We start from the raw sequence: 55775 nt of genomic DNA on the forward strand, positions 1-55775 counted from the left end.
GGCCACATCACAAACACGCGCCCCGGGAGCCAGGCTCTCGGCCACAACCCGTGCCTTCAGATCATCCGGCCAACGCCGCCGCCCGGTTGGCCCATCCAGAACCTCGATGCGCGAAACTCCCTTGCGACTGGGAACCTCCATCCGGTGCTCATTTTGGTGTTCCACTGCCAAACTCCTGCAAACTCAGTTGCAGGGCGGCATGCCCGAAAGACCTTCGCCCCGGAACCACGGGGCCGTCGCACCGCTTACAGTTCACAGTGGCGCAGAACAAGACAAACATGCTACTGATTACCAGATCGATGCGGCGGACAATTTGTGTTCCCGGCCGATCCTGCCGAGTGATGACTCGCTTCGCGAGTTTTCGGCCGATGGGGGCCATTGATGCCGACCAAATCCAAAAGCTATGTCGAAGCGCCGAGCACACTCGCGGTTGTGGTCCTCTCGAACGAGCCGCTGCTGTTCCTTTCGGCGGATCTCCAGATCATCGCAGCCAGCCTCTCGTTCTGCAAAACCTTTGACATCGATCCTGCGACGATCGTTGGCAAAAGCATCAGCACGCTTGGACATGGCGAATGGGCGATGCCGCGGTTGGCCTCGTTGCTGAAGGCAACGGCCGCCGGCAGCGCAAAGATCGACGCCTATGAGATCGACCTGAAGCGACCCGATCAGAAGACGCGACACCTGGTGGTCAACGCCCAGCTTCTTGATGACGGCGTGAAGGATCACATCCGGATGTTGCTGGCCGTCACGGACGTGACCGACGCCCGGGAGGCCGCCCGGCTCCGGGATGATCTGCTGAACGAGAAAGAGGTCTTGATCCAGGAAGTGCAACACCGCGTTGCCAACAGCCTGCAGATCATCGCCAGCGTGCTGATGCAAAGCGCCCGGCGGGTGCAATCCGACGAGGCCCGCGGCCATATCCAGAACGCCCATCACCGCGTGATGTCGATTGCGGCCGTCCAGAAGCAACTTTCCACGTCGAAGGGCGGCAAGGTGCTCTTGAAAGCCTACCTGACCCTGCTTTGCGAAAGTCTTGGGGCATCGATGATTGCGGACGACGACCGGCAATCCATCGTCGTTGACGTCGACGACAGTTCGGTGGAAGCCGACGTTTCCGTGAGCCTGGGGCTGATCGTGACGGAACTGGTGATCAACGCCCTGAAACACGCCTTCCCGACGCAGCCGACGGGCAAGATCACGGTCGCTTATTGGACGGAAGGCCAGGAATGGACGCTCAAGATCACGGATGACGGCATTGGGATGCCAACCGGCCATGCCGCACCGAAAGCCGGCCTGGGCACCGGCATCGTCGAGGCGCTGACCAGAAACATTCAGGGCAAACTCGAAGTGAGCGACGCTGAACCGGGCACCGCCGTCACCATCAGACATCGAGGGCAAGTTGCTGTCCCATCTGCCGCATAGGTCTCATTTGCATCCCGATCACTTCACATCTGGGGTTCACAAAAATCCCGTTTCAGATATTCAGAGAACCTGATGAAAAACGGTATAGCGATCGTGCTGGTGGTTGACGACAACGCACTCATACGGATGGGTGCTGTCGATCTTGTGCATTCGGCAGGCTACATCGCGCTGGAGGCCCAAGGGGCCGATGAGGCCATCAAGATCCTGGAATCGCGCGACGACATTGATCTGGTGTTCACCGATGTTCAGATGCCGGGGACGATGGACGGCATCAAACTGGCGCACTACATCCGCAACCGATGGCCGCCCGTGAAGTTGATCGTCGCATCCGGGCAGGCCATCCTGGAAGAGAGCAGCCTTCCGACAGGCAGCCACTACTTCGCCAAACCCTACTCCGATCACGCAATAGTCGACGCGATGGCGCGCTTGCTAGCGGTGGATAGTGCCGCTTGAGACGCTCGCATGTTTTGGATGCGGATCTTCGGTGAGCGCTTGACGGCTACGTCGTTGCAGAGCGAGTTCCAAAAATCCCCTGAAGCCTTACCTAACAAATTGATTTATAATATATTATTTTAGCCTTTTGGATTTCACGCCTCGCTCTCGCGTGCCGTCGGTGGAGCGTCCTGATTGAACTTGGGTCAGCTCTAATGTACAACTCAAGCGCGAACAATCCACAGGGTTTGCACCTTTCGTGAACAGGCACTATCTCAATCTCATGGAAACCTTCATCGTCGAATCTATGCAACCCAAAGTGAACGCCGCAGGCGGAGTGGGAACCGGGCGCTGGCTGGCACGAGCCTTTGACCTTGGTGACCTTGCCATCTATCTGATCGGCCTTAACATCCAGGTCCTCGAAGTGGGCCCGCATTTGGACGAGCGCGCAAAAGAACTCGGAATCTGGGACGGCGGCGTGGTGCAGATATGATTGACCCATGTAAATGCCCCCGCGACACCAACCGGCTCACCGGGTTTATCGTGAGCGCGGCCGCCACAGGCGAGCGAACTGAATGACGGAAAGACCAGAGCCGTAGTTTGATCTGTTTGACCGGCACGATGGCTTGAGAGAAAGCGCCACATTCAGGATCCCACATCACAAATGCGCATTAGCGTTAGATGCATATCCCGAAGAAAGTCCCGAACTCTGTTCTGGGTTCGGTCTACCCCTTGATCTCGTTCAGCCCGCTTAATCGATGATCCTCTGGCAACTAGTCCGGCATCTCAATCCATCGCTTAATCAGCCAGTCTGAGCGCAGTTGCCGGACGCTCCCTCCGCTAAGCTTTGGGGAATGCGCGAATCGTGATAGTTTCAGCTCCTGATGAAACTCGGGAGGTCCAAATGTCCCGTCTCATGGTCCGTTGCCCTACAACAAGCGGTGTGTCGTTTACCGGCCTCATCATGGACGAAGCGAGCTTTTCGAACTGCGGCTTCGTCATGGACCGAGAGCCGCATGTCTGTCCGTTCTGCTCCGAAGTGCATAGCTACGAGAGCGCCTATTTTTTCCTAGAAGATCCGACGGACGAAAAGGACGTGGCAGCTGCGTAGGTCACCATCGCTAGATCCGGCGCAGGAACACCCCGAGTGGCGATCGACTCGCAGGTGACGCTGAAGGTGCTTCTGCGGTGGGCCCTCGATGAAGCTGGCTCGAACCGTGCCGAGCTGGCCCGCCGCCTCGGAGTGGATCGGCCGACGGTGGACCGCCTGTTTGATCCGCACCACGGCACCCGCCTGGACCAATACGAGGCTGCATTCCGGGCGCTGGGAAAGGCAGTTTCGATAGAGGTTGTCGAGGCTGCTTGAACTCCGATCAGCTTTCAAGTGTGTTCGCAAAGGGCGGAAAGCCGCCTCACGATAGTGCAGCATAGCGCATGCAGCATGGTTGAAAACGCGGACGTTCACACATAGAGCGTGACCTGCCACGCGACTTTCATCCATTCACGTGAGCTCCGTTCCGGACGGTCCTGAAGCTTGAGCTAGGTTTGCTGCACCGCGTTAAAGCATGCCGACGGATTCCGTCAGGAATGACGCATTCATCGGCAGAAGGGCGAATCAGGTGATGGAGTTTCTGGCGTCGGGGCCTAAGCGATCGGGTTTTCCGGGTCTTGCTCCATTTCCCAATCTGCAAGTAGATCGCGCAAGGTCGCCTCCGCGTCCTGCAGCCGTTGCCCCCGGCGTTGTGAGAGCATGAAGGTCAACGGACGGATGTGCCAGGCATGGCGCTGAATGGCGACAAGGGTGCCGGCGGCCAGATCGCCCGCGACCAGATCGCGCGGCATGTGGCCCCAGCCGAGGCCCGCCGTCAGAAAATCATGCTTGGCGCTCAGGTCGTTGACATGCCACTTGCGCTCTCCGACCACGGCCACTTCGGTCTTGTCGGCGTTTGGGCGGTTGTCGGTGACGACAAGCTGCACATGCCGGCTGAATTCGTCGGTTGGAACCGGTGACGGGGTTGCGGCCAGGGGATGGGTCGGGGCGCAGACCGTGACCATCGACGTCTCTCCCAGCCAGTGCCGTTCGATGGCGTCAGGGTTCAACTCTGGCACGTCGGCGATGGAAATGGCCATGGAGCAGACGCCGTCGAGGACCAGCGCCTCGCCGCCCTGCATCGTCGTCATCCGCAGGCTGACCGCCACCATGGGCGAGAGGGTCTGCAAAGACTGAAGGCAGGCAATCAGATGCGGGCGCGGAAAATAGACGTCCGCCGCAATCGACAGCTGCGGTGCGCCGAACCGCGCGATGGCACTGGCGCGGGTCTTCATCTCTTCGGTGCGGGCGATGACCGATCGCGCGTCGGGCAGAAGGTTGCGCCCAGCAGCGCTAAGCTCGGCGCGGCGCGCATCCCGCTCGAAAAGTGCGACATCAAGCGCCTGCTCCAGCGCAGCGATGGCATGACTGACGGCGGACTGCGCCCGCATGAGTTTCTTGGCGGCACCCGAAAAGCTGCCTTCTTCGCAAACGGCCACGAAGGTGCGCAACTGGTTGATGGTGACGCTGTCCAGCAAATTCCCATCCAATCATTAGATGTATAGAAGCGAAATTACGTCAATTTACTGATGCAATCAAGCATCCTAAATATCGGTCATCAGTTGGCGATGGCGACCTTCCCAAGATTGCAGCCGCCCTGAGCCGGACAGAACAAACCTTCGATCAAGCCTCTCGTCAGGCCGTGCCCTCGTGTCGGTGCCGGTCATCAGGAAAGAATTGACCATGCCTCACAGACCGAAAACCGGGTCGGGAAGCTGGATTGCGCGGATTGCCAACCGGCTCCGCCCGACCGCAGGCGGCCCCGTTTCCCAGACTCCCCTCCCCCTTTCAAAAAGGACTACCCTCATGCCCACCCTTCTCGTCATCGAAGTCAGCCCGCGTTTTGATTATTCAACCTCGCGCAAGCTGACCGAACGCTTCGTTGCGGCCTGGAAGGCTGCCAATCCGCAAGGCAAGGTCATCACCCGTGATCTGGCCAAGGCGCCGGTTCCGCTGGTGGATTTCGCCTGGATCGGCGGGGCCTTCATGCCGGCCGACACGCACACAGCCGAAATGACGGCGGCCATCAGGGTGTCGGATGACCTGGTCGCGGAACTGAAGTCCGCCGACCACCTGCTGATCGCGACGCCGATGTTCAACTTCTCGATCCCGGCAGCGCTCAAGGCCTGGATCGACCAGATCGTGCGGGTCGGGGTGACGGTGGGCACCGACAACAAGGGCCTTCTGTCCGGCAAGCGCGCCGACATCATCCTGGCCACCGGCGGTGATTTCACGCCAGGCTCGCCGGTCGCGGGCTACAACCTTGCCAGCGGGTATCTGACCCAGGTGCTGGGGTGGATCGGGATTTCGGACGTCAACATCACGCTGGCCGGCCGCAGCGTCGCGGGCGGCGTCGGCGAAACCGCGGTCGAGGCCTTGGGTGCCACGGTCGAAGCTGCCGCCACTCGCGCGCCAGCCAGTGCCGCAGCGATGTGATCCCGGGAACGGCACCATGACTTCTCAACCACTAAGCACCCAACGCGGTGTTGCCCGGATAGACGATCCTGAAACCACACCGGGCTTCGTTTCAGGCCATCGGGTAAGGCGCCTGATCGGCAGCGACGATCCTGCCTTCAGCGACCCCTTCCTGCTGATGGGCGAAGACTGGATGCCGCATGGTGCCTATTCCGTTCATCCACATCGGGGCATGGAAACCTTGACCTACGTCATCGAGGGGGTGGTCGATCATCAGGACTCGGCCGGTCACCTCGGCTGGTTAGGGCCTGGTGATGCACAGTGGATGACTGCAGGGCGTGGCGTTCTGCACGAAGAAAGCGCGCCTCCCGGCACGATTGCACACACGCTGCAACTCTGGATCAACCTGCCCGCCGCCGCCAAGATGACCGAACCACGGTATCAGCATCTGCGTGCGGTGGACCGGCCTCTGTGGGAGCGGGGTGGCACCCGTATCGCCATCTTCTCGGGGCAAAGTCATGGGATTTCGGCCCCTACGCTGAACCATGTCCCGGTGACTATGCTTAAGGTCGATCTGGGTCCGCGCGACGCTACGTCGATCGACCTTGCCGGAGAAGACAACGCCTTCCTTTTCCTCCTGGAAGGCAGCGTCCTGGTCGGACCGGGTGAAAGCCGCGTCAGTGCCGGGCAAATCGCCTGGCTTACACGCCCGAACCGGTCGGAGCCGACAGAATTGACACTGCGCACGGACGATACGCCCGTGAGGCTTCTCCTCTTTGCAGGAAGACCCCTGCAAGAGCCCGTCGTCTTCGGCGGCCCCTTCGTGATGAACACCACCGAAGAAATACGTCAGGCCCGCCGGGACTTTGCGCGCGGGACCTTCGCCTCCAACAGCCAACCCACAGCGGTGGCGCAACCAAAAGGAAAATGACCATGACCTACAGCATCATCGGCACCGGCAACGTCGGTCTGACCCTCGCCGGGATATTCTCGCGCGCCGGCATCGACGTCGCTATTGCCAACACCCGCGGCCCGGCCACGATCGAGCCCCTGATCGCATCGCTTGGCCAGAGTGTGACGGCAGCCACGCTGGACGCGGCTCTCGAGGCCGACGTGATCTTCTTTGCCGTCCCTTTCCTCAACTTCAAGGATGTTGCCGCCACGCGGTCGGACTGGACCGGCAAGATCGTGATCGACGTCACCAACGCTGCCTTTCTGCCGCTCGACGTGCAGGAGCGCGAACTTCAGGGCCGCTTGTCGTCCGAGGTCAATGCAGATCGGGTCCCCGGCGCAAATCTCGTCAAAGCGTTCAACCAGTTGCCGATGAAGGGACTTGTAGCCCCGGTCGCCATTCCGGATGGCCGCCGCGTCGTGTTCGTGTCGAGCGACGACGAGGCCTCCAGCGCTTTGGTCGCCAAACTGGTCTCCGACCTTGGCTACGCACCGATCGAATTGGGCAAGATTGCGGAAGGCGGGCGCCTGATCCAAGCCAGAAATGCCCTGATTTTCCAGAACTTGATCAAGGTCGGCTGAAAGCGTGTGAAGTTGGTTGAGATGGAAGAAATCCGTCGGACCGCCAGTCCATCTGGCGATCCGACAATGAACCATAGCATGTGATATTTGGACGAAGCCAAAGCAGGCAACGGCCGAGGTCTTGGCACCGGTCTTTTTTCGATGTTTCGGGCCAGTAGTCGGCAAAGCACCTTCGGTCCTGTTTGATGCTCCGGTAGGTGTGATCGCGCCCGCTTCGAGCCTGACGGCTTGCACGGTTGAGCGACACGTCAGCATCGGCGGCATTGTCCAACTGAAAATGCTGCGGCTGGCGAGAATGGCTGGTACGGAAAAGCCACAATGCGCCTTGCCACGGCCGCCGACGGTCGGCAATGGGCCGCTCTCGTGGATGTTCAGGACCTGACCAGGGCTCTCCTAGACCGTCTCTACCCTCTTAAAGAGGATACGAAACCTGGTCGGGCTTCCTTTGCAGAGGATGATCCTCGCCCTGTGCGCAGTCAGCAGGTTGCGCACGATGGCAAGCCCCATTCCTGTGCCGCCAAGGTCGCGGCGCGTGGTAAAGAAGGGCTCGAAAATCCGTGTCTCGTTGCCAGTCGAGATACCGGCTCCGTCGTCGCAGATGTCGAGAATGGGGCCCGAAGCGGTCATCTCGGCTTCAAGCGCGACCTGTCTGGCGCCGTGTTCGACAGCGTTGCGCAGCATCTGACCCAGCACGATGATCATGCCCTCTGGAGCGATCGGCAGGAGCAGGCTCTCGTTTTGCGCAGACAGGCCAAGGCCCGGGAAATCGGCGCGCAATCCGGGCAGCAGGTCGCGAAGCGGCACGTGGCCCAGGTGGCGGACCTCGCGGGCCTGTGCGGCGCGGCGCAGGGCGGAGAGTTGCGCCTCAATCTGCGCGCAGGCCCCGTCGATCCCAGCTAAGAGAAGAGCGTCCTCGGGCGACTGCACTCCGCCGTCCTCCAGCAACTCCGCTGCGGCCCTTATCGCCGCAACGGGCGTCTTCAGTTCATGCGTGACATGGTCGGTAAAGGTACGGATCGTCGCCTCACGGTCGCGGAGCGTCTCTGCCATGGCGACCACGCGAACCGCCGTCGCCGCCGTATCACGCGTACCGAAATGCAGCGGCAAAGCGGCCGACCTACCGCTTTCCTGGGCGCGCGCATAGTTCTCCAGCGCCCGGATCGGCCGCAACAGCAGCCGCAACAACAGCCATCCCAGGCCCGCCGTGGCGGCGGTGATCGTCAGCGCCAAGGCCACGGCCGAAACGCGAAAGCCAAAGACCGGGCCGAGATAGCGCAATGCCACAAGGCCCGCAAATGACATGCTAAGGGTTGCCGCCAGTGCCCCGCCCAAGACGAAAGCCAACGAGGGCCGCCAGCGACGCGTCAAAGGCAGGCCCCCAGTCTCATCCCTTGGCCATGGACCGTCTCAATCACCCCGTCGCAGCCGGCTTCGGTCAGTTTGCGGCGCAGGTTGCGCAGATGACTGTCGAAGGTGCGGTTGGATACGGGACTCTTGGCCCCCCAAAGTGCTGCCAACAAGGCAGGGCGCGCCGCCAGTCTGTCAGGCTCGGCCATCAGCCGCGCCAATATGTCGAATTCGGTCGCGGTCAGCGCGACCTCGGCGCCGTCCACCCGACAAGATCTGGCCCGTAAATCCAACTCAACCCGCCCCCGCGACAGGGTTTCCGCCAGCGGGCCCCTCCCGGCGCGCTTGAGGATGGCCCGAACGCGGGCGATCAATTCGCGCGGTGAAAAGGGTTTCGTCACATAGTCATCCGCGCCCAATTCCAGCCCGACAATCCGGTCGATCTCGTCATCGCGGGCGGTCAGAAACAGGATCGGCACCTCGGAGCCCGACCGAATCCGGCGGCAGACCTCGAAACCGTCCATCTCGGGCAGGCCGACATCCAGCACGATCAGATCGGGTGTCTCACGGCTGGCATGGATCAGCGCAGCGCGGCCATCGGCGGCGGTCAATGTGGCAAAGCCCGCCCGCTCCATCGCGATCCGCACCAGTTCACGCAGGCGCGGATCGTCATCGACGATCAGGATCTTCATTGTCCCCGCTCCACTGGAACCCGTCCCTCCCCTTCGACCTTGGCTGCACTGTAGTGGGCGACGCGCCAGGAGCGAAAGCCCCAATCCCGCCAGTCTTCGACAATCGGGGCTTCAAGGATGGTGCAGTGTTGCGGGTCTTTGACCGATAGCACCCATGAGGCGGTGGAGCTCGGCTCCAGGGCGCCATGCGCCAGGGGCCCGAGGTCGCAGATGTAACCGATGTCGGCATTGGCTTGGTCCAGGTTCTGCACCGCGATGATCTGCGCGAAATTGATGAAGGCGCTGACGTAAAGGGTGCCGAGGCCCAGAGCCACAAAGCGAAGGACAAGCCACGAGTTCTTCCGCCTCAGAAAGACCTGACACGCAACCAGTCCCAGGCCGACCGTCACGAGTCCCATCCAGATCAGCGCGTAAAGCCGCAGATAGGTCAGTCCGAAGGCATCGATGTAGTGGTCCAGCCGCATCATCGCCGCGGCGCACAAGATCACATTCTGCACCAGCCAGACCAGCAAGAGCGGTCGGATAGCCCGCCGCTCGCCCAGAAAGGGCCGGGCGGCTAGGGCAAAGGCGCCGGCAAGGAGCGCCGTTGCCAAGAGCGGATAGGCCCCGCGATGGGCATATTCCGCCAGGCTCATCCCCTCGGGCAGTCTTGCGCCAAAGGCCAGGATCGTCAGGTCGGTCGTTGTTTGCACCGCGATCAACAGGTTGAACACTCCAAGGGCCCGCAGCACGGAACTGGCATTGAGCCCGAACCACCTGCCGGACAGGGCAGGAATATGGGGCAGGGCGATCGGATCGGGCTGCTTCCGGGCAAGCAGAGCGCTGAGGAATACGGCCGCGGCGGTCCAGAACAACCCGCGGTTCAGCAAGGCCCAAAGGTCGAGGTCGATCCGCAGGATCTCCGCCAGAACCGGGTTCGCTTGCATCAGAAGCCCGGCAATCACAAGAACGCCACCCAAGGGAAAGGCCCAGTCCCGCACCATCCGGCGCAAGCAACCGTTGGTCCGGGGGGCGGCGACGATCCTGGCCAAGGTCGCTCTGCGAAGGGGCAGCCCTCGGAACCAGCGGACGGGCAAGGCCCTCAGCAAGGCCGGAGCCAAGGGGACGATGTCCGGCAAAGCGGCTTTGGGGTTGCGGAGCCAGATCAGGGCTCCGGCCAAACCGACCGCAAGAAAGGCAGCCGACAGTGCCTGCAGATGCTCAACCACCGGTGTGACCGCCAGGACCAACAGGAGCATGGGCTTCCAACCGAGCGGGTGAGGGCGATCTTGAAAGGCCGCGACAGCGAAGATCGCCACTGCAAAAATCGCCAGCGACAAGCCGGGGGCGTGATGCCAAAACAGCAGATCGGCCAAAGCGACAAGCACCACCAGCCCAGCCCGACGCGGAAGACCTCCCATCGCGGACGGTGCAGGCGGCTCGGGCTTAGAAGTCAAGGGATCATCGAGCCACCATCCGTCGCGCGCAAGTGAGCTCGGCAGGCCCGAGATTAGAGGGGGTTGGGTCATTTCATGGCTCCGCATTGTGTCTTCCGACACACTCGGACAGTCGGCGTGCAGAAGCCGCGGGGAGACTGCGCAGATCTTGTGCAGGTGCGAAGCCGATCCGCTTATGGGGTTCTGCACCGAATGCGGGGAACCCGAAAACAGGATCGTTTCATCGAGGGGAGGCGGGGCCCTTCAGCCCAAAGCATGGCAATTGCTTGGACTGTAGACCCGGCTCGACGGATTTGACCACACCTCGTTTGAACGGCGGCTTTCCGGAAGCCAGCTGCGGGTGTGCGGATATCCCGAAGGGCAGCTTTGGGCCGAAATCGACATCCGATGCGCACGCCGTCGACATGCCGGAAGCCAACGATCTTACCGTGGGCATCATGTCCCTGGTTGCCCAAGCCGAACGCGAGGCGACATCCCGTCGCACCAAGGGGGCCCTGGCCGTCGCCAAGGCGCGCGGGGTGAGGCTCGGCAACCCCAACGGGGCGGAGGCGCTCCGACACGCCGGGAAGGGCGCTGTGGCCCTCAGGAGGGCCGTCACCGCCAACGCGGATCTGTTTGCGGAGGGGCTGGAGTCGGTGTTGGCGGATATCCGGGCACAGGGGCACACCACATTGCGCGCGATGGCTGCGGAACTAAACCGGCGGGGGATGAGGACGCGGCGCGGGGGGAAGTGGCAGGTGTCGAATGTCAGAAACCTGATCAAGCGGTCGGCAGCTTCGTCAGTCGTCGTCTCAAGTGTGCGGGCCAGAGGCCTCCAGTCGCAGGAATTTTTGCGTGTGCGCGCAGTCTGGCCGGATGAGCGGCCACCGCGATCGGCTTCACAGATCATGTCGCGTGACCGATGGCCGGCGAGATTTGACAGGCCCGAGCCCAGGCGGTCCTAGCTGAGGCCGTCACGGGCGATTTTGAAAAGGCTGATGCGAAAAAATCTTGGAATGGAGAGCGCCAAGGGGCTACCTCTGCGTCAGGACGGCTGTGGAGCAACGATTTACGACGCGTGCTGAACGCCCGGCCGTTGCGAGGACGAAACCCATGCCTGACGCCCGATCCGCAGTGTCTAAGCGCAAGAACTTCACCGGCGCAACATCGATTGCGCACGATTTCGGACGCTAAAGCCAGGCGAGGCTTGGACCATTTCCTTACCAAGCGGACTGGATCCCGAACATGGGTAAGGGGGGCGCGCGAGGCTCAAGCCTCGGGGCGAGACGCAACCCGTCTTCCGCTTTGCCGTCCACCGTTTGATTCCGTCGTCCATCGTCACAGGCACCGCTACCTTCTCCTTTGTAAAACGAGCAGAATTTCTCCGGGTGGTTCCAATTTCGTGCCCAACCGTGACTTTGGGATTGTTCTCGATGTCACATTCCGGAATGGCTGTTTCTGGAAAAGCGGCGTCGCTATTCTCAAAGAGAGCTGGCGGTCTGCTTCGAGCTGGAAGCACACTAATTCAAATCTGGCATCCTGGCCTGCTGCCGGTTTCGTGGACACGAAGATAAGATCGTGATCAAGGAACTGGAGAGCAGATATGACGAGACGGAAGTTCAGCCGTGAGTTCATGATCGAGGCCGTAAGGCTGGTGACGGATCGGGGAGTTGCGGTGGCGCAAGCGGCCCGAGACCTCGACGTGGCGGAGAGCGTCCTGCGCCGCTGGTTTCGGGATGGAGGGCCTGACTGCCATTGGTCCGAAGGAAGGCCCGACGCCGCAACCCCTGCCACGTCGTTTCCCGGGAACGGGCAGATGCGGGCCGATCTAGCCGAGCCGGCCAGTACACCGACTGGGGCGGTCAATCGCTGTACCAGCTTTATTCCTTTGAGAAACAGGGGCGTTTGTCTATCGTAATGCTGACGGCCGGGACAAGGCCGCGTGGGATGAGGTTCGGGGATGGACGACGTTCTGGTGCTGCTGGGGCTTGTCGCGCTCGCGATACCCGTGGGTCTGATCGTACTGGTCGTCGCCCATGTGGCCCTGCGAAACCGCGTTCTGCGGATGGAACATCTCATCGCCGAAATGAGGGCTACGGCCGCGCTGCAACCTGTGTCATCTGTCAGTCCGGCGCAGGACGCACTCCTCCGGCCCATGCCCGTTCAGCCTGCAACCGTTCAACCTGTGCCAATGCCTGCAGAGGTTGCGCCACCAGGGATTTTGCCAGACCCAGCGCCTGAATCCGCCGAGCAGGAAAAGCCCGCGTCACTTGACCAGAACCGCCCGATCGTGATGCGGGCGGACCGGGTCTCGGCCCTTGGCGTCTGGCTGCGACGCAACTGGGTCTATGCAATTTCAGCAGCCTCTCTGGCGCTGGCCGGGGTATTTTTGGTGCAATACGGTGTGCAGAACGGGTTGTTGCCGCCCGCAGCCCGCGTCATGGCCGCGATTCTGTTCGGGGCCGCACTGATCGCCGCCGGAGAATGGATGCGTCGGCACGGGGGCGACGGCGAGGGGAGTGCGACCGCCAATCTGCCGTCGGTCTTTGCCGGGGCCGGGCTGGTTGTGATCTTTGCCGCCACGGTTGCGGCGCGACAGTTGTACGATCTGATCGGCCCGACTGCGGCGCTGGTTCTGCACATAGCGACGGCGCTGATTGGCGTCGGGCTCGGCTGGTTCTATGGCCCGCTTCTGGTGGCTGTGGGCCTGTTCGGCGCTGCAGCGGCGCCTTTTCTCGTCGGGTCGGACAGTTCGGCAACGCCTTTGCTTTACGCCTATTACGGGTTGGTTGCGGCCACCGGGCTTGCGGTGGATGCGGTGCGCCGCTGGGCCTGGGTTTCGGTCATGGCGCTGGTTCTGGGCTATGCGGGCGGATACGCGATGCTGAACTTCGGCGCGGGAGAGCTGGGCTGGCAGATCCATCTGGTGGTGCTGGCGCTGGCCGCTATCGCGCTTCCGCTGCTGAGCCTGATCCCCGAACACCCCGGCCCGTCGGTGCTCGGCGCCCTGCTGGACAAGGGCGCCTCTGGCTGGCCTGTGTTTCCGACCCGTCTGGCCGCAGGTTCAGTTCTGGTGTCGAGCCTGGCCTTGCTGATGCTGCCGGGGGAGACGGCGGCGCTTGGCTTTGGCGCCTTTGTCGCGCTGACGGTGCTGGCGCTTTTGCTCTTGATCTGGGCCGACCGGGCCGAGGGTCTGACCGATCTGGCGCTGCTGCCCGCTGCGGCGATCGCGGTGCGTCTGGTCTATGACGTGACGCAATACTGGCCGATGTCGCAAGGCTTTCTGGCTCAGGCAATCATCCTGCGTCTGCCCGAGAGTGGCCCTCCGATGACGGTGACCTGGATTGGCTTGATGGCAAGTGCGGTTTCGGCGGCTTTTGCGGTGCGCGCCTTGCGGGGCGGGAGGGCGGCCTTGCTGCACGCACTCGCGGCGGTTCTGGTGGCGCCGGTTGTCGTGGCGGTGCTGGAATTGTTTTGGCAACCCGCCGGGGTCTTGGGCACTTGGGGGTGGTCGGTCCACGCGATGCTGGTGGCGGCCGGGATGGTGGGTCTGGCCGAGCGTTTTGCCCGCAAAGATGGTGTCGACCACTGCCGGGCCGCCTATGCCACGTTGTCGGCTCTGTCGCTGATCGCCTTGTCGCTGTTCGTCCTGACCAGTGCCACAGCTCTGACCCTTGCCTTGGCCGTGCTGGTCGTGGCGGCAGCGGCGCTTGACCAACGCTTTACGCTGCGTGAGATGGGGCTCTTCATCCAGATTGCGGTTCTGGTTCTGGGATACCGGTTGGTGGTTGACCCCGGCATCGACTGGGCCCTGACCGCGCCTCTGCTGTCGGTCCTGCTGGCGTTTGCTGGAGCGGTCGCGGCCGAAATTGTGGCTGTTATCCTGCTCGCCGCTCTGCCGCGACCCATGACCAAGGGCGTGCTGGAAAGTGCGGCATTGGCGCTGGTGGCGGTCCTGTTCAACGTGCTGATTGGGCGCTGGCTGGTCGGGCCGGATGGCGATTTCACGACGCAGAGCAGCTATTCGGCAACCTTGCATGCCTTGCCATGGCTCTCGATGACGCTGGTTCAGCTTTACCGAGCGCGGCTGGGCGGGCCGATGCGCAAGCTGCGCCTGATCATCGCCGGCGTTGCCGGACTTGCCGCAACCGCCGGGCTGTTGGCTGCGGTTGGTCCCCTGAACCCGCTTTTCGCGTCGCCTTATGATCAGCCTCAGATCGTGGTGATCGGGCCGATCCTGCTGGACACCCTCGCGCTGGCTTATGCCATGCCGGGCCTGATCCTGCTTTTTGCCGCGCGCAGGCTGGGGCTGCCCTCCAAGGTTATCTTCGCCGTGATGGGCGTGGGGTCGGCCTTGCTCGCGCTGTATGCCGGGCTGGAGATCAGGCGCTTCTGGCAAGGCGATTTTCTGGGTGGACCGGGTGTGCGCCAGAACGAACTTTACAGCTATACCGTGGCGCTGACTCTGCTCGGGGCGGGCCTTCTGTATCAGGCAATTGCGCGCCGGTCGGTGCTGCTGCGCCGTGTCGGCATGGCGGTCATTGCCGTCACCGTCGCCAAGGTGTTCCTGATTGACGCCGCCGGGCTGAGCGGCCTGACGCGGGTGTTCAGCTTTCTTGGCCTCGGTATGTCACTGGCCGGGCTCGCCTGGCTCAACCGCTGGGCCGAACTGGTGTCACGCAAGTAGGGACGGCGGCTTGATCAAAGGAAAGCGGCTCAAAGCAAAGCATCTGATGAGCAAGCCTTCCGCTTGGCTTCGAACATGACCAAAGCGTCCTCCTTGACCCCTCCAAGACGTTGCCTGAAGGCAGTGTCAGAGGAAGATCTGTTGAGGCGGGCGGAGCGGTCGCCTAGCCTCGAGTGATGATCAAACGTAGCCCGATCCGGTACTTCAAGACGGCACCCGAAATCATCCGCCTGGCGGTTATGATGTATGTTCGATACCCGCTTTCGCTGCGGAATGTCGAGGATCTGCTGCCCGAGCGTGGTATCGAGATCAGCCACGAAGCGGTGCGGTTCTGGTGGAACAGGTTCGGCCCGCTGTTCGCTGCGGAAATCCGGATATGGCGGATTTCGAGCACGCGGCCGAGCCGCTGGCGGTGGCATCTGGACGAGGTTTTCGTGAAGCTCAACGGCCGGCAGCCCTACCCTTGGCGGGCCGCTGACCAGGAAGGAAGTCGAAACCGCACAAGTTGGATACCGGTCGCTTTTCCACCGAATACCAATTCGAATTTTTGACATTATAGTAGTTTCAATAGCTTACGTGGCAGAGAAGGTTCGATCGCAGTCGCGTTCCCTCCGCCATCATCCTTTAAAGTCATTGGGTAATTCGGTGGATTGCGAAATCTGCCCCTGAAACCACACCCGGAAATTCAAAGTGGACTTGGCGCGACTCTCAGCCATCGCCTTGAGCTTGATATCATTCGACATTTCCATGCTCACCTCTTCGTATCCCCGGGTGATCTCCTAGCGCCATCCGCAACTGGCACGCCCTGAGTGAGGAACATCTTCTCCAGTTCGGTGAGATCAGTTGGGGTGAGCTCTTCTGCCCGGCGCAGTTTCTGGAGGGCGATGAGGTGTTTGTGCTTTTCGAGTAAGCGGCGGGCCTTCATCGTGAAGCGCAGCTTATCCATGCCGGGGGCGACGGCGCCGATGACGATCTCGGTGCCAGCGCACTTCTCGTCGGTGAAATCGGTGTGGACGATCTTGCGTGCGATGGGCTCGATCAACTTGACCAGTTCGAGCAAAGCACGGCGGAGGCGCTCGATGTCCTGCAGCGTGACATCCTGCCATAATTCGTCGGTTTGCACTCCGAGGATCAGGAGCAACGGGTGCTTGAGCATCGGGATGTTGGCGCGCGGTTCCAGATCAGACGCGACCTTCCTGATCCGGTTGGAATATCGGGCGAACGTCGCGTCGGACTGCCATCAATTTCGAGCCTGTGCCATGGCTCACGCTTCTGGAACTTCTCGACCGTACGGCGCTTCTGGCACACAAGGAAGTTGTCGACGGATATCCGGGCCAGTTCGTCGTTCAGCCGGACTCTGAGGTCCTTCAGAACGTCACTGTGGACCTCTTTGCCGTCCATCTCGTTCCCAGGCGAGTGAACGCTGGCTTCATTTCTGGTCTCTCCCTGTCGGCTTTCTTGCATGTCTGCACAGGTGCCCTGTCCAATGAACGATGCTTGGGCAGTCACCATCAGCTTGGAGAAATCTGCCGGGTGATCGGGCCACTCCGCTCAATCAATTCCAAGCAGCTTCCCGTTCGATCCGAAACGACAGTTGAATTCGCGCGTCGTCGCCGTGCTTTGCACATAGACTTCGAAGCCGCGTCCGGCGGGCTGGGTAAGCTGCAAGAGAGCTCAAGGGCAACATCCGAGAGCGGCGTGATCGTGCTTGGGTAATCCTTCACAAATTAACGGGCCTCGGCAGGAGAACCTCCTCGGCAAGATGCATGAGAACGTTCGGATGAAAATGACGAGTGACAGCGAAGCCCAGACCCCGGCCGGCGTTCGGCATCCGGTCGTTTCCGCGGCCTCGGCGGGGTCTGGTCAAGTGCTTTCGACCAGCCCCCTTCGCTGGGTGACCTTTCGGCCGCGTCGGCTCAGTTCAGCGGAGAGCGCGCGGAGGGGATAAGGATCGTCGAGTCGACCTCGAGGATGTCGGCGACATCGAAGCCTTTGGCGTCCGCTGCGGCCTCTGGACTATCGATGTAGCGCTGCGCGACCTCCCGGGGATCGGCGCCCTCGTCGTAGGACACGAGGACGAATATCCGCAGCTTCGGGTCGTCCTTTTGGGTCCACAAGCCGTGCGCCTCGACGCCGAACTGGCCGAAATTCTCGAGGTGGCGCGGATAGACGGTCGCGGCATAGAAATCGAGCGCTTCCTTGCTGCGCAACGCGTAGACACGCATTTCATAGGTTCGCATCGGGCCTCCTTTCAGGGGGATGGGGCTGGCTTTCCCGGTCGCACCCGGGTGCCAGAGGCATCAGGATGGCTGGCGCGGCGGCGAGACGGCACCGATCTGGATGAAGACGTCGAGCGTGTTGAGCTCGTCCCAATGCTCGACGAACTTTCCGTCCTCGACCCGCCAGATGTCGATCGAGCGCATGAGGAAGGGATTGTTCGTGCCCGAATAGCCCATGAAGGTGCCGGTATGGGTGCCCTCGTAGCGGTAGCGTCCGATCACGTGGGTGCCGCCCTCCGCGACGAACACGGCCTCTGCCGTCACCTTCAGGTCCGGCACGGCCGCGATGATGGCCCCGAGGACCTGTTTCGACCCTTCAAGGCCCGGCGCGGCAAAGGCGTTGTGGTTCACGTAAGCGGGCGACTTGATCTCGTCGAAGCGCGAGACATCGTGGCCGGACATGATTTCGGCGAAGAGATGGCCGAGCTTTTCCAGATCGGCATGGGCAAAGGTGGTCATGAAGCGCCCCTTTCAAGGGTGAGGGATGAGACCGGCATCTAATTGGCGCCGAGGATGAGGCAGAGGCCGACGGCGACGATGACCAGCCCGGTGAGGCCGTGCATGCCATAGGCGAGGCCCCGGCTTCCGTTCGACCGAAGCACGGTGATCATGTCACCAAAGGCGATGAGGCTGGCCGCAAGCATGAATTCGCCCAGGATTTGCGGTGTTCCGTTCAGCATGAGCAGAATGACAACGATCCCCGACACGATGTCGCGGGTTCCCTTCACCGAAAGCCAGGCGTCGAAGCCGGAAGACGGCGGCGGAGAGGCGGCGATGCCGAATTCGGACGATGCCCCGCCCGGCGACAGCCAGAAGCGGGAGCCGAGAAAGATGATCGCGGCGGCGATCACGCCGGACAGCGCGTAACCGATCTGAATCAGCAGGTGGGAGTGGATCATGGTGGCTTGCTCCTATCATCTACAATTTTTCTAGCGTTGCTATATTTAGCCGTCAAGCGGGATTCTAGCGTTGACAGGAAATAATACGTCGGTAGAAGTGTGGGCATGTCGATCACAGACCGCAAAGAACGCCAGCGCACGGAGCGCTATGAACTCATCCTGAACACCGCGCTTGAACTGGCCGCGGCGGAAGGCTGGGATGCCGTGACGACCCGTCGCCTCGCCGCACTGATCGAATACAGCCAGCCCGTCCTCTACAGCCATTTCAAGGGCAAGGCCGAGATCATGGCCGCCGTCGCCATGCGTGGGTTCGACGAGCTTGCGCGCGACCTGAAGAAGGCGGCGGGTGGCGAGAATGCCCTGTCCGCCGCCTGTGCCGCCTATCTTCACTTCGCCGAGGCGCAACCGGTCGTCTACGAGGCGATGTTCGTCTTGCCGACGGACCTTCTGTTTGCCAGCGCGCAGACCCTTCAGGCGCTTCGCGCGGCCTTCGCCGCGCTGGTGGCAGCGCTTGGCCCGGATCAGGCGACCCCCGTGCTTTCGGCGGAAGTGCTGTGGAGCGCCCTGCACGGGCTGGTCACCCTCACACAGTCCAAACGCATCCCCTCCGACCAGGCGCAGGAGCGGCTGGAGATCCTGATCCGGAAATTCGGCAGCACTTGCTGATCGCTGTGACGCCCGGTGCTTCCTCCGCCCGATGGTGGAGTCTGGTCCAAAGAGGGGACCGGATGAGGAAGTGAACGAAGGTCACGAAAGAGCAGATTCCCAGCATCTTGCAGGAGCAGGAGGCCGGGGGGCGGCACCAGTCAGGGCCAAGGCCTCTGATCGCCCTGCATTACCGCTGGAACGCTCCGGCCCCCCGCGTGATGGCGTCGGCGATCTTCTCGGCCACCATGATGATCGGGGCGTTCACGTTTGCCGACGGGATCTTGGGCAGGATCGACCCATCGACGATGCGCAAATGTTCGAGCCCGTGCACCTTTCCTGCCGCATCGGTCACGGCACCTGCATCCCTGCCCATCCGGCAGGTGCCGACCGGGTGGTGTTCGGTGTTGGCAATGTCGCGGATGAAGGCCTCGATCTCCGCATCGGTGGATTTGCGGTGCACGGGGTCCAGCACGCCGGTCGAATATTTGCCCCATGCCGGTTGCGCCGCCATCTCCAGCGTTTTGCGCACCCCATCGATCATCTCGACCATGTCGCGGCGATCTTCGAAATAGTTGAAGCTCAGCGCGGGTTTGTCGGCCGGATTGCCCGATTTCAGCCGGATCGACCCGCGGCTGAAGGGACGCATCTGGCTGGTGAAATATTGGAACCCGTCGCCCAGCACGACCTTGCCGGACTGAAAGTCGGCCAGGAAGGGCAGGAATTCGTGCTGCAGGTTGAAGTAATCGGTGCCGCTGCCGCCGTCAAAGAAGGCGCCGACCTCGAAGAAGCTGGTGGCGCCAAGGCCTGTCTTGAAGAGCAGCCATTCCAGCCCCAACCTGGCCCGCCCGGCAAAACTGTTGAGCTTGCGGTTGATCGCATCGGCCCCGTTGGACCCGAACCGCAAGGAGGCCACGACATGGTCTTGCAGGCCCTGGCCCACGCCGGGCAGATCGGACACCAGCGGAATGCCGTGGGTCTTGAGGTGCGCGGCCTCTCCCACGCCTGAAAGCATCAGGATATGGGGCGAGCCGATGGTGCCGGCGGACAGGATCACCTCGCGCCCGGCCATGACGGTTTCCGCCTGACCGCGGCGGCGATAGGCCACACCCTGCGCGGTGGTGCCGGCAAAGACGATCTTCTCGACCAGACAGCCGGTCCGCACCGTCAGGTTGGGCCGCGCCATGGCCGGGTGCAGATAGGCCACCGCGGCCGAACAGCGCTTGCCATCGCGGATGGTCGCTTGCGTGACATGGACGCCTTCCTGATCGCCGCTGTTGTAATCGCCCGCGGCAGGCAGGCCATATTGGTCACCCGCAAGCTGGAAGGCGTCATAAAAGGCATGCCGGGCGGCGCTGCGTGTCACAGCGAGAGGGCCATCGCCGCCCCGCTTCGGGTCGCGCCCGCCTTCGAAACTCTCCATCTTGCGGAAGTAGGGCAGGCAGTCCTGAAAGCTCCAGCCATCGACGCCAAGGCTGGCCCATTGGTCGTAATCCTTGGGATTCCCACGCACATAGACCATCCCGTTGATCGAGGAGGAGCCGCCAAGGCCGCGCCCGCGCGCCTGCCCCAGCACGCGGCCATGCAGCGCCGGTTCCGGCTCGCTTTCGAACTTCCAGTTGTAGGTGTCGCTTTCCAGAAGAAAGGTCAGGGCGGCGGGCATCTGGATGAAGAGGCTGCGGTCCGAGGGGCCGGCCTCCAGCAGGCAGACCGAAACGGCGGGGTCTTCGGTCAGGCGATTGGCCAGCACGCAGCCGGCCGATCCGGCGCCGATGATCACATAGTCGAATTCAGGGGTCTTGGCGGTCATGGACGCAGTCCTGTCTTGAGAGGGGGCAAGGCGGGTCACTCGACCAGCGTGACCTTGGAACCGTTGAGGAAGACCGCCGGGGTGAAGCCGCGCGCAAGGGCGAGGGGGACCATCAGGAACTGCAGCGGGATGATCTCGACCGCGGGCAAGAGGGCAGGGGCCAGGTCCGGCAATTCCAGGATCTCGATCCCGTCGCGGCGCAGACTGGCGGGTGGGCTCGCGGCAAGAACCAGGCAGCGCCCGCCGAGACGGGCGATGTCGAGGGCGGTGACCTCGTTCAAGTCGCGTTCGGCCCCGTGGCCGAGGAACAGGATCGCCCGGAAGCCCTCGCGCACCAGCTCCAGCGGGCCATGACGGAACTGGCCGCCGGTCAGGGCGGTGGAGTCCAACTTCGTCGCCTCCACCGTCATCAGGGCCGCCATGCCCGCGCTGGAGAAGCTTGCGCCACGGGCGATGTAGGTGAAGGGGCTTTTCGGGCCAAGGAAGGCCATCGCGGCCTCGGCGCCTCGTTCAAATCGCTCCAGATGCGCGGCGGCGGTGTCGGCCAGCGCTGCGATCATCTCCGTGGTAAGGTCCGTGCTGCCCAGAATGGCCTGCTCCACCGCCAGCAGGGCAATGAATCCCGCGACATAGGTCTTGGTCGAGACGGCGTCCTCTTTGCCGGCCTCGGTCGCCACGGCGCAATCCGCCCAAGCGGACAGCGTGTTTCTGGCGCCGTTGGTGATGGTGATAACACCGTAAGGCCGCACCGAACCCTCGGTCAGGCGCCGCAATTCAACGCTTTCGCCCGATTGCGAGATGGCAATCACCAGCGTGTCGCCACGGATCAGGCCCGGGGCCTGCTGGATCAGCTCCGACGAATCCCAGAGCGAGACGGGGACGGGCAGCCGTGCCGCAAGACGCTGCCAGCTGCCATAGGCGCTGAAATAAGAGCCGCCCATGCCGGTCAGGATGACGTGGCGGATGTGGCCCTCGGCCATCGCCGCCCGCCAACCGGCGATCTGCGCCAGATGGCTTGGGGTCACCCCGGCCCAGGCGCGGCGGATGGCGTCGGGTTGTTCGCGGATATCGGCGAGGAAATTCTTGGCGGCGGTCATGATAACTCCAAAGTCAGAACCTGGGCCCGCGCGGGGCCGGTCGGGTGGGATAAGGTCAGAACATGACCACGGTCGCCGCGCCGATGATCCCGGCATCGTTGCCAAGCCCGGCAAGGGCGAAATCGGTGTGGCGGAGGTTGTAGGGCATGGCGCGGCGCTGCGCTTCGTCGCGGATGGCGGTGACGAGACCCGCGCCGACCGCGCTGATGCCGCCGCCAATCAGGATGCGGTCCGGCGCGAAGATGTTGCACCAAGTGGCGGCGGCCATGCCGATCCAGCGGCCGGCCTCGGTGATGATCGCGGTGGCCGCGGGCTGCCCCGCGATGGCGGCGCGGACCAGCGAGGCGGTTGCCGTGCCTTCGGTGGCCTTGGGGAACAGATCGAGCGCCCGCCGCTCGATCGCGTCGCCCGAGGCTACGGATTCAAGGCAGCCAAGACAGCCCTGGCGGCAGCGCACCGGGTTTTCCGGAACCAGAACGACATGGCCCGCATCGCCCAGGGTGCCGTTGGCCGCGTTGAAGGGCGCGCCCTCCACGACCAGCGAAACGCCAATCCCCGTGCCCACCGTGATCAACAGCAGACGCTGGACACCCTGTCCCGCCCCGAAGCGGTATTCGGCGATGGCACCGGCATCGGCATCATTGACCATCCGGACCCTGCAGCCAAAGCGGCGGGCCAGAGTTTCGACGATCGGCCCCCCGTCGAGGGCCGGCACATTGCTGTTCGCACCCGTGGCAAGGTCAGGCAGAAGATGGCCCGGATAGCCGATGCCGATCCCGGCGATCTGGGCCCCGGCCAGCAGGGCCTCGATGGAGGCGCCATAGGCGGCGAGGATCTGGTCAAAGGAGGCGCCCTCGACCACGGGAATACGCTGGCGGGCCAGGATGGTGCCATTGGCCGTGACCAGGCCGATCTTGGTGCTGCCGCCGCCGATGTCGAGGCCGATGAAAAGGTCCTGCTGCATCCGTCAATCCGACAGGCGATAGCGGCTGACATGCAGCATGAAATCCCCACCGCGATAGGTGGATTTCACATATTCGATGACCTGGTCATGTTCTGTCATCGTGACGCGCCAGACCGACAGAAGCGGGCTTCCGACCGGGATCTGCAGCGCCTTGGCCTGGTCTTCCGATGCGGCGACCGGTTCGAACAGCGCGTCGGTCCAGGTCGGCACGATGCCCCAGCGCGCCTCGATCTGGCTGTAGAGAGAGCCTTCGCTGAGGTTCAGCGTCTCGATCCCGGGATACATGTTCACCGGAAGATAGGCGTCTTCCAGCGCCACGGGGCTGCCGTTGATGGTGCGGATGCGCTTGAGGTGAAACAGCGCCACATTGGCCGGGTTCTGCACCTTCAGATGCGCCTGCATCCCGGGCGGCAGGTGATCCACGATCCCGGCCTCCAGCACTTCGGCGCCGGGCGTGTCGCCGGCCTTCTGAACCTCGCGGGTGAAGCTGTGAAAGCCCGAGACCCCGCCCATGCGACTGGCCGTCTTGAAATAGCCCCGGCCCTGTTCGCTGTAGATCAGCCCGCGCGCCTCCAGCCGTTTCAGCGCGCGACGCACCGTCACGCGCGAGATCTTGAATTCCTGCGCCAAGGCGCTTTCGGAGGGGAGTTGTGGCCCTTCCTCCTGCCGCGCGCCGCTTTCGATTTCGGCGGCCAGGATGTCGGACACCTGCGCATACATCGGCGCGCCGCCGGTGCGACGGATCCCCATCCTGCGAAAACTGTTCTCGGTCATCCAAATCCTCCGGCCAGGCTGTCGAATCTCTTGACTCGACATTAGCATGTGCGCTTGTTAATACAAGTGAACAACGAACACCAGCCCGGGGAGAAGATCAAAAAATGACCGCACGAAAGTATGGAAGACTTCTGGCGCAGGCCTTGGCGCTGGCGACTTTGGCGGCGCCCGCCTTTGCCTTTGATTGGAAAGCGCAATCTGGTCAGGACATCACCGTCATGGTCAGCGAGAACCCCTGGACCAACGGTCTGCGCGCCCATCTGCCCGAGTTCGAGGCCGCGACGGGAATCAAGGTCAACCTCAGCGCCTTTGCCGAGGATCTTTACAGCGACCGGATGAACCTGGCCGTCCGTTCGACCGAACCCGTGGCCGATGCCTATATGATCCAGATGGATTCGGCGATCTTCGAACAGTACGGCGCAGATGCGGTGGAACCGCTCAGCCCCTATATCGCCGACGCCGCCAAGACCGACGTGGGCTATGACCTTGAAGATTTCCCGGCAGGCTTCCGCGCCGGGGCGAGCTTTCCCGTCGGTGACCCGGCGGCCCAGCTTTACGCGATCCCGATCTCTTTCGAGGCCTATATCCTGTTTTACAACAAGGATCTGGTGGCCAAGTACCTCGGCGGCACGGTTCCCGCCACGATGGACGATCTGATGACCGCCGCCGCCAAGGTTTCGGCGGCGGGTGGCGGCCAGGATTTCGGCGCCACGATGCGCGGCAAGCTGTCGGCCGAGCTGGTCGATACGATGACCGGGATCGTCTTCGACGCCTGGGGCGATGCGCCGGTCAAGCTGCCGGAGAATGTCTGGTTCGATGGCGACTGGGCGAAGCCGCGCTTCAACGACCCCAAGATCACCAAGGGCCTGTCCTACTATGCGGGCCTTCTGAAGGCCGGTCCGCCCAGCGTCATGTCCTATGGCTGGGAAGATGCCAGCCGCTTCTTCGCCGATGGCCATGCCGCCTTCTTCGTCGATGCCTCGGTCTTCGGGCCCAGCTTTGAATCGCCCGACTCGTCGAAAGTGGCGGGCAAGGTCGGCTATGCGCCCCTGCCGCCCTCGGCCGGCGACATCGGCTACAGCGGGCACTGGGCCTGGGGCCTGTCGATCCCGAAGAACTCGACCAAGAAGGATGCGGCCTGGCTGTTCGTGCAATGGGCGACCGGCAAGGCGATGACCACCGAATTCGGCAAACTGACCGGCGGCGCGCCGCGCCTGTCGTCCTGGGCCGATGCCGGCTACAAGGCCGCGCTGAACCCTGACTATATCGCGGCGGTGCAGACCCAGATGCAGCACACCCGCCCGACCTCGGTCTTCCGCGAGGGGTGGAGCGAAGTGGTCCTGAAGATCGTCGACACCATCCAGCAGATCGCCGGCGGCACCGATCCGCAGGATGCGACCAATGCCCTGCAGGACGATCTTGCCGGCACCTTCCAGTAATGGGTCGAGCCCGGGCGGCGCATCCGCTGCCGCCCGGGTTCCAAGTGGTTTCAGGCAGGAAAGTGCGATGCAACGCAAGGCCTTCAGTCCCTATTGGCTTCTGGTTCCGGCTTTGACGGTGCTGGCGCTGAATACATTCTACCCGGTGATCTATTCGATCTGCCTGTCCTTCACCGACTGGAACTGGGGCAAGACCAGCAACTTCGTCGGTTTGAAGAATTTCGTCACGGTCCTGACCAAGGCGCAGTACCGCGGCGCCTTCCTGAACACGCTGGTGTTCTCGGTTTCCGCCGTGGTGATCGAGACGCTTCTGGGCCTTGGCCTCGCGCTGGCGATCAACGGGTTGACGCGCGGCGCCGGGCTGATCCGCACCATCCTTCTGATGCCGCTGATGGTGTCGGGGATCGCGGTGTCGCTGGTCTGGAAGGTGCTGCTGGACCCGACCCAGGGGATCATCAACTACGGCCTGTCGCTGATCGGCATTGCGGGCCCGGCCTGGCTTGGCACCGTGCCCACGGCGATGCCCTCGATCATCATGATCGACACCTGGTGGCAGACCGCCTTCACCTTCATCATCCTGTCCTCGGCCCTCAAGGGCCTGCCCGCCGAGCCCTTCGAGGCCGCCCGCCTGGAAGGCGCAAGCGCCTGGCAGACCTTCCGGTTCATCACCTTGCCGATGCTGAAGCCGGTCCTGATCACCGTCATCATCTTCCGCACCGTCGACACGCTGAAGGTCTTCGACATCATCTTCGGCACCACCGGCGGCGGACCCCTGCGCGCCACCGAAGTGGTGCAGACGCTGGCCTACCAGACCGCTTTCAAATTCCACCGATTTGGCGAATCCGCTGCGATTTCCGTGGTCTTTTCGCTGATCATCCTGGTGCTCTGTCTGGCCTATCTGCGGCTTGACACCGAAGAGAAGGACGCATCGTGACGCCGAAACTCATCCCCCAGGCGGCCCGCTACGCGGTGGCCCTCACCGCCGCCGTCGTGTCGTTCTTCCCGATCCTGTGGATCGCGATGATCGCCCTCAAGACCCGCGACGATGCCTTCGCCATGCCGCCCGTCTGGATCTTCACCCCGGTCTGGGAGCATTTCGTCAAGGCCTGGTCGACCAGCGGCTTTTCCGGGGCCTTCCTGAACTCGGTCATGGTCTGCGCCTTGGGCAACCTTCTGGCCTTTGCCATCGGCATTCCGGCGGCCTATCTCTTGAACCAGCGCAAGGTGCCGGGGCGCAAGGCGATCCTGGTCTGGCTTCTGATCTCCTACATGCTGCCCGAGTTCCTCTTCGTGATCCCGGTCTATGTGCTTTATCAGCAGATCGGCCTTTACGACACGGTGATCGGGCTTGCGATCATCTACCAGATCTTCACCTTGCCCTTCACCATCTGGCTGGTCCGCGCCTTTTTCGCCGATGTCCCCGCGAGCCTGGCCGAGGCCGCCCGGCTGGAAGGGGCGACGACCTGGCAGATCATCTGGAAGATCTATGTGCCCATCGCCGCACCGGGCCTGGCCGCCACCGCGATCCTGAACGCGATCAAGATGTGGAACGAGCTGACCATCGCCCTGTCCCTGACCTTCAGCAAGGCCCAGACCGTCACCCTCGCCGTGGCGGGGTTCCGCGGCTATGCCTCGATCGACTGGGGGGCGATGTCGGCCGCCTCGATCATCGTGATCCTGCCGATGGCCCTGTTCGCCATCCTGGCGCAACGCCACATCGTCCAGGGGCTGAGCCTCGGTTCGGTGAAATAACCCGTTCAGATCCGGCGCTGCCGCATCACCCCGCCCTTCAGCCGTCAGGAGAGCCACATGGCCACCGTTTCGCTTCGCAACATCGACATTTCCTATGGCATGGCCACTGTGGTCAAGGCGCTGAACATGGAGATTGCCGATGGCGAGTTCACCGTGCTCGTCGGCCCCTCGGGCTGCGGCAAATCCACCATCCTGCGGCTGATCGCGGGGCTGGAGGAGCGCTCCGCGGGCGATGTCTTCATCGGCGGGGATCAGGTGTCGGACGCCGACCCTGCGGCGCGCAACGTGGCCATGGTGTTCCAGAACTACGCGCTTTACCCCAACATGACGGTGGCCGAGAACATCGCCTTCGGCATGAAGATCCGCAAGGTCGACCCGGCCAGGATCGAGAGCGCGGTCAAGGACGTGGCCCGCATGGTCGGCCTGACCGACCATCTGTCCAAGCGCCCGGGCAAACTCTCCGGCGGGCAGCGCCAGCGCGTGGCCCTGGCCCGCGCCATCGTCCGCAATCCCAAGGTCTTCCTGTTCGACGAACCGCTGTCGAACCTCGACGCCGAATTTCGCGCCTCGATCCGGCTGGAACTGCGCCAGCTGCACAAGAACCTCGGCGCCACGATGATCTATGTGACCCATGACCAGGTCGAGGCGATGACCATGGGCGACCGCATCGCCGTTCTGGCCCCGATCGGCGTCACCGGCACCCACAATCTCATGCAGTTCGATGCGCCCGACACGATCTATCGCAAACCGGCGAACCTCTTCGTGGCCCGCTTCATCGGCTCGCCCAAGATGAACACGTTCGAGGTCGATGCCCGTGCCGGGGGCCTCGTCATCGCGGGCCAGACCCTGACCTCGGCGCGGCCCTTGCCGCCCCGGGTCGTCGTGGGCATCCGCCCGGAACATATCGAGGTCGGCGATCACGGCGGGCTGACCCTTGCCGCGACGGTGAAGGTCACCGAGAACCTCGGCCACGAATACCTTGTCTTCACGGAAACCGCGCTCGGGCCGATCACCCTGCGGATCGCGGACCGCTATGACTGCCCCAGGGAAGGGGAGGGCCTGACACTCACCCTGCCGCAATCGCGCCTGCATCTGTTCGATGCCGCAACCGGAACCCGGATCGAACTGGAGGCGTGAACGGGCCGCTGTCGTTGCTTGTCCCCATCCCGGCCTCCTTGCCGCACAGTCAGGGCGCAAAGCGTCTGCACATCCTGGGGCACTTCAGGGAGATGACTTAGACCACCGTCGCGCCCCTTCCGCCATGACGTCTCCTCTCTCCACCCCGCAGCCGGCTTGTGCGCGAGAGGTTCAACAGGCGGCCCGGCTTCTTTGGAGGACGGCGAAGACCCCTGCACAATCTCCCGCACCTCGGCGCAGCCTTTCGCCACACCCTGACGATGCAGCCGAGGCCCGGCCTTGCAAACCCGCGTCAGAATCGGGCGGCGCTTCAGCCGCGCAGCAGCCCGGCATGGGAGGGCAGGTGGATCGTGGCAGACAGTCCGCCATGGCGGGGCGAGGTGCCCAGCTGCAGCCGTCCGCCATAGGCGATGACCAGATCGGTCGCGATCGCCAGCCCGAGTCCGGCGCCCGGCACCGACATGTCCAGCCGCGCGCCGCTTTCGAGGACGCGCGCCCGCGCCGCCTCGGGGATGCCGGGGCCGTCGTCCTCGACGCAAAGCGCCACGCCGCCCGCCTCGGACCAGGCGCTTAGCCGGATCGTCGTGCCGGCCCATTTCAGCGCATTGTCCAGAAGGTTGCCCAGCACCTCCTCCAGATCCTGCGGGTCCATCCGGACCTGCAACTCGGGGGCGGTCGCAATCTCCAGCCGCTTGCCCTGGCGCGCGCACATGGCGCCGAACAGCCGCGCCAGCCGCTCCACCGTCTGTGCGAGGTTGATCGGCCCGCCCACCCCCTCGGCCGAGTGGATGGCGCGCATCCGGGCCAGCGAGCGGCTCAGCTGCGCATCGAGCCGGTCCAGCGCATCCAGTGCCGGGGCGACCTCCTGCCCGGTTTCCTGCAGCGAAACCAGTTCGTTGCGCAGGATCGCCGCGGGCGTCTTCAGCGCATGGGCGAGGTCCGAGGCCTGGCGGCGGGCGCGGGCCACCGTCTCCTTGTTGCGGGCGAGGAGCAGGTCGATGTCGCCAACCAGCGGCGCCACTTCGGAAGGGTAATCCTGCGGGTCGAGCCGGGCATCCCGCTCCCACCGCGAGGCGACCTCTTCGCGCAGCTGCCGCAGCGGGCGCAGGACGACCGCCATCTGCAGCCAGGCGCTGACCAGGCCGAAGGCCACCACGATGCCGAAGGCGATCAACAGGCTGTTGCGCGTGTCCCTGCGTTCGGCGAGCAGGTCGGTCAGGGTTTCGGCCACCGTCACCGTCCAGACCGTTCCATCCGCCAGGGTGATATTCTGCTGCATGCCGCGCAAGGCGCCGCCATCGGGGGCGGGGCCGTTCCAGCTGGTCAGGTGATCCGAGGGTTGGGTCGGGGCGGCCAGCACGGCCCCGATCAGCGAGGGCGAGGTATAGACCGTGCCGTCCGCAGCCTCGGTCTGCCAGTAGCGGCCGGAATAGGGCCGCTGGTAGGCCGGGTCGATCAGCACCTTCTCCAGCGCCGCCTGATCGCGGGCCGTGTCGCTCAGGGCCACGACAAGCTGGGCGTGGCGGTCCTCCAGCTCGCGGTCGAAGCGTTTCAGCGTCACCGCGTCGATATAGGCGAAGAGCGCGAGCGAGACGACCGCCACCGACAGTGCCGCCGCGATCACCGCGTTGATCAGGGCGCGGCGGCGCAGCGACCCCATCAGTCGCGGCCGATCGTATAGCCTGCGCCACGGACCGTCTGGATCAGCCCGGCCCCGAGCTTCTTGCGCAGCCGGGTGACGAAGACGGCGATGGTGTTGGAATCGGGGTCGCTGTCATGGGCATAGATATGTTCGGACAATTCGGTGCGCGAGACGAGTCGGCCCGCGTGGTGGAACAGGTAGGACAGCACCGCCGTCTCCTGCACCGTAAGATCGACCGGCAGGCCTTCGAGCATGGTGCGGCTGGTCCGGCTGTCGAAAACGACGCCATCCTTTTCGAAGACCGGGTTGGTCTGCCCGGTCGCGCGGCGCAGCATGGCGCGCAGGCGGGCCGAAAGCTCGGGCATGTGAAAGGGTTTGGTCAGGTAATCATCCGCCCCGGCATCCAGCCCGTCCACCCGTTCGGACCAGCCATCCCGCGCCGTCAGGATCAGGACCGGGGTGGTCACCCCGCCGGCCCGCCATTCCTTCAGCACCGAAAGCCCGTCGCGCCCCGGCAGCCCGATGTCGAGCACGATGGCGTCATAGGGTTCCACCTCGCCCAGATGGGCCGCCTGCACGCCGTCATGCACCACATCGACCACGCGCCCCTCGGCCTGCAGGACCCGGCGGATCTGCTCGGCCAGGGTCGGCTCGTCCTCCACGATCAGCAGGCGCATCGGGCGCTCCGTCCGCGGGGAGGGCTATTTGTCGCGGCCATTGCCATTCCCCCCGGCATTGCCATTGCCGCCCGAATTGCCATTGCCGCCGGAGTTGCCGTTGCCGCCCGAGTTGCCATTGCTGCCGGAATTGCCGTTGCTGCCCGAACTGCCGCTGCTCGATGAATTGCCCCCGGCATTGCCGTTCGATTTGGCATTGCTGGCGCTCGCCGCACTGGCCGAGGCGCTCGCGCCCACGGTGCTGGCCGCCGCATTGACGCTGGAGGCCAGGGTCGAGCTTGACGCAAGCAGCGACCCGCTGTCGGCGTCGATCACGACCGAGACCACCTGGCCATCAGGCTTTTTCACCAGAACCCGGTAATAGAGCGCCGATCCCTGAAACGCCCTTATGTCGAGAACCTCGCCCCGCGCCTGATCCAGCGCGGTTGCCATCGCGCGGCGCGGGTCTTCGGCCGCCCCCCTGTCCAGCAAAAGGCGCAGCTCGGGCCGCGAGAGTTCCTTGAAGGCCTCGCCCAATGCGGGAGAGGCCAGCAGAGCAGCAGACAAGAGAGCAGGGGCAAAGGGGACTCGCATGGAACCCGTCATAGCAGAACCATGGTGAACCGTCGATGAACGGGCTGTTCGCTCTGGGTTCAAGCCCGCTCGTCTAGGGTGATGCCATTGATTCGTGGCCTGGGGCCGCGAACCGCGTGACAGCGGCACAAAAGGAGAAGATCCGATGAAACAGAAATTCGCAGGCCTCGTGACGGCCTCTTCCATTGCGATCCTGTCTTTGGCGGGGATGACGGCGGCGGTCTATGTCGTGGCGCCCGATGCGGCCATGGCCGAGTCCGGCAAGGGTGGCGGTAATGGCAATGGCGGCGGCAACGGCAATGGCGGTGGGAACGGCGGCGGCAATGGCGGTGGCCATTCCTCCAACGGCGCCTCGGGCAATTCCGCCGGCGGCAGCGCGGCCGGTTCGCAGGGCGGCAACAGCGGCAAGAGCAGCGCCAATGGTGCCGCGGGTCACGGCTCGGTCCATAGCGAGCTGAAGGGGCTGAACGCCGCCCATGCCAGCCTGACCGCGCTGGAAAATGCCCCGCCGAACAGCCACCTTGGCCGCATCAACGCCTACCGCGAGGCGGCGCTCGCGACGAGCACGCAGGCCGCCGAGCTTGAGGCCAGCATGAAGGCCTATAACGACTATCTTGGCAGCTATACCGGCCCGACGTCGACCGAGCTGCAGGGCCAGATCGACGCGGCCAATGCGGCGAATGCCTCGCTGCAGGACCAGATCGACGCGCTCGACCCGAACTCCTCGACCTATGATGCGGACAAGGCCAATCTGGAATCGCAGATGACCGATACCACGGCCCTTGCCGACGAGCTGCAGCAGGCCGAGACCTACGAGACCAATCTCGACGCATTGGCGCAGGAAGTGACGGCCGACCAGACCAGCTATGACGCCGATGTCGCGACCGAGCAGCAGTCGCTCGACACCGCCTCGGGCGGGCGGACGCTGAGCGATGCCGCTTTGGCCGAACTGCGCCGCGAGCTGGGGCTTTAGGTTTCGTCTCCCTCGGCGTGAACCGGCCCCGGGGGGCGCAGGCAACTGCGCCCCCTATTCTTGGGCTTGCCTTGGCGCCTCTTGCGGGACGGCCGCCGTCAAGCGCAGACCTTGGCCGCTTTCCTCGCCCCCCGCGAACCGCAAAAGATTTCGCATGAAAATGCGCCGGGCATGTCACATCCGGCTTCTCCACCGCGTCATCCTCATGTCAGATGAACCTGGAGAGACCGATGACCCCCCGCATGACCGACGCTATCAAACGTGCCGAGACCGGCTTCAAACCGCTGTTCGCGCTTGAGGCCGCGATCAAGGCCAGCCCGCTGGAGCACAGCCTTCTGCACCTCGTCAAGCTGCGCGCCAGCCAGATCAATGCCTGCGCCTTCTGCATCCACATGCACACCGCCGAGGCGCTGAAGGATGGCGAGACGCCGCTCAGGCTGCACATGCTCCCCGCCTGGCGGGAAAGCCCGATCTATACGCCCCGCGAACGCGCAGCCCTGGCCTGGACCGAGGCGCTGACAAGGCTGGAACAAAGCGGCGCCCCCGATGCAGACTGGCAGGCGGTGGTGGCGGCCTTCACCGAGGAGGAGCGGGCCTGGCTCTCGCTGGCGATTGGCGCGATCAACCTCTGGAACCGGGTGCAGGTCGGCTTCCGCGCGGCGCATCCCGAAGATCTGCCTGCGGCCCGGGCCCATGCCGCCTGATCCCGGCACCGCGATCTTCCAGGCGCAACGGCCCCGGCTGCTGCGTCTGGCCTACCGCATGCTCGGCTCGCGCCATGATGCCGAGGATGTGGTGCAGGAGGCCTGGCTGCGCTGGCAGGGCAGCGATCAGGCTGCGGTGCGCGAACCCGGCGCCTGGCTCACGCGGATCGTCTCGCGGCTTTGCCTCGACCAGATGAAATCCGCCCGCGCCCGGCGCGAGACCTATCCCGGCACCTGGCTGCCCGAACCGCTGATCGAGCCGGAGGACGATGCCATGCGGCCCGACAACCTGACCCTGACCCTGATGATGGCGCTGGAACGCCTGTCGCCGCTGGAGCGGGCGGCCTTCCTTTTGCACGACGTCTTCGGCCAGAGCCTGGAGGAGGTTTCCGTCACGCTGGAACGCAGCCCGGCCGCCACGCGCCAGCTTGCCGCCCGTGCCCGGGCGCATGTGCAGATCGACCGCCCGCGCTATGACCTGCCGCGCGATGCCGCCGAGACCCTGGCCCGCGCCTTCTTTGCGGCCTGCAAATCGGGCGATGCGGCGGCCCTTGGCGCGATGCTGGCCGAGGGGGTCACCTTCCACGCCGATGGCGGCGGCAAGGTCACCTCCTATCCCAATGTGATCGTGGGGGCGGAGAACCTGATCCGCCTGTTCCAGGGCTGGTCGCGCAAGTTCGGCGCGCGGATGGAGCTGATCGCGCCCTTGCGGATCGACGGATTGCCCGGCTTTGCCAGCCGCGTCGACGGCCATCCCCAGACCACCGCCCTGCAGATCGAGGAGGGCCGCATCACCGCCATCTACATCACCCGCAACCCCGACAAGCTGGACGGGGTGATCCGCCATTGACCCGGCGCCAGCCGGGGCGCCGCGCCTAGTCCGGCAGCCCGGCCAGGCGGTAGCCCGCGATGAAATGCGCCTTGGTCGCGGCATCCTTGAAATGGGTCGAGGAGACCCAGTGCCTTATGGTGAACATCGGGTTGCTGGCCATGAAGAGGGCGGCCTCGCGCCGCGCCTCCTCGATCTGGCCGAGCTGGGCCAGGCTCGCGGCCAGATAGCGGCGCGAGGCGGTGCGGTAGGTCACCGGGTTGCGCAGGGTCGTGACCGCCGCGTCATAGCGGCCAAGGGCATATTCGGTCTTGCCCTTGGCCATGAAATACCAGGCCGGCGGCAAGGGGTTGATGCGCAGGGCGCGCTGGACCAGCTGTTCGGCCTTGTCATGCGCCCCGGCAAACAGCAGGAAATCGCCATACATCACCATCCCGTCGGCATTGTTGGGGTCGAGTTCCAGCGCGCGTTCGTGTTCGCGCTGCGAGGCCTCCCAGAAGCCGGCGTAATCCAGCAAGAGGGCATAGGTGGCGTGGCATTGGGAATCGTTGGGGTCAAGGTCGACCGCCCGCCTGGCAAGGTCCAGAACGGTGCCGCGGCGGGTGTCGACCGGGATATTGCCGTGGTTCCAGGCATCGCTGCGCGCGATGGCCAGCCAGCGGCAGGCCTCGGCATAATCGGGGTCGAGGTCAAGCGCCTGTTCCAGCAGCACGATGGCCTCGCGCATCGCATCACCGAGGCCAAAGGCGGATTCCGCCAGCGCCCGGCCCCTTGTGCACAGATCATAGGCCTCGGTCGTCTTGGGGCGGTTGCGCGGCGGCGGGGCGACCAGCTGGCCGACCAGCGCGCTGCTGATCCGGGCGCTGACCTCGTCCTGCAGATCGAAGATGTCGTCGAGCTGGCGGTCGAAGCGTTCGGCCCAGAGATGCCCGCCGCCGAGGCTGTCGATCAGCTGCGCGTTGATCCGCACCCGCCCGCCCGAACGGCGCGCCGAACCTTCCAGAAGATAGCGCACCCCCAGCTCGCGCGCGATCCGGCGCACGTCCATCGCCTTGCCCTTGTAGGCAAAGACCGAATTGCGCGCGATCACGAAGAGGCCGGGCACGCGGGAGATGTCGGTGATCAGATCCTCGGTCAGGCCATCGACGAAATATTCGTAATCGGGGTCGGCGCTCATGTTGGTGAAGGGCAGGATCGCGATGGAGGGGCCCTCGGGCAGGGTCAGGGCCTCGGGCTCAGGCGCGGCCGCCAAGGGCTCCATCCTGATCCGGAAGACCCGCCGCGGCTCGGCGATGTTCTTGAGCAGCTGCGGCCCGAGATCCTCGAACTGCGCGTCGATGCGGCGTTTGACCTGGTCATGGACATTGGCGGACAGAAGGATGCCGCCCGGATCGGCCAGCCCCTCCAGCCGGGCCGCGATATTGACGCCATCGCCGTGCAGATCGCCGCCTTCCACCACGACATCGCCGAGGTTGACGCCGATGCGGAAGATGATCCGCTGGTCTTGCGGCACGCCCTGGTTGCGCTCGGCCATGCCGGTCTGGATCTGCAGCGCGCAGGTGGCGGCATTGACGGCCGAGTTGAACTCGACCAGGAACCCGTCGCCCATCGCCTTGAAGATGCGTCCGCCGTGCCGGGCGATCACGGGGTCGAAGAAGTCGCGGCGGTGGCTGTTCAGCGCGACAAGGGTGCGTTCTTCATCGACCCCCATCATCCGGGAGTATCCCACCACATCCGCCGCAAGAATGGCGGCAAGCCGACGTTCGACAGTCCCTGCGCACATATCCAATCCTGGGGTCGGTGGCCTGAAATGAACCCGAAGAAGCTGCAGCGACAATAACACCGCTTCCGCGCCGCGTATCCTGCGAATGAGAGGAGGGCAAAGGGATATCGCCCCGGCGCGGGGTTCTGCTGCGCGAAAAGGCCGCGACCGCAGGGCTGGGCGCCACCCGTCAGGGAGGCGTGGGGGGCGGGCAGGGGCGTACCCTGCGCGCCCCTGTGTGGTCAGTGACCCTCTGGCTGCGCGGCGCGCGCCACGGCCCTTGCGGCCTTCTGCAGCGTCTCGAAGGCGGCAAAGCCCAGATCGTGGCGCTGCCGCACGGCCCCGGTGGCGGGGGCGAAGCTGCCGCTTTCGTGCGACATCGCGGCGATGGCGCTTTGGACATCGGCAAAGTGACGGCCCGCGACCGCGCCGAGGATGGCAGAGCCAAGCAGAACCGGCTCTTCCGCCGCGGTGTTCAGGACCGGGACACCGGTCGCATCGGCGAGGATCTGGCGCACGAGGTCATGGCTGCCGGCGCCGCCGCTGATCAGGATGCGCCGGATCGGCGCGCCGTGGCTGGCCTGGGTGTCGATGATCTGGCGCAAGCCATAGCCCAGCCCGCAGAGCCCGGCGATATAGAGGGCGATCAGGCTGTCGATGTCGCTGCCCATGCCGATGCCGGCGATCAGGCCGCGGGCATTGGGGTCGGCAAAGGGGGCGCGGTTGCCCAGAAACTCGGGCACCACATGCAGGCCGGCTGCCAGATGCACCGCTTCGGACAGATCGGGCGTCATCGCGCGATTGGCGAGCCAGACCGGCAGGGGCAGACCCTCGGCCCGGGCGAGGGCTGCGGCCTCGGCATGGGCGGGGTGCAGGGTCAGAAGATGGTCGATGGCGGCCCCCGCCGCCGACTGGCCACCCTCGTTCAGCCACATGTTGGGCAGCATGGCCGAAAAATAGGGACCCCAGACGCCCGGCACGAAGACCGGCTCTGCCGTCGTGGTCATGGTGCAGGAGGAGGTGCCGAAGACATAGGCCATGTTCTGCGTCGGGTCCGACCCGACCGCCCCCACGGTGCCCAGCCCGCCGGCATGGGCGTCGATCAGCCCGGCGGCGACCGGGGTGCCCTCAGCCAGGCCAAGGTCGCGCGCCGCCTCTGCCGTCAGCCCCCTGGCCAGCGGCGTTCCCGGTTCGACCACTTCGGCACCGATCCGGACAAAGCCCTCATCGGCCAGCGCGCCAAGGCCGATTGCGGCGAAATAGCCGGGGTCCCAGCGGCGTTCATGGGCCAGATAGGTCCATTTGCAGGTCAGGGTGCAGGTCGACCGCGCAAGCGAGCCTGTCGCCCGCCAGGTCAGGAAATCGGCGAGGTCGAAGAATTGCCACGCCGCATCAAAGACCTGCGGGCGGTTCTCCTTCAGCCAGAGGAGCTTGGGCGTCTCCATCTCGGGCGAGATCAAGGCGCCGACATAGCGCAGCACGTCATGGCCGATCGCATTGATCCGCTCGGCCTGACCGGTGGCGCGGTGGTCCATCCAGACGATGATGTTGCGCTGCGGATTGTCGGAGGAGACGGGCAGCGGCGCATGATCGGGCCCCAGCACCACGAGCGAGCAGGTCGCATCGACGCCGATGCCGGTGACCTCGGCCGGATCGATCCCGGCTTCGGCCACGGCGCCACGCACGGCGGTGCAGACGGCGGCCCAGATCTGGTCGCTGGACTGTTCCACGATGGAACCCGCCGCGCGCCAGATCGTCACCTCGGCCTTGGCCGTGCCCAGCATCCTGCCCGCCTTGTCAAACACACCTGCGCGGGCGCTGCCGGTGCCGACATCAATGCCGATGAGATACATTCAAAGGTCCGTGCTGTTGGGAAGGATCACCAGATCCCGGATCGTCACGTTACGCGGGCGGGTCAGCATGAACAACACCGCCTCCGCCACTTCGATGGGCTGCATCAGGCTGCCGTTGGCGAGGGCCTCTTCCATCTTGGCCTTGGGCCAGTCGTCCAGAAGGGCGGTCACCACCGGGCCGGGGCAGACGGCGCCGACCCGGATGCCATGCTTTGACACCTGCCGCCGCACCGTATGGACAAAGGCCTGCACCGCGAATTTCGAGGCGGTGTAGATCGGCTCCCAGACCACCGGCACCAGCCCCGCGATCGAGGAGGTGACGAGGATATCCCCCGTCCCGCGTTCGACCATATGCGGCAGCACGGCATGGATCGAGCGGAAGGCGGCATTCACGTTGAGGTTCAGCACGCGGTCCCAGACATCGGGGTCACCCTCCACCACCGGCCCGCCGATATAGGCGCCGGCATTGGCGTGGAAGATGTCGAGCTGGCCCGCCTCGGCCAGGATCGCGGGCAGCATCGCGTTGACCGAGGCGGGGGACATCAGGTCCACGACCAGCGGGCGCGCCTTGGGGCCAAGCTCGGCGCAGAGGGCGCGCAGCTTGTCCTCGGCCCGGTCGACCAGAAACACCGTCGCCCCGGCGCGCAGCATGCTGCGGGCGCATTCCAGCCCGATGCCAGAGGCGGCACCGGTCACGGCGGCCACCTTGCCGTTCAGTTCTTCCGACATTTTCGTCTCCTGTTAAGCGCGACCGTGCGAGACGCGGCTTTGGCGCGCCAGGCTGTCGACGATGACGGCAATCGCAAGGACTCCGCCGGTGATCATGTAGCGCAGGCTGGACGACAGGTTCAGCAGCGTCAGGCCGTTGGCGATGGACTGGATCACGATGATCCCGAGCAGCGCCGAAAACGCCGTGCCGCGCCCGCCGAACAGGCTGGTGCCGCCGATCACCGCCGCCGCGATGGCGTTGAGGTTCACATCCCCCGTGCCGGCCTGCTGGCTGGCCGAGGCGAGCCGGGCCGAGGACAGCACCCCGCCGAGCGCCGCAAAGCTGGAGCAAAGCACGAAGGCGCTGACATAGATGCCGCGGACATTGATGCCGGCGCGGCGCGCGGCCTCGGCATTGCCGCCGACCGCTTTCATCGAACGACCCCATTGGGTGCGGGTGAAGGCGTAGTTCATGATCAGCACGAGCGCCACGAACAGCGCGAACATCCACGGCACGCCGCGCCCGAGGTTGAGGTAGAAGATCACCGCCAGCAGCCCGACCGTGGTCGCCCCGGCCTTCAGCGCCAGCCCGGCGGTCGATCCGGCCGAGAGGTTGGCCGCATGGCGCTTGGCATTGGTCTGCAGGCCCACGACCAGCATCACGGCGCCGGGCACGAGGCAGAGGAGATAGGACAGCACCGCCGGCATGATCAGCAATTGCCCGAAGTTCACCATGCTGGAGGAATAGGGCAGGTTGATCGACCCGGTCGCCCCCAGAAGGTACAGCTGCAGGCCCAGCAGTGCCAGAAGGCCCGAGAGGGTGGAAACAAAGCTCGGCATGCCGAGGCGGTTGCGCAGCGTGGCATAAAGCGTGCCGATGATCGCCCCGGCGATCAGCGCCGCCAGGATCGCCAGCGGCAGGGGCACGCCCGCATTGACCCAGAGCACGCCGATCAGGGTCGATCCGACCCCGCTCATCGAGCCGACGGAAAGGTCGATCTCACCCAGCATCAGCACGCAGACGATGCCCAGCGAGATGACCCCGGTGGTCGAACAGTCGAACAGCATGTTCACCAGGTTGTTCGGCGACAGGAAGATCGGGTTCAGCAGGGTGAAGACCGTCCAGATGATCACCAGCCCGACGATGACGGGCAGCGAGCCGAGGTCGCCGGATTTCACCCGGTCGATGAAGGCGCTGATCGTGCCGCCGATGCCGCTGGCATGGCTCACGCGGCTGTCGGCGCGGTCGAGGGTGGGCTTGTTGGGCGCGCTCATTTTGCTTCCTCCGCCATCCGGTTTTCCCGGCGCGATACGGCATTGTCGGTGGCACCGGTGATGGCGCCGACGAGTTCCTGGTTGGAGGCCTCGGGCGTGAAGACCCCGTTGTTGCGCCCCAGCCGCAAGACGACGATGCGGTCGGCCACGGCGCGCACATCGGCCATGTTGTGGCTGATCATGATGACGCCCAGGCCCTTGTCGCGGACGCGCTCCACCAGGTTCAACACCTCGGCCGTCTGCGCCACGCCGAGGGCGGCGGTGGGTTCGTCCAGCATGATGATCTGCGGATTGAGCAAGAGCGACCGGGCAATGGCGACGGTCTGGCGCTGCCCGCCGGAGAGCGAGGCGATCGGTTCGCGCACCGAAGGGATGCGCGCGGCAAGCTCGTTGAGCAGGGTCCAGGCCCGCACCTCCATCGCCACCTCGTCCAGGCGCAGGGGGTTCAGTTCCTGGCCGAGGAAGATATTGGCCACGACATCGAGGTTCTCGCAGAGCGCAAGGTCCTGAAAGACCGTGGCAATCCCCAGTTCCAGCGCGGCAGAGGGGCTGCCGAGGGTGACCGGCTTGCCGCGGTAGGAAATGCTGCCAGAGGTCTGCTGGTGCACCCCGGCCAGAACCTTGACGAGGGTCGACTTGCCGGCGCCATTGTCGCCGACCAGGGCCACGACTTCGCCGGCATGGACATCAAGCTCGATATCGGTCAGCGCCGACACGGCGCCGAAATTCTTGGAAATGCCCCTCAGGCTCAGCAAAAGCTCGCCCTTCGGGGTCGTGGGATCTGTCATGGCGTGCTCCTGTCGCAAAAGGTGTCGCCCGGCCGCCATGGGAGGAAGCGGCCGGGCGACGGATCACAAGGTCACTTGATGCCGAGTTCGGTGCAGCCCGCGGCATAGCGGTCCACGCAAAGCTCGGCAGCGGTGTTGATGCCCTTGTCGATGATTTCCGCCTTCAGGTTCTCGCGCGTCACGACGGCCGGGGTGAAAAGCTGCGAGGGCGTGTCGTAAAGGCTCATCTCGGCCTTGGGGGTCTCGCCGTTGAGGAACTGGACGGCCAGCTGGGCCGCCGCGGCCGCGACGATTTCCGAGGGTTTGGAGATGGTGTTGTACTGGTCGCCCGCGATGATCAGCTGCAGCGCGGCGATGGTCGCGTCATTGCCGGTCACCGGCGGCACCGGGTTGACGCCCGCCGCCTTGAAGGCCGCGATGGCGCCGCCACCGGTGCCGTCGTTGGCCGCCACGACGCCGATGATATCGGCGCCAAAGCGGGTGACCTGGCCGGCCGCCCATTCCTGCGCCTTGGGCGGCGCCCATTCCGGCGTGTCGAACTCGGCCAGGGTCTTGTAGCCCGAGGCAGCGATGCCTTCGTGGATGCCGTCCTTGATCAGCCCGGCCGCCGCATCGGTGGGCGAGCCGTTGATCTGCAGCACGCCGCCCTTGTCGGTGGGCAGGCCCATCGCCTTGAGGTGATCCATCAGCGAGACCGCAATCGCCTTGCCGATGCCCTTGTTGTCGAAGGACACATAGAAATCGGCGGCCTTGTCCGGGATCGGGCGGTCATAGGCGATGACCTTGACCCCTTGCGACTGGGCGAGGCTGACGAGGGCCGCCGCGGCAGAGCTGTCGACCGGGTCCAGCACGATCACCTTGGCGCCTTGCGCGATGACCGAGTTGAACTGCTGCTGCTGCAGCGAGGCATCGGCGGTGGCATTCTGGTACACCACCGTGCAGTCGGGGCAGAGCTTGGCCATCTCGGCCTTGAAGCCCGGAAAATCGTGCTGTTCATAACGGGTCGAGGCCTGATCGGGCATCAGGAATGCCACAACGCCCGCCGGGGCGGCAAAGGCGGCAGAGCCCATCAGGGTGGCCAGCGTCAGGGCGCTGCTCCAGGTCAAAAAGGTCTTCATGTCTTCCTCCATAGCGACCACAGGTTTGTTGGTTCAGACCGGGTGCGCGGGTCGCCGCAGCCAGGCCTTTCGTCGCAACCATCGGGCAAGCCTCTTCGGTTCAGGGAATCGCAGGATTCCGCTGTCCTTGTGCCGTCCGGTCTTGCAGTGCCGCCAAATGATCCGGGCGCTCTGCGGGTCTACCCGCGGGGTGCCGGATCAGATCGGGCGGTTCTCCTCCCGCATCACGCCGCCTGGGCGGCGCTTTGGTTCTCCTCCAGCAATTGCCGGAACCGCGAGGGGGTCATGCCCTTCTGCGCCAGGAACTGCCGGTTGAAATTCGAGATGTTGTTGAAGCCGGATGAGAAACAGACATCCGTGATCTTCAGATGGCCCGGCCCCATCAGAAGCTGACAGGCCAGGTTGACGCGCAGGCGGTTGACGTATTTGACCAGGGCCAGACCGGTATGCCTGCGAAAGCTGCGCGAGAAGGTCGACAGGCTCAGCCCGGCGATATCGGCGAGGTCCTGTTCCCCGAAGGGTTCCGTCAGGTTGGCGTTGATATAGGCCAGGGCCTCGTTGATGCCGGTCGACATGAAGCCGGAGGGGTCGGGCAGATAGCTGGTCGAGGTCAGAAGCTCGATATCCTTGGCCCGGGTCAGAACCCCGAGCACGCCGATGAACAGCTCCAGCCGGCGCATGCCCTGGGCGGTGACCAGTTCGGCCAGAAGCGGGGCCGCGAGGGCGGCGGTGGCCGGGCTGAACAGGATGCCGCGGCGGCTCAGCGTCATCAGATCCTCGCAGGCGGCCAGTTCCGGCAGAAGGTCCATCGCGTCGGGGATGAAGCTTTCGGAGAACTGCACAATCCGGCAGCGCAGCGGCACGACCGTGCCTTCCGGCAGGTCACTGACCCAGTTGTGCGGCAGGTTCGGCCCGGTCAGCACCAGGTTGCCCGGCTCGAAATTGCCGATGAAGTCGCCGACGAAGTAATGGCCCGAGGTGGCCACCACATGGTGAAGTTCGTATTCGGGGTGAAAGTGCCAGCGCACCGTGTGATACGGATAGCCGTGCTCCCAAGCCTTGAACGATTGCGACCGTCCAATCTGGACGACTTCCAAATCGGGTTTCATCCGCGTCTCCCCCCAGCAATCCGCACGCCCGGTGCGGTTCTTGCCCTCGACCTGCCCGCGTTTTCTTTGCGGTGCTTTAATGAGCGTATCGGGACATTCTTTGGCAGGCTACTACAACACCAACAGAGGAGTGATACTTTCTTGTCGATTTCGCTGGTAAATCGGATTGGATTGATCAGCGGCGCACCCCGGACGCCTGCAAAGACAGGTGATTCAGCTCTGGCGCGGCCTCAGCCCTTGGTGCGCAGCCGCGAGCGGCCGCCATCCACCGCGATCACCTGGCCCGACATCCAGTCCGCCTGATCCGAAAGGAGGAAGGCCGCCAGCGCCGCCATGTCGCCGGGCTTGCCCAGACGCGGCAGGGCATGCAGCTGCGCGATCGAGGCTGCGACCTGCGGATTGGCGGTCAGCCCGGCGGCGAGCGGCGTGTCAGTCAGCGAGGGCGCAATCGCGTTGACGCGGATCTTTGGCGCCAGTTCGGCGGCTAGGGCGCGGGTCAGGCCCTCGACCGCGCCCTTGGCCATCGAGACCGAGGCATGGGCCGAAAAGCCCTGCGCCACCGCCACCGAGGAGAACAGCACCACGGCGCTTGTCCCGGCATGGGCCTTCAGCCCGGGCAGGGCGGCCTGCACGGCCAGCGCCGCCCCCAGCGCGTTCAGCCGGAAATCGCGGGCAAAATCCGCCGCCGTCAGCCGGGCAAGCGGGCGCAAGTTGATGCTGCCCACCGCATAGACCAGCCCGGCCAGCGCATCGCCCGCCTCGGCGCTGACCCGCGCGAAGGCGCTGTCATCCTCGACATCGGCCTGACTGGTGGTGCAGCCGATCTCGCGGGCCAGATCGGCCAGTTTGCCCGGATCGCGCCCGACGAGGTGCAGCGGCACATCCCGCCCCGCCAACGCCCGCGCCGTGGCCGCCCCGATGCCGCCCGTACCACCCCAGATCAGGACCTTTGCCGTCATCACCGCTCCCCAAGCTTGCCAGCCCATCCGACCCGACCGGGCCAAAACGCCGCTTCAGCCCGGCACTTAGTGCGGCGCGGGCCAAGGTCAAAACCTTCGCCACGGTATCAGGTGCAGGGCGGAGCGTTGCAAAAGGCGCGGCCAGGGGTCAGGCTTGTGCGAGGGCCTTGAAGGTCTCGATCATCAGGGCGGCATTGCCGGGGTCGGCCTTCAGCCGCCCGGCCTCGATGTCCAGCGCGAGTTCGACGACGCGGCGGTTCATCGGCGCCTTGCGGCCCTGGCGTTCCAGCACCTCGACCACCAGCCCGTTCACATCGGCAATCTCGGCCCTGCGCCCCTTGCGCCAATCCTGCAGCGAGCAGGTCAGCGTGTCTTCGCGCGAGAAGGTCTGCAGCACCTTTTCGAAGATCTGGTCGACATAGCCTTCGGGATGGTTGCTCATCACCGGGGGCATGCCGATGATCGGCATGATCGTGGCGCCATCGGCCAGGGCGGCCTGCATCGCCTCGTATCCGGCGCTGCGCATCACATCCAGCATGCCGGGCGCGCGGGCGGCATCGTTCAGCGCGGTGTTGACGATGGCAGAGGGGATCAGCTCGGCGGCATTGACCACCAGTTTCATCCATTTGGCCGAGTGGATGTCCTCGGTCACCTCGACCGTGCCGGAATGGCGCAGCAGGGCCGCCACGCCTTCGACGCGGTGCTGCTGGGCGGGGTCCAGCGCGCCGAGGGCGAACCAGGATTCGTCATGGTCGTTCTGGCGGTTGGTGACCCCCGGCTCCCACATGTTCGAGGCGATCTCGATCACCGCGCCGATGGTGCGCGACCGCCCGACGATGGCGGCGATATCCTCATGGGTCATGCCGTTCTGCAGGCCGATGACAAAGCCATCGGGCGCAAGCAGCGGCTTGATCAGCTCGCAGGCCCAGCGGGTGTCATAGGCCTTGACCACCAGGAAGACGAGGTCGAAGGGCTGCCGGATCTCGGCCACCTCGCACAGATGCAGGGCGGGAACCGTGGCATGGATCTGCCTTGTCGGCAGGTTGACGGTGATGCCCCTGGCGCGGATCGCCTCGACATGGGCGGGCCACTGGTCGATGAAGGTGACATCCAGCCCCGCGAGGGCAAAGTCGGTGGCGATCGAGGCGCCCTGCGCCCCGGTCCCGAGGAAGGCGATGCGCGGGCTCTGCGGCGCGTGGGTCATGCGGGTGCTCCGGTCGGGGGGGAGGGTTTCAGGGCGATGTAGGTTGCAGGGTCCAGCGTGGCGATGCGGACGGCGGCTTGCGTGCCGGTGGCGGCGTCGATCAGGGCCTGGATCTCTGCGGCCAGATCGAGGAGCCTGTCGCGCGTTCGTTCGGGATGCGGCAGGATCTGCATCTCGATGTTCACGCGCGGCAGGTCCGGCATGACCATCACCGCAAGGACCGCGACCTGGCAGGCCGGCACCCCGACCGCGAGCCTGTCGCAAAGCAGGGTGCGCAGCCGCGGCAGCGCCTCCTGCAGAGCCGCCCGGCACTGGGGCATCAGGCCCTCGTCGACATAGATCTTCAGGTTGGGCATGGCCTTGCGCCCTCAGACCGGGGCGAGGACGAAGGTGAAGGGCGAGCGCCAGAGCGTCTCCTGCCCCTCCAGCCTCTCGTAGGGCGCAATGAGCGAGGCCTTGACCCCGAAGACCGCATCCGAGGTCAGATAGCTGTCGCCGCCGACGAAAGTATGGGTGACCAGACGCTGATAGCCGGGGGCCGTGATCAGGTAGTGCATATGCGCCGGTCGATAGGGGTGGCGGCCGAGATGGGACAGCATCTGGCCGACCGGGCCGTCATCGGGGATCGGATAGCTGACCGGCTTGATGCCCCGGAAGGCATAGCGCCCGTCCGGCCCGGTGACAAAGACCCCCCGGTTGTTGCCCCGGGGCTGGATGCCGGGCTGCTGCACGTCGTAAAAGCCCTCGGCATTGTCGGACCAGACATCGAGCGTCGCCCCTTCGATGGGCGCCCCGTCAAGGTCGAGGACTTGACCCTCGAAGAGGCAGCTTTCGCCCTTGCCATCAAGGCAGATCGTATCCCCCATCTGCCGCCGCGGCGCATCGGCGATATGGAAGGGGCCGAAGACCGTGTTCTCGGTCGCACCCGCCGGCCTGCGGTTGTTGATCGCATCCACCAGCATCGAAAAGCCCAGCGTATCCGACAGGAGGATGAACTCCTGCCGCTCGCCCGAGCAGATCTGGCCGGTCCGGGTCAGGAAGCCTATGGCGAGGTCCCATTCCCCTTGGGTCAGCTGCACCTCCTTGGCAAAGTCGTGCAGGTGGCGCACGAGGGCGGACATCACCTCGGCGAGCCTGGGGTTGGTGCAGGCTGCGTGGCGGGCGTTGACGGTCTCGGCGGAGGTGGCTTCGCTGAAGGTGCCATGGGCTTGCATGGGCGGGCTCCTAGGGTTGGGCGGGATCGCCCACGAGGGCGCGGGAGAGGAGGGCCGCGATCGCATCGCCGTCGATCGGGCGCGGGGTCCAGTAGGGATTGGCGGTGGCAAGGTCGCGGGCGCGCGGCAGGTCGGCCTCGGTCAGGCCGAGGTCGGACAGGCGCCGCGGCGCGCCGATGCGGGCGGCAAAGGCGGCAAGGCCTTCGTAGGCGGTAGCGGTGCCGAAGATCGCGGCCACCGGGCGCAGGAGGTCGGGCACCGCGGGTTCGGTATAGGCGATAGCATGGGGCAGGATCACGGCATGGGTCTCGGCATGGGGCAGATCGAAGCCGCCGCCGAGCACGTGGCACAGCTTGTGATGCAGCGCCATGCCGACCTGACCCAGCACCGTCCCGCAAAGCCAGGCGCCATAAAGCGCCTCGCCCCAGTCATGATCCTGCGGTTGGCCCGCGGTCAGGTTGGGCAGGGCGTGGGCAAGGGCGCGGATGCCCTCCAGCGCCATGAGCGAGGCGATCGGGTTGCGGTCGCGGGCGTAGAGCCCCTCGACAGCATGGGCGATGGCGTTCATCCCGCTCGACACCACGAGATGCGGCGGAAGCGAGCGGACGAGGGACACGTCATAGAGGATCACATCCGGACGCAGGCGCGGATCGCTGAGCGTGGTCTTGCGGCCCGCCTCGGTCTGGCCAAGGATCGGCGTCGCCTCGGACCCGGCAAAGGAGGTCGGGATCACGATCTGCGGCAGGAAACTGCGCAGGGCCAGCGCCTTGGAAAGCCCGGTGGTCGACCCGCCGCCGATGGCCACCAGACAATCGGCCTGCACCTCCTGCAGGCGGGCGAGCGCCTCTGCCGTCACCTCGACCGGCGTGTGCATCCGCGCGCCGGCGAAAAGCCCCGCGCCCCGGGTGCCAAGAAGGGCGAGCAGGCCTTCGCCAGCCGCGGCCTGTTCGGGGGTCGTCAGCACCAGCGCCCGGCTTCGGCCGAGGGACGCGACCTCCCGGGCCAGGGTCTCGCTGGCGCCGGCAGCGAAGACCACGCGCTGGGGGGCGGAGACATAGGCGAAGTCGGGCTGGAAAAGCGAGCGGGTCATGGCGGTTCCGGGTGAGAGGGGGTTCCGGCCGGGAGGCGGGGTTTCCGGTGGCGGAGGTCGGAAGCGGGGGTTTCACACCCCCGCACCCCCGTGGGATATTTATGGACCAATGAAGGGTAAGCCTGCGGGCGAGGGGGCGGCCCTCAGGTGCGGACGAGGATTTTCAGGTGCTGGCCCGAGGGGTCGAGCAGGGCCTCGAAGCCTTTGGCCACGACATCGGCGGCGTCGATGCGGGCGGTGATGACCTTTTCGACCGGGAAACTGCCCGAGGCGATCAGGCGGGCGATGCGGGGCCAGACCTGGACGGGGTAGCACCAGGTCGCCTCGACCGCGATGTCCTTGAGCGCCCATTGCATCGCGTCGATCGAGGCGCGCTTGATGTGGAGGCCCACCTGCACCACCTTGCCCGCCCGCCGGACCGCATCGACGCAGGCGTTGAGCGAGGCCTCCAATCCGACGCATTCCAGCGCCACATCGACGCCGACGCCTTCTTCGGTCAGGTCGCGCACCACCTCCAGCAGGTTCTGCGTCTTCGGATCGACGACCACGGCATAGGGCGCGATCTCGGCGATGATGCGGCGGCGGTTGGGGTTGGGTTCGGAGACGATGACCACCGAGGCGCCGGCGGCCTTGGCGGCCAGGATCGTCAGCGCCCCGATCGGCCCCGCGCCCGAGACGAGGACGGTGGAACCCGCCTGCACCCCGCCGCGATCGACGCCGTACATCGCCACCGCGGCGGGCTCGATCATCGCGCCCTGTTCGTCGGTCAGGGTGTCGGGGATCGGCTGAGCGTTGTAATCCTTGATCACCGCCTCTTCCGCCATGCCGCCCCATTTCCACGACAGGCCGACGCAGCCCATCTTCGGCGACAGGTGATACAGCCCGCGCTTGCCGAAATAATCGTCGCGCGGAAAGAGCAGTGGCTGGATCGAGATCCGGTCACCCGGCCTCACATGGCTGACGGCGGAGCCGACCTTCTTGACCCGGGCCGAGAACTCGTGCCCGAGGATCTGCGGGTTGGTGGCCCCGGTATAGACATGCGGGGTCTGGGGCGTCACGATCGGGCCTGCGATATATTCGTGCAGATCCGTGCCGCAGATGCCGCTGACGAAGGGCGCGATCAGCACGTCATCGGGCGCAAGCTGATCGGAGGGCGCAGCGACATCCTCGACCCTAATGTCGCGGGCAGCGTGAAAACGGACAGCTCTCATGTCTTCCTCGTCAGGTTGGGGAGCGGGACCTGCGCAGCCTCGGCCGCAGGGATTCCCTGTCTTGCGTTCAATAGCAAAGCCGGCGGCGCGCCGGGCCGTCCATTTTATCCATTCCGGATGATTCTTTCGCCTTGTGACCCCGGGCCGCGGGCTATCGTCCCCGTGCCGCAGTTTGTTCCGGAGATGCGATCGTGACCTCACCCAAGACACTCCCCCCCGAAATCGGCTGGATCGGCGTCGGAAAGATGGGCAATCCGATGGCAACGCGTCTGATCGAGGCGGGGCACAAGCTGACCATCTGCGACCCGATGGCCGAGAACCGGGCCAGCCTCGTGGCGCGCGGGGCGCAGGTCTCGGCCACGGCGGGGGATCTGGCGGCGCGCTGCGGCGTCATCTTCGTCACCATCCCGAACGACACGGTCTTGGCCGGGCTGATCGACGATGCCGAGGAGGCCAGCGGCCTTGTCGCGCGGATCGGCGCCGGCACCGTCCTGGTCGAGATGAGCACCGTCTCGCCGCAGCTGTCCGAGCGGATCGCGGGCATCCTCGCGCGGCGCGGCGTGGCCTATCTGCGCTGCCCGATCTCGGGCAGCACGACGCTGGCGCGGGCGGGTAAGCTGACGGCGCTCGCCTCGGGCGACATGGCGGCCTGGGAGGTCGCCTCGCCGCTTCTGGACCTCTTCGCCGTGCGCAAGTTCTACCTCGGTCCGGGCGAGGAGGCGCGCTACATGAAGCTGGTGCTGAACACGCTGGTCGGGGCCACCTCCTCGATCCTCGGCGAGGCGCTGGTTCTGGGCGAACGCGGCGGCTTGCAGCCGGCGCAGATGATGGAGGTGATCACCGAAAGTGCTGTGGCTTCGCCCCTCATCGCCTACAAGCAGGAGATGATCGCCCAGATGGATTTCGCCCCGGCCTTTTCGGTCACCCAGATGATCAAGGATTTCACCCTGATCACCGAGGCGGGCCGCGACAAGCAGGTGCCGATGTTTGTGGCGAACATGATCCTGCAGCAGTATACAGCAGCCTCCAACGCAGGCTATTCCGATCAGGACTTCTTCTCGCTCTTCGACTGGATGCGGGTTGCGGGCGGGCTGGCGGACGGCTCCTAGGGTGGACATTCAAGGCAAGGCATGACACGCAACACGGGCAAGCTTTCGGATCACGAACTCAGCCGGGTCATCGACTTTCTGCGCAAGATCCGCCAGCCTTTCGATGCGAGCATTCCGGGCGCCAAATCCGATCCCTACTGGAACATCGTGCTGGAACTGGTGGACAGCCATATCCAGCAGCGCTCGGTCGACCTGTCGACGCTGGTGGAGCTGAGCCAGGCCAGTTGGGGCACCGCCAACCGGCTGATCGGCAAGCTGATCGAGGATGGCCTGATCATCCGCGTGCCGCGCGGGCCCAAGCACAAGACGACCTTCCTTGCCCCTTCCGATGACCTTCTGGGCCATTTCATCGACTATGCCGCCCAGGTGAAATCGCAGCTGGCCAAGACCTTCGGCCTGCGGTCGGGCAGCGAGACCGAGGAATATTACTTCGGCGGGTCCTATTTCGCGGCCCATATCATCTCGCCCGTGCAGGGGACCGACATCAGCTCCTCGGCGCTGCGCAACCTGCGCTTTTTGCTGCATGACGACAATTACTTCGCCTCGATGCGCAACATGTGGTCGGATTTCCGCAATGACATCGGCCGCAAGAGCAGCTTCGATCTGCGCCATCTGCCCGAGCTTTACGCCCAGGCCGAAGTGGCGCTGAGCAATCCTGCGACGGCCTATGACGTGGTGGCGGTCAACATGCCCTGGCTCGGGCGCTTTGCCGATGCCGGGCTTCTGGCCTCCCTGGACGACGTGCTGCCGCAGGCGGCGATCAACCCGCTGGATTTCCACCCCTCGGTCTGGAACACCGGACGCTGGAACGGCCAGCACTACGGCATCCCGATCTATTGCACGGTGGAGATCCTGACCGCGCGCCGCGATCTTTTCGAGGCGGCGGGCCTGAGCTACCCACGCACCTTCGACGAGACCATCGCCGCCGCCCGCGCCCTGCACCGCCCCGACAAGGAGCAATACGGCATCTCGTGGAACGGCGCGCGGGGGATGACGATTGCCCATGCCTTCATGTTCTTCCTCGCCTCCTCGCAGGGTTCGGTGATCGAGATCCCGCGCAAGACGGAAAACTGGCTGGACAGTTTCGACACCCGCAACCTCAAGCTTCGGATCAACAGCGACGAGGGGCTGGCCGCGCTGGAGTTCATGCGCCAGCTGGTCGAAGTCTCGCCCCCGGGGGTGGAGACCTTCGACGCCGACCGCAATCTGGAATGTTTCATGTCCGGCTCTGCCGCGATGAGCTATGCCTGGACCATGCGGGCGGCGCGGCTGGAACATGAGCTGAGCTCCAAGGTCAAGCGCCGGGTGGCTTACCTTCCGCCGCCGGTCCTGAAGGGGCGGCAGGTCACGGCGCCGGTGGGCGGGTTTCTTCTGACCATCCCGACCTATGTGGCGCCCGAGCGCAAACGCGAAATCCTCAACGCCATCGCCTGGATGGCCTCGCCCGAGGCGATGAAGGCGCATGTCCGCAACGGCTTTCCGGTGGCGCCGCGCTTTTCGGTCTGCGCCGATCCCGAGGCGCTGGCCTCGTCGCCCATCGTCAGCTTCATCGACCGGATGGCGCGGCGGAACGAGCTGAACACCTGGTCGCGGCCCCCGGTGCCGGAATATGTCGAGATCGAGCGCATCCTGGGGGTCGAGGTCTTTGCCGCCGTCTTCGAAGGCAAGTCCCCCAAGCGCGCCCTGGCCGAAGCCGAAGCCTCGGCCTATCGCTGCATCAAGGAACGCACCTCCGTCTGACCGGCGCGGAGCTTGCGTGGGCCGCGCGTTCAGCGGGCGGCGGAGCGTTCGCGCACCGTGGCATAGATCAGCGCGGCCAGAAGGATCAGCGCGCCCTGGAAGACATATTGCCAGGTCTGCGACAGGCCGAGGAAGGAGACCACGTTCAAGACCTCGGTCAGAAGCAGCGCGCCGAGCACGGTGCCGATGAAGGTGCCGCGCCCGCCCCGCAGGCTGGTGCCGCCCAGAACCACGGCGGTGATGCTGGCCAGCGTGTAGTTCGACCCCTGCGCCGGATCGCCGACCCCGATCTGCGCCATCAGCATCACGGCCCCGAGTGCGGTCAGCAGCGCGCTTGCGACATAGCCCGCCACGAAAGTGCGGTCGATGCGCAGCCCGATGCGGCGGGCGGAGTCCTCGTTCGAGCCGGTGGCGCGCAGCTGCCAGCCCAGCTTGCGGCGGCGCAGCATGTATTCGGCGGCAAAGGCCAGTCCCAGAAGCACCACGAAGGCCAGGGGGATCGGCCCGATCTGCCAGGTGATCCACTCCACCACGCCCGCGTCGATATAGCCGCCGGGGCTGTCGCGCAAAAGGAAGGCACAGCCCTGCAGGCCGATGTACATGGCCAAAGTCGCCGCGATCGGCGTGAAACCGGCAAAGCGGATCAGAATTCCGTTGACCAGCCCGACCAGCACCGCGACCCCGGCCATCAGCGCAAAGCCGAGCGCCATCATCCCGGTGCTTTGCCCATCGGTGATGAAGAACGAGGCCACGACGACCAGAAACCCCGCCAGCGGCCCGACCGACAGGTCGATCCCCGCCAGCAGCATCGCCACCGTCTGCCCCAGCGCGATGAAGCCAAGCGCCGTCGCCAGCATCAGGATATTGCCGACATTGAACGAAGACAGGAAATGCGTGTTCTGGCTGAAGCCGTACAGCGCCAGCGCGATCATCACCAGGGTCAGGGGCACGGCGGGGGCATTGTCGCTTTGCAGGTAATGCCGCCAGCTGCCCGCCTGCGGGCGGCTCGGCCCGGCCTCTGCCCGGTCGACATGGGTCAGGGCCGAGACGGCGGCGGCGACGATCCGCGCCTCATCGACATGATCGCCGGTCAGCGTCTCCACCACCTGGCCGCGCGACATGACGATGACCTTGTCGCAAAGCCCCTCCAGCTCTGCCGCGTCGGAGGAGTTGACGATGACCGGAATCCCCTTGGCCGAAACCTCGCGCAGGATGCGGTAGATCTCGGACCGCGCGCCGACATCGACGCCCTGCGTCGGTTCATCCGCCACGATCAGCCCCGGCCCGGAGAGGAGGGCCCGCGCCATCACCACCTTCTGCTGGTTGCCGCCCGACAGCGACTTGACCGCCGCCTCCATGCTGGGCGCCTTCACGGCCAGGGCGCGGAACGTGTCGGAGACCTGTTCCATCTCGACCCTGCGGTTGACGAGGCCGAGCGTGCTGAACTTGCCAAGCGCCGCGATCGCGGCGTTTTCCCGGATGGTCAGCCCGCCCGCCAGCCCCTCGGCATGGCGGTCCGAGGGCATGAAGGCGGCCTTCTGCAACAGCTCCTTCGGCGACAGGGGCTGACCCGCCAGCAGCACCTCGCCACGGGCGGGTTGCAGCCCGGCGAGGGCGCGCATCAGCTCGGCCTGGCCATTGCCCGCCACCCCGGCCACGCCAAGGATCTCGCCCCGCGCCACGGTGAAATTGACGCCGTGGAAATTCTGCCCCGCAAGGTCCTTGACCGCGAAATTCACCGCCCCCGCGCCCTCGGCCTTGGGCGGGAAGGCCGAGCCCATCCTTCGGCCCACGATCATGCCCAGCAGGTCCTGGTCGCTGACATCGCGCACCAGCGCGCTGCCCTGCAAGCGGCCATCGCGCAGCACCGTCACCCTCTGGGCGATCTGGCGCAGTTCGGCGAGGCGGTGGGTGATGTAGATGACGGCGGTCCCGGACCGCACCACCTCGCGGATGCGGGCGAAGAGCATGTCGGTGGCGTCCTGGTCCAGCGAGGCCGTCGGCTCGTCGAGGATCAGCACCTTGGGGCGGATCGCCAAGGCCTTGGAAATCTCCAGCAGCTGCTTCTGCGCCACGGTCAGAAGGTCGCTGCGGGCATTCAGCGGCAGGGTCAGGCCCACCTGGTCCAGCATCGCCTGCGCCACCTTGCGCGGGTTCTTCCCGGCAAAGACGGCTTCGGGCAGCGACACGCGCAGGTTCTCCAGCACGGAAAGATCGTCGAGGATGGCCGGATGCTGGTAAGAGATCGCGATGCCAAGCTGGGCCGCCGTCTCGGGCGACATGTTGGCCACCACGCGGCCCTCGAATTCGATCGTGCCGACCTGGGGGCGCACGGCCCCGGCGATGATGTTCATCAGGGTCGATTTGCCGGCACCATTCTCGCCCAGGATCGCATGGACCTCGCCGGCCTGGAAGGCGACGCTGACATCCGTCAGGGCGGCGATGCGCGCATAGAACTTGGAGATGCCCGTGAGCTTCAGGATCACCTTGCCCGTCTCAATCCGGTCTTCGAAAGCCACTGCCATATCCTGCATGTCCACCACCTCCTGGCATCTGCCCCGGGCCGCGACCCGGGGCAGACGGTTTGCACTGTCCCGCGGTTCTTTACTTGTTGACGGCCTTGGCCTGATCGTCGCCCGACATCACGGCCGACAGGTAGATCGACCCCGGCAGATCCTTGCGGCACTGCACCGGGCTCGGCTTGCCCGAGACGGAATCCTCGAAGACCGGCGCCTTGAAGATTTCCTCGGTCGGCAGCGTGCCGCCCGTCGCCGTCGCCACGGCCCATTGCACGGCCAGACGCACGTTGTCATTGCCGGTCGCCACGGTGAACAGCTTGAAATCCGGGTTGTCCTTGGCGTTGTCGGTCCAGAAGCAGCCCAGCGAGTTGCCGTCCGAGGTGGCGATCGCCGGGATCGAGCGGTTGAACTTCTTGAAGACCGGCAGGGCGCCGACCAGCGAGGGCCCGAAGTCCGAGACGATCACGTCGATCTTCTCGTTCTTGGCGATTTCAGCCGACAGGACCTGCTGGGTCAGCGAAGGGTCCCAGTTGGTCACGTCGAAGGGCGCCGGGTTGATGAACTTGTACTTGTCGTCCAGCACGGTCTTCATGCCGGCAAGCTCGTCCAGACCCTGGCTGTTGCCGGCCGGGCCCGACAGGAACAGCACATTGCCGCCATCGGGCAGGATGCCCTTGATCCAGTTGCCCCAGTTCACCCCGTCATCCTTGAAGGACGAGCCGATGAACTTGGTATAGTCCTTGCCGGCCTCGCCGCCGACATCGACCCTATAGGGCACCACGACCGACCCCGCCGCGGTCGCAGCCTTCAAGGCCGGCAGAACCGCCGGACCCGCGTCGCCGAAGACCACCAGCGCATTGACGCCCTTGGCGGCAAAGCTCTTGATGTCCGAGATGGCCTTCTGCGTGTTGCCCTGGCCATCGGCATATTGGTAATCGGTGATCGAGGGGCACAGCGCCGCCTCGGCCGCGCCCGAAGCCGTGGTCACCAGTCGCCAGCTGTTGCCGCCAAAGCCGTCCAGCAGCGCGAGCGAGGCCTTGTTGGGGCCGCACCAGGACGGCACCTCGGCCAGGGCAGCACCCCCGCTCAGGGCCAGCACGGATGCGGCAAGGGCCAGAGATCCCCCAAGAACGGTTCCCTTAAGATACGATAGCTTCATCTTCTTCCTCCCGATGTGTCAGTTTCTTGATGTTGTCCAGAAAACGGGGCAGGCGGATCGAATAGATCCCGATGCCCAATCCAAGCGCGAGGGCCTGAATGATGGTCTGGGCCGAGTAGGGCACGCCGACGGCGAAGGCGAACTGGCTCAGTTGATTGAGAAACAGGGCGGCGATGGCGGTCGAGACCGGGAAGCCGCGCCCGCCCAGAAGCGAGGTGCCGCCCAGAACCACCACCGCGACCGAAGGCAGCAGCAGGCTGTCGCCCTGAAAGGCGGTCGGCTGGGTGGTGATGCCGGCGATCAGCAGCCCGGCCGAGCAGTAGTAAAGCTGGGCCAGCACATAGGCCATCATCTGGTGCCGCCGCACGTTCAGCCCGATCGAGGCCGCGGCCAGCGGGTTGGCCCCGATCGCCTCGAACCGGCGGCCCCAGATGGTCTTCTTCATCGCAAAGACCGTGACGGCCAGGATGAACAGGGCAAACCAGATCGCATGGCCGAGACCGAAGCTTTCGCCGCCGGCGATCCGTGCCAGAAGATCGGTCGTGATGCGCGGCACCCCGCCCGACAGGGCAAAGACCCCGCCATAGATCAGCGCGTTCATCCCGATGGTGGCCACGATGGCATTGAGCCGCACGAAGCCGACCAGAAACCCGTTGACCAGCCCCGCCGCCACCGCACAGGCATAGGCGATCAGCACGGCGGGCAGAAGCTGCGCATCGTCGCCCGACGGGTAATGCGTGGCCAGCACGACCGACAGCGACACGCCCCCCGCCACCGACAGATCGAACCCGCCCTGCTGCACCACCAGCATCTGCCCCAGCCCCACGATCATCAGGATCGCGGCGAAAGGCAGGCTGCCCGCCAATGCCCCCGCCGCCACGCTGGAGGGCGCAAAGACAAGGCAGAGGCCGACCAGCACGAGGGTCGAGATCAGGACCGTCACAAATCCCTTCGCCGGGGCAAAGCGAGAGACCTGTCTGGGCTGCTTGCGCGGGGGAGGGGGCATGGCGGGCGTCCTTGTCTTGTGATCTTGGGCAGGCGGTCCGTGGCTGCTGGTCTTTGTCCGGCGGTCCGGGTCAGGCGATTTCCAGGGTGACCTTGACGGCCGCCTGCGGGTTCTTGCCCAGCTCCAGCGCTTGCAGCGCGTCATCCAGCTTGAAATGGTGGGTCTGGATCGGGCTGAGGTCGATGCCGGTCTTTTCCAGGAAACGGATCGCGGCGGGCCAGATGTTGGGCGAGCCGATGCAGCCGCGCACCGTCAGATCCTTGATCTGGATCTTGCCAAGCTCCACCGGGAACTTCTGGCCGATGTTGATGCCGACCATCGAGATCTTTCCCTCGGCCCTGACATAGTCGAAGACATTGGCGAGCGAGGAGGCGTGGCCTGCGCATTCCACCACCAGATCGGCGCCACCGGAGGTCATCTCCTGCACGGCTTCCACCGGATTGACGGCGGAAGGGTCCACCGTCGCCTCGGCCCCGAGCCGCCGTGCGATGTCGCGCCGCAGCGGCACCGGATCGACCACGATCACCCGCGCGCCCATGCCGATGGCTGCCGCCGCCGAAACCAGGCCGATGGTCCCGCCGCCCGAGATCACCACGGTATCCGCCGCATTGACCCCGCCATGCCGCATCACGGCATAATAGCCGCAGGTGAAAGGCTCAATCAGCGCGCCCTTGGCGTCATCCACTGCATCGGGCAGCTTGTGCAGCCACTCTGGCCGCGCCGC

General features: G+C 65.0%; 53 protein-coding genes and 2 pseudogenes (1 of these 55 running past the window's edge). 22 read left to right on the forward strand and 33 right to left on the reverse strand.

What is annotated here, in order from left to right:
- Positions 1-381: 381 nt before the first annotated feature.
- The 5 genes from AC1DZT_RS14825 (at position 382) to AC1DZT_RS14845 (ending at position 3220) form a co-directional block, all read left to right on the forward strand.
- Complete coding sequence (locus AC1DZT_RS14825; RefSeq protein ID WP_478007418.1) at positions 382-1422, forward strand: sensor histidine kinase; 1041 nt, start codon at positions 382-384, stop codon at positions 1420-1422.
- 72 nt (positions 1423-1494) lie between these two features.
- Positions 1495-1875, forward strand: coding sequence for a response regulator (locus AC1DZT_RS14830; protein WP_478007419.1), 381 nt, complete (start codon positions 1495-1497; stop codon positions 1873-1875).
- A gap of 262 nt (positions 1876-2137) precedes the next feature.
- Positions 2138-2347, forward strand: coding sequence for a hypothetical protein (locus AC1DZT_RS14835; protein ID WP_478002334.1), 210 nt, complete (start codon positions 2138-2140; stop codon positions 2345-2347).
- A 411-nt stretch (positions 2348-2758) separates the two neighbouring features.
- Positions 2759-2965 (forward strand): hypothetical protein, encoded by a 207-nt coding sequence (locus AC1DZT_RS14840; RefSeq protein WP_478007420.1) that lies wholly within the window; start codon positions 2759-2761, stop codon positions 2963-2965.
- A gap of 36 nt (positions 2966-3001) precedes the next feature.
- On the forward strand, positions 3002-3220 hold the full coding sequence (locus tag AC1DZT_RS14845) for a helix-turn-helix domain-containing protein (protein ID WP_478007421.1): 219 nt from the start codon (positions 3002-3004) through the stop codon (positions 3218-3220).
- Positions 3221-3498: 278 nt separating this feature from the next.
- On the opposite strand, the gene AC1DZT_RS14850 is transcribed toward AC1DZT_RS14845, so the two are convergent.
- Positions 3499-4422 carry a LysR family transcriptional regulator gene (locus AC1DZT_RS14850; protein WP_478007422.1) on the reverse strand — a complete coding sequence of 308 codons (924 nt, stop codon included), beginning with the start codon at positions 4420-4422 and terminating at the stop codon, positions 3499-3501.
- A 328-nt stretch (positions 4423-4750) separates the two neighbouring features.
- On the opposite strand from AC1DZT_RS14850, the gene AC1DZT_RS14855 reads away from it, so the two are divergent.
- The 3 genes from AC1DZT_RS14855 to AC1DZT_RS14865 are packed head-to-tail and all read left to right on the forward strand — an operon-like array spanning position 4751 to position 6892.
- Positions 4751-5380, forward strand: a complete 630-nt coding sequence (locus AC1DZT_RS14855; RefSeq protein ID WP_478007423.1) for an FMN-dependent NADH-azoreductase — start codon at positions 4751-4753, stop codon at positions 5378-5380.
- Between the two features lie 16 nt (positions 5381-5396).
- Positions 5397-6290 (forward strand): pirin family protein, encoded by an 894-nt coding sequence (locus AC1DZT_RS14860; RefSeq protein WP_478007424.1) that lies wholly within the window; start codon positions 5397-5399, stop codon positions 6288-6290.
- A 2-nt stretch (positions 6291-6292) separates the two neighbouring features.
- Complete coding sequence (locus AC1DZT_RS14865) at positions 6293-6892, forward strand: NADPH-dependent F420 reductase (RefSeq protein ID WP_478007425.1); 600 nt, start codon at positions 6293-6295, stop codon at positions 6890-6892.
- Positions 6893-7285: 393 nt separating this feature from the next.
- Here AC1DZT_RS14865 and AC1DZT_RS14870 read toward each other — a convergent pair whose 3' ends face one another.
- The 3 genes from AC1DZT_RS14870 to AC1DZT_RS14880 are packed head-to-tail and all read right to left on the reverse strand — an operon-like array spanning position 7286 to position 10439.
- Complete coding sequence (locus tag AC1DZT_RS14870; RefSeq protein WP_478007426.1) at positions 7286-8236, reverse strand: sensor histidine kinase; 951 nt, start codon at positions 8234-8236, stop codon at positions 7286-7288.
- A gap of 20 nt (positions 8237-8256) precedes the next feature.
- On the reverse strand, positions 8257-8931 hold the full coding sequence (locus AC1DZT_RS14875) for a response regulator transcription factor (protein ID WP_478007427.1): 675 nt from the start codon (positions 8929-8931) through the stop codon (positions 8257-8259).
- Positions 8928-10439: a DUF4153 domain-containing protein gene (locus AC1DZT_RS14880; RefSeq protein WP_478007428.1), complete on the reverse strand. Its 1512-nt coding sequence runs from the start codon at positions 10437-10439 to the stop codon at positions 8928-8930. The genes AC1DZT_RS14875 and AC1DZT_RS14880 overlap by 4 nt, the downstream gene beginning before the upstream one ends.
- 365 nt (positions 10440-10804) lie before the next feature.
- Between AC1DZT_RS14880 and AC1DZT_RS14885 the strand changes: the two genes are divergently transcribed.
- The 4 genes and pseudogenes from AC1DZT_RS14885 to AC1DZT_RS14900 form a co-directional block, all read left to right on the forward strand.
- Positions 10805-11311 carry a recombinase-like helix-turn-helix domain-containing protein gene (locus tag AC1DZT_RS14885; protein ID WP_478007617.1) on the forward strand — a complete coding sequence of 169 codons (507 nt, stop codon included), beginning with the start codon at positions 10805-10807 and terminating at the stop codon, positions 11309-11311.
- Positions 11312-11949: 638 nt separating this feature from the next.
- A pseudogene (locus AC1DZT_RS14890) lies at positions 11950-12183 on the forward strand (transposase); the annotation flags it as partial.
- Positions 12184-12567: 384 nt separating this feature from the next.
- A complete protein-coding gene (locus tag AC1DZT_RS14895) occupies positions 12568-15033 on the forward strand; it encodes a DUF2339 domain-containing protein (protein WP_478007429.1) in 2466 nt (821 codons plus the stop codon).
- A 176-nt stretch (positions 15034-15209) separates the two neighbouring features.
- A pseudogene (locus AC1DZT_RS14900) lies at positions 15210-15521 on the forward strand (DDE-type integrase/transposase/recombinase); the annotation flags it as partial.
- A 129-nt stretch (positions 15522-15650) separates the two neighbouring features.
- Here AC1DZT_RS14900 and AC1DZT_RS14905 read toward each other — a convergent pair.
- From AC1DZT_RS14905 to AC1DZT_RS14925, 5 genes are all read right to left on the reverse strand, one after another.
- Positions 15651-15782, reverse strand: a complete 132-nt coding sequence (locus AC1DZT_RS14905) for a hypothetical protein (protein ID WP_478007430.1) — start codon at positions 15780-15782, stop codon at positions 15651-15653.
- A gap of 2 nt (positions 15783-15784) precedes the next feature.
- Positions 15785-16189 (reverse strand): hypothetical protein, encoded by a 405-nt coding sequence (locus tag AC1DZT_RS14910; protein ID WP_478007431.1) that lies wholly within the window; start codon positions 16187-16189, stop codon positions 15785-15787.
- A gap of 760 nt (positions 16190-16949) precedes the next feature.
- Positions 16950-17273 carry an NIPSNAP family protein gene (locus tag AC1DZT_RS14915; RefSeq protein WP_478007432.1) on the reverse strand — a complete coding sequence of 108 codons (324 nt, stop codon included), beginning with the start codon at positions 17271-17273 and terminating at the stop codon, positions 16950-16952.
- A 60-nt stretch (positions 17274-17333) separates the two neighbouring features.
- A complete protein-coding gene (locus AC1DZT_RS14920; protein ID WP_478007433.1) occupies positions 17334-17771 on the reverse strand; it encodes an ester cyclase in 438 nt (145 codons plus the stop codon).
- 38 nt (positions 17772-17809) lie between these two features.
- Positions 17810-18211, reverse strand: coding sequence for a DUF4267 domain-containing protein (locus AC1DZT_RS14925; protein ID WP_478007434.1), 402 nt, complete (start codon positions 18209-18211; stop codon positions 17810-17812).
- Between the two features lie 105 nt (positions 18212-18316).
- Between AC1DZT_RS14925 and AC1DZT_RS14930 the strand changes: the two genes are divergently transcribed.
- On the forward strand, positions 18317-18877 hold the full coding sequence (locus AC1DZT_RS14930) for a TetR/AcrR family transcriptional regulator (RefSeq protein WP_478007435.1): 561 nt from the start codon (positions 18317-18319) through the stop codon (positions 18875-18877).
- A 169-nt stretch (positions 18878-19046) separates the two neighbouring features.
- On the opposite strand, the gene AC1DZT_RS14935 is transcribed toward AC1DZT_RS14930, so the two are convergent.
- Genes AC1DZT_RS14935 through AC1DZT_RS14950 form a run of 4 tightly spaced genes read right to left on the reverse strand, consistent with a single transcriptional unit; the run spans position 19047 to position 23501 of the window.
- A complete protein-coding gene (locus AC1DZT_RS14935; protein WP_478007436.1) occupies positions 19047-20666 on the reverse strand; it encodes a GMC family oxidoreductase in 1620 nt (539 codons plus the stop codon).
- Positions 20667-20701: 35 nt separating this feature from the next.
- Entirely contained in the window at positions 20702-21763 is a 1062-nt protein-coding gene (locus AC1DZT_RS14940; RefSeq protein WP_478007437.1) for an SIS domain-containing protein, read from the reverse strand.
- Between the two features lie 55 nt (positions 21764-21818).
- Positions 21819-22727, reverse strand: a complete 909-nt coding sequence (locus AC1DZT_RS14945) for an ROK family protein (RefSeq protein WP_478007438.1) — start codon at positions 22725-22727, stop codon at positions 21819-21821.
- Between the two features lie 3 nt (positions 22728-22730).
- Positions 22731-23501: a GntR family transcriptional regulator gene (locus tag AC1DZT_RS14950; protein WP_478007439.1), complete on the reverse strand. Its 771-nt coding sequence runs from the start codon at positions 23499-23501 to the stop codon at positions 22731-22733.
- A 104-nt stretch (positions 23502-23605) separates the two neighbouring features.
- Between AC1DZT_RS14950 and AC1DZT_RS14955 the strand changes: the two genes are divergently transcribed.
- The 4 genes from AC1DZT_RS14955 (at position 23606) to AC1DZT_RS14970 (ending at position 27829) form a co-directional block, all read left to right on the forward strand.
- Positions 23606-24940, forward strand: coding sequence for an extracellular solute-binding protein (locus AC1DZT_RS14955; RefSeq protein ID WP_478007440.1), 1335 nt, complete (start codon positions 23606-23608; stop codon positions 24938-24940).
- A 67-nt stretch (positions 24941-25007) separates the two neighbouring features.
- Positions 25008-25874 carry a carbohydrate ABC transporter permease gene (locus tag AC1DZT_RS14960; RefSeq protein ID WP_478007441.1) on the forward strand — a complete coding sequence of 289 codons (867 nt, stop codon included), beginning with the start codon at positions 25008-25010 and terminating at the stop codon, positions 25872-25874.
- Positions 25871-26692 (forward strand): carbohydrate ABC transporter permease, encoded by an 822-nt coding sequence (locus AC1DZT_RS14965; protein WP_478007442.1) that lies wholly within the window; start codon positions 25871-25873, stop codon positions 26690-26692. Before AC1DZT_RS14960 ends, AC1DZT_RS14965 begins: the two co-directional genes overlap by 4 nt.
- A gap of 57 nt (positions 26693-26749) precedes the next feature.
- The gene (locus AC1DZT_RS14970; RefSeq protein WP_478007443.1) at positions 26750-27829 is read left to right on the forward strand and encodes an ABC transporter ATP-binding protein; all 1080 of its coding nucleotides are present in this window, start codon (positions 26750-26752) and stop codon (positions 27827-27829) included.
- A gap of 310 nt (positions 27830-28139) precedes the next feature.
- On the opposite strand, the gene AC1DZT_RS14975 is transcribed toward AC1DZT_RS14970, so the two are convergent.
- Genes AC1DZT_RS14975 through AC1DZT_RS14985 form a run of 3 tightly spaced genes read right to left on the reverse strand, consistent with a single transcriptional unit; the run spans position 28140 to position 30721 of the window.
- Positions 28140-29489 (reverse strand): sensor histidine kinase, encoded by a 1350-nt coding sequence (locus AC1DZT_RS14975; protein ID WP_478007444.1) that lies wholly within the window; start codon positions 29487-29489, stop codon positions 28140-28142.
- Complete coding sequence (locus AC1DZT_RS14980; protein WP_478007445.1) at positions 29489-30148, reverse strand: response regulator transcription factor; 660 nt, start codon at positions 30146-30148, stop codon at positions 29489-29491. Before AC1DZT_RS14980 ends, AC1DZT_RS14975 begins: the two co-directional genes overlap by 1 nt.
- Before the next feature lie 24 nt (positions 30149-30172).
- Positions 30173-30721 (reverse strand): PepSY domain-containing protein, encoded by a 549-nt coding sequence (locus tag AC1DZT_RS14985; RefSeq protein ID WP_478007446.1) that lies wholly within the window; start codon positions 30719-30721, stop codon positions 30173-30175.
- 145 nt (positions 30722-30866) lie between these two features.
- Between AC1DZT_RS14985 and AC1DZT_RS14990 the strand changes: the two genes are divergently transcribed.
- The 3 genes from AC1DZT_RS14990 to AC1DZT_RS15000 all read left to right on the forward strand — a co-directional run bounded on the left by AC1DZT_RS14990 (position 30867) and on the right by AC1DZT_RS15000 (position 33248).
- Positions 30867-31694, forward strand: a complete 828-nt coding sequence (locus AC1DZT_RS14990; RefSeq protein WP_478007447.1) for a hypothetical protein — start codon at positions 30867-30869, stop codon at positions 31692-31694.
- A gap of 230 nt (positions 31695-31924) precedes the next feature.
- Positions 31925-32398 carry a carboxymuconolactone decarboxylase family protein gene (locus tag AC1DZT_RS14995; RefSeq protein ID WP_478007448.1) on the forward strand — a complete coding sequence of 158 codons (474 nt, stop codon included), beginning with the start codon at positions 31925-31927 and terminating at the stop codon, positions 32396-32398.
- Positions 32388-33248, forward strand: coding sequence for a sigma-70 family RNA polymerase sigma factor (locus tag AC1DZT_RS15000; protein ID WP_478007449.1), 861 nt, complete (start codon positions 32388-32390; stop codon positions 33246-33248). The genes AC1DZT_RS14995 and AC1DZT_RS15000 overlap by 11 nt, the downstream gene beginning before the upstream one ends.
- A gap of 25 nt (positions 33249-33273) precedes the next feature.
- Here AC1DZT_RS15000 and AC1DZT_RS15005 read toward each other — a convergent pair whose 3' ends face one another.
- The 13 genes from AC1DZT_RS15005 to AC1DZT_RS15065 form a co-directional block, all read right to left on the reverse strand.
- Complete coding sequence (locus tag AC1DZT_RS15005) at positions 33274-35010, reverse strand: adenylate/guanylate cyclase domain-containing protein (RefSeq protein WP_478007450.1); 1737 nt, start codon at positions 35008-35010, stop codon at positions 33274-33276.
- Positions 35011-35231: 221 nt separating this feature from the next.
- Positions 35232-36842 carry an FGGY-family carbohydrate kinase gene (locus tag AC1DZT_RS15010; protein WP_478007451.1) on the reverse strand — a complete coding sequence of 537 codons (1611 nt, stop codon included), beginning with the start codon at positions 36840-36842 and terminating at the stop codon, positions 35232-35234.
- Positions 36843-37571 (reverse strand): SDR family oxidoreductase, encoded by a 729-nt coding sequence (locus AC1DZT_RS15015; RefSeq protein WP_478007452.1) that lies wholly within the window; start codon positions 37569-37571, stop codon positions 36843-36845.
- A 12-nt stretch (positions 37572-37583) separates the two neighbouring features.
- Complete coding sequence (locus AC1DZT_RS15020) at positions 37584-38825, reverse strand: sugar ABC transporter permease (protein WP_478007453.1); 1242 nt, start codon at positions 38823-38825, stop codon at positions 37584-37586.
- Positions 38822-39613, reverse strand: coding sequence for an ATP-binding cassette domain-containing protein (locus tag AC1DZT_RS15025; protein WP_478007454.1), 792 nt, complete (start codon positions 39611-39613; stop codon positions 38822-38824). Before AC1DZT_RS15025 ends, AC1DZT_RS15020 begins: the two co-directional genes overlap by 4 nt.
- A gap of 71 nt (positions 39614-39684) precedes the next feature.
- Complete coding sequence (locus tag AC1DZT_RS15030) at positions 39685-40731, reverse strand: ABC transporter substrate-binding protein (RefSeq protein ID WP_478007455.1); 1047 nt, start codon at positions 40729-40731, stop codon at positions 39685-39687.
- 224 nt (positions 40732-40955) lie between these two features.
- Positions 40956-41840 carry a cupin domain-containing protein gene (locus AC1DZT_RS15035; RefSeq protein WP_478007456.1) on the reverse strand — a complete coding sequence of 295 codons (885 nt, stop codon included), beginning with the start codon at positions 41838-41840 and terminating at the stop codon, positions 40956-40958.
- Between the two features lie 230 nt (positions 41841-42070).
- A complete protein-coding gene (locus tag AC1DZT_RS15040; RefSeq protein WP_478007457.1) occupies positions 42071-42799 on the reverse strand; it encodes an SDR family NAD(P)-dependent oxidoreductase in 729 nt (242 codons plus the stop codon).
- Positions 42800-42947: 148 nt separating this feature from the next.
- Positions 42948-44003 carry a ketopantoate reductase family protein gene (locus AC1DZT_RS15045; RefSeq protein ID WP_478007458.1) on the reverse strand — a complete coding sequence of 352 codons (1056 nt, stop codon included), beginning with the start codon at positions 44001-44003 and terminating at the stop codon, positions 42948-42950.
- Positions 44000-44359 carry a hypothetical protein gene (locus AC1DZT_RS15050; RefSeq protein ID WP_478007459.1) on the reverse strand — a complete coding sequence of 120 codons (360 nt, stop codon included), beginning with the start codon at positions 44357-44359 and terminating at the stop codon, positions 44000-44002. The genes AC1DZT_RS15045 and AC1DZT_RS15050 overlap by 4 nt, the downstream gene beginning before the upstream one ends.
- A 12-nt stretch (positions 44360-44371) precedes the next feature.
- A complete protein-coding gene (locus AC1DZT_RS15055; protein ID WP_478007460.1) occupies positions 44372-45217 on the reverse strand; it encodes an intradiol ring-cleavage dioxygenase in 846 nt (281 codons plus the stop codon).
- A 10-nt stretch (positions 45218-45227) separates the two neighbouring features.
- Entirely contained in the window at positions 45228-46307 is a 1080-nt protein-coding gene (locus AC1DZT_RS15060; protein WP_478007461.1) for a maleylacetate reductase, read from the reverse strand.
- 143 nt (positions 46308-46450) lie between these two features.
- Positions 46451-47518 carry a 2,3-butanediol dehydrogenase gene (locus tag AC1DZT_RS15065; RefSeq protein WP_478007462.1) on the reverse strand — a complete coding sequence of 356 codons (1068 nt, stop codon included), beginning with the start codon at positions 47516-47518 and terminating at the stop codon, positions 46451-46453.
- Positions 47519-47709: 191 nt separating this feature from the next.
- On the opposite strand from AC1DZT_RS15065, the gene AC1DZT_RS15070 reads away from it, so the two are divergent.
- Together AC1DZT_RS15070 and AC1DZT_RS15075 are read left to right on the forward strand one after the other, a co-directional pair.
- Positions 47710-48627 carry an NAD(P)-dependent oxidoreductase gene (locus tag AC1DZT_RS15070; RefSeq protein ID WP_478007463.1) on the forward strand — a complete coding sequence of 306 codons (918 nt, stop codon included), beginning with the start codon at positions 47710-47712 and terminating at the stop codon, positions 48625-48627.
- Positions 48628-48648: 21 nt separating this feature from the next.
- Complete coding sequence (locus AC1DZT_RS15075) at positions 48649-50367, forward strand: extracellular solute-binding protein (protein ID WP_478007464.1); 1719 nt, start codon at positions 48649-48651, stop codon at positions 50365-50367.
- Positions 50368-50396: 29 nt separating this feature from the next.
- On the opposite strand, the gene AC1DZT_RS15080 is transcribed toward AC1DZT_RS15075, so the two are convergent.
- The 4 genes from AC1DZT_RS15080 to AC1DZT_RS15095 form a co-directional block, all read right to left on the reverse strand.
- Positions 50397-52901, reverse strand: coding sequence for an ATP-binding cassette domain-containing protein (locus AC1DZT_RS15080; protein WP_478007465.1), 2505 nt, complete (start codon positions 52899-52901; stop codon positions 50397-50399).
- Positions 52902-52971: 70 nt separating this feature from the next.
- Positions 52972-53985: a substrate-binding domain-containing protein gene (locus AC1DZT_RS15085; RefSeq protein WP_478007466.1), complete on the reverse strand. Its 1014-nt coding sequence runs from the start codon at positions 53983-53985 to the stop codon at positions 52972-52974.
- A 40-nt stretch (positions 53986-54025) separates the two neighbouring features.
- Entirely contained in the window at positions 54026-55051 is a 1026-nt protein-coding gene (locus AC1DZT_RS15090) for an ABC transporter permease (RefSeq protein WP_478007467.1), read from the reverse strand.
- Between the two features lie 70 nt (positions 55052-55121).
- A protein-coding gene (locus AC1DZT_RS15095) for a zinc-dependent alcohol dehydrogenase (RefSeq protein WP_478007468.1) crosses the window boundary here: on the reverse strand, positions 55122-55775 show its 3' portion. 327 nt of this gene lie beyond the right edge of the window; 654 of the gene's 981 nt are visible here — the last part of the coding sequence; its start codon lies beyond the right edge, outside the window; its stop codon occupies positions 55122-55124.

Source organism: Rhodobacter sp. P1_C2 (genome assembly GCF_056406375.1).

Bases quoted from the DNA above. Each gene is read 5' to 3' on its own strand.
- AC1DZT_RS14970 (WP_478007443.1), top strand. From the start codon at position 26,750: ATGGCCACCGTTTCGCTTCGCAACATCGACATTTCCTATGGCATGGCC.
- AC1DZT_RS15035 (WP_478007456.1), bottom strand. From the start codon at position 41,840: ATGAAACCCGATTTGGAAGTCGTCCAGATTGGACGGTCGCAATCGTTC.
- AC1DZT_RS15025 (WP_478007454.1), bottom strand. From the start codon at position 39,613: ATGACAGATCCCACGACCCCGAAGGGCGAGCTTTTGCTGAGCCTGAGG.
- AC1DZT_RS14840 (WP_478007420.1), top strand. From the start codon at position 2,759: ATGTCCCGTCTCATGGTCCGTTGCCCTACAACAAGCGGTGTGTCGTTT.
- AC1DZT_RS14910 (WP_478007431.1), bottom strand. From the start codon at position 16,189: ATGCTCAAGCACCCGTTGCTCCTGATCCTCGGAGTGCAAACCGACGAA.
- AC1DZT_RS14915 (WP_478007432.1), bottom strand. From the start codon at position 17,273: ATGCGAACCTATGAAATGCGTGTCTACGCGTTGCGCAGCAAGGAAGCG.
- AC1DZT_RS14960 (WP_478007441.1), top strand. From the start codon at position 25,008: ATGCAACGCAAGGCCTTCAGTCCCTATTGGCTTCTGGTTCCGGCTTTG.
- AC1DZT_RS15065 (WP_478007462.1), bottom strand. From the start codon at position 47,518: ATGAGAGCTGTCCGTTTTCACGCTGCCCGCGACATTAGGGTCGAGGAT.
- AC1DZT_RS14855 (WP_478007423.1), top strand. From the start codon at position 4,751: ATGCCCACCCTTCTCGTCATCGAAGTCAGCCCGCGTTTTGATTATTCA.
- AC1DZT_RS14935 (WP_478007436.1), bottom strand. From the start codon at position 20,666: ATGACCGCCAAGACCCCTGAATTCGACTATGTGATCATCGGCGCCGGA.
- AC1DZT_RS15020 (WP_478007453.1), bottom strand. From the start codon at position 38,825: ATGAGCGCGCCCAACAAGCCCACCCTCGACCGCGCCGACAGCCGCGTG.
- AC1DZT_RS15030 (WP_478007455.1), bottom strand. From the start codon at position 40,731: ATGAAGACCTTTTTGACCTGGAGCAGCGCCCTGACGCTGGCCACCCTG.
- AC1DZT_RS15040 (WP_478007457.1), bottom strand. From the start codon at position 42,799: ATGACGGCAAAGGTCCTGATCTGGGGTGGTACGGGCGGCATCGGGGCG.
- AC1DZT_RS15005 (WP_478007450.1), bottom strand. From the start codon at position 35,010: ATGTGCGCAGGGACTGTCGAACGTCGGCTTGCCGCCATTCTTGCGGCG.
- AC1DZT_RS14975 (WP_478007444.1), bottom strand. From the start codon at position 29,489: ATGGGGTCGCTGCGCCGCCGCGCCCTGATCAACGCGGTGATCGCGGCG.
- AC1DZT_RS14865 (WP_478007425.1), top strand. From the start codon at position 6,293: ATGACCTACAGCATCATCGGCACCGGCAACGTCGGTCTGACCCTCGCC.
- AC1DZT_RS14905 (WP_478007430.1), bottom strand. From the start codon at position 15,782: ATGGAAATGTCGAATGATATCAAGCTCAAGGCGATGGCTGAGAGTCGC.
- AC1DZT_RS14940 (WP_478007437.1), bottom strand. From the start codon at position 21,763: ATGACCGCCGCCAAGAATTTCCTCGCCGATATCCGCGAACAACCCGAC.
- AC1DZT_RS14945 (WP_478007438.1), bottom strand. From the start codon at position 22,727: ATGCAGCAGGACCTTTTCATCGGCCTCGACATCGGCGGCGGCAGCACC.
- AC1DZT_RS14885 (WP_478007617.1), top strand. From the start codon at position 10,805: ATGTCCCTGGTTGCCCAAGCCGAACGCGAGGCGACATCCCGTCGCACC.
- AC1DZT_RS14950 (WP_478007439.1), bottom strand. From the start codon at position 23,501: ATGACCGAGAACAGTTTTCGCAGGATGGGGATCCGTCGCACCGGCGGC.
- AC1DZT_RS14995 (WP_478007448.1), top strand. From the start codon at position 31,925: ATGACCCCCCGCATGACCGACGCTATCAAACGTGCCGAGACCGGCTTC.
- AC1DZT_RS14825 (WP_478007418.1), top strand. From the start codon at position 382: ATGCCGACCAAATCCAAAAGCTATGTCGAAGCGCCGAGCACACTCGCG.
- AC1DZT_RS15045 (WP_478007458.1), bottom strand. From the start codon at position 44,003: ATGACCCACGCGCCGCAGAGCCCGCGCATCGCCTTCCTCGGGACCGGG.
- AC1DZT_RS15090 (WP_478007467.1), bottom strand. From the start codon at position 55,051: ATGCCCCCTCCCCCGCGCAAGCAGCCCAGACAGGTCTCTCGCTTTGCC.
- AC1DZT_RS15055 (WP_478007460.1), bottom strand. From the start codon at position 45,217: ATGCAAGCCCATGGCACCTTCAGCGAAGCCACCTCCGCCGAGACCGTC.
- AC1DZT_RS15060 (WP_478007461.1), bottom strand. From the start codon at position 46,307: ATGACCCGCTCGCTTTTCCAGCCCGACTTCGCCTATGTCTCCGCCCCC.
- AC1DZT_RS14955 (WP_478007440.1), top strand. From the start codon at position 23,606: ATGACCGCACGAAAGTATGGAAGACTTCTGGCGCAGGCCTTGGCGCTG.
- AC1DZT_RS15080 (WP_478007465.1), bottom strand. From the start codon at position 52,901: ATGCAGGATATGGCAGTGGCTTTCGAAGACCGGATTGAGACGGGCAAG.
- AC1DZT_RS15000 (WP_478007449.1), top strand. From the start codon at position 32,388: ATGCCGCCTGATCCCGGCACCGCGATCTTCCAGGCGCAACGGCCCCGG.
- AC1DZT_RS14980 (WP_478007445.1), bottom strand. From the start codon at position 30,148: ATGCGCCTGCTGATCGTGGAGGACGAGCCGACCCTGGCCGAGCAGATC.
- AC1DZT_RS14880 (WP_478007428.1), bottom strand. From the start codon at position 10,439: ATGACCCAACCCCCTCTAATCTCGGGCCTGCCGAGCTCACTTGCGCGC.
- AC1DZT_RS14990 (WP_478007447.1), top strand. From the start codon at position 30,867: ATGAAACAGAAATTCGCAGGCCTCGTGACGGCCTCTTCCATTGCGATC.
- AC1DZT_RS14860 (WP_478007424.1), top strand. From the start codon at position 5,397: ATGACTTCTCAACCACTAAGCACCCAACGCGGTGTTGCCCGGATAGAC.
- AC1DZT_RS15010 (WP_478007451.1), bottom strand. From the start codon at position 36,842: ATGTATCTCATCGGCATTGATGTCGGCACCGGCAGCGCCCGCGCAGGT.
- AC1DZT_RS15050 (WP_478007459.1), bottom strand. From the start codon at position 44,359: ATGCCCAACCTGAAGATCTATGTCGACGAGGGCCTGATGCCCCAGTGC.
- AC1DZT_RS14930 (WP_478007435.1), top strand. From the start codon at position 18,317: ATGTCGATCACAGACCGCAAAGAACGCCAGCGCACGGAGCGCTATGAA.
- AC1DZT_RS14835 (WP_478002334.1), top strand. From the start codon at position 2,138: ATGGAAACCTTCATCGTCGAATCTATGCAACCCAAAGTGAACGCCGCA.
- AC1DZT_RS14875 (WP_478007427.1), bottom strand. From the start codon at position 8,931: ATGAAGATCCTGATCGTCGATGACGATCCGCGCCTGCGTGAACTGGTG.
- AC1DZT_RS15015 (WP_478007452.1), bottom strand. From the start codon at position 37,571: ATGTCGGAAGAACTGAACGGCAAGGTGGCCGCCGTGACCGGTGCCGCC.
- AC1DZT_RS15075 (WP_478007464.1), top strand. From the start codon at position 48,649: ATGACACGCAACACGGGCAAGCTTTCGGATCACGAACTCAGCCGGGTC.
- AC1DZT_RS14925 (WP_478007434.1), bottom strand. From the start codon at position 18,211: ATGATCCACTCCCACCTGCTGATTCAGATCGGTTACGCGCTGTCCGGC.
- AC1DZT_RS14830 (WP_478007419.1), top strand. From the start codon at position 1,495: ATGAAAAACGGTATAGCGATCGTGCTGGTGGTTGACGACAACGCACTC.
- AC1DZT_RS14920 (WP_478007433.1), bottom strand. From the start codon at position 17,771: ATGACCACCTTTGCCCATGCCGATCTGGAAAAGCTCGGCCATCTCTTC.
- AC1DZT_RS14985 (WP_478007446.1), bottom strand. From the start codon at position 30,721: ATGCGAGTCCCCTTTGCCCCTGCTCTCTTGTCTGCTGCTCTGCTGGCC.